The organism is Salinigranum salinum, from assembly GCF_009176545.1.
GTDB classification, from domain to species: domain Archaea; phylum Halobacteriota; class Halobacteria; order Halobacteriales; family Haloferacaceae; genus Salinigranum; species Salinigranum salinum.
On the sequence record NZ_VTOJ01000002.1, the window covers coordinates 282,962 to 339,655 of the forward strand.

Annotated in this window: 49 protein-coding genes and 1 tRNA gene (1 of these 50 running past the window's edge); 24 read left to right on the plus strand and 26 right to left on the minus strand. The window is 69.1% G+C overall.

The features are described from left to right. From FZP69_RS13090 to FZP69_RS13100, 3 genes are all read right to left on the minus strand, one after another. A protein-coding gene (locus tag FZP69_RS13090) for a Gfo/Idh/MocA family protein (RefSeq protein ID WP_152041856.1) crosses the window boundary here: on the minus strand, positions 1-579 show its 5' portion. It extends 546 nt beyond the left edge of the window; only the first 579 of its 1,125 coding nucleotides appear in the window; it begins with the start codon at positions 577-579; its stop codon lies off the left edge, out of view. Then, on the minus strand, positions 579-1,547 hold the full coding sequence (locus tag FZP69_RS13095; RefSeq protein WP_152041857.1) for a sugar phosphate isomerase/epimerase family protein: 969 nt from the start codon (positions 1,545-1,547) through the stop codon (positions 579-581). Before FZP69_RS13095 ends, FZP69_RS13090 begins: the two co-directional genes overlap by 1 nt. A gap of 94 nt (positions 1,548-1,641) precedes the next feature. Further along, a complete protein-coding gene (locus tag FZP69_RS13100; protein WP_152041858.1) occupies positions 1,642-2,118 on the minus strand; it encodes a GNAT family N-acetyltransferase in 477 nt (158 codons plus the stop codon). A 130-nt stretch (positions 2,119-2,248) separates the two neighbouring features. Between FZP69_RS13100 and FZP69_RS13105 the strand changes: the two genes are divergently transcribed. The 4 genes from FZP69_RS13105 to FZP69_RS13120 all read left to right on the plus strand — a co-directional run bounded on the left by FZP69_RS13105 (position 2,249) and on the right by FZP69_RS13120 (position 6,547). Next, entirely contained in the window at positions 2,249-3,325 is a 1,077-nt protein-coding gene (locus FZP69_RS13105; RefSeq protein WP_152041859.1) for a DUF502 domain-containing protein, read from the plus strand. Then, positions 3,322-3,768: an archease gene (locus FZP69_RS13110; protein WP_152041860.1), complete on the plus strand. Its 447-nt coding sequence runs from the start codon at positions 3,322-3,324 to the stop codon at positions 3,766-3,768. The genes FZP69_RS13105 and FZP69_RS13110 overlap by 4 nt, the downstream gene beginning before the upstream one ends. Positions 3,769-3,834: 66 nt before the next feature. Next, positions 3,835-4,950, plus strand: a complete 1,116-nt coding sequence (locus FZP69_RS13115; protein ID WP_152041861.1) for a DoxX family protein — start codon at positions 3,835-3,837, stop codon at positions 4,948-4,950. A gap of 91 nt (positions 4,951-5,041) precedes the next feature. After that, the gene (locus FZP69_RS13120; RefSeq protein ID WP_152041862.1) at positions 5,042-6,547 is read left to right on the plus strand and encodes an RtcB family protein; all 1,506 of its coding nucleotides are present in this window, start codon (positions 5,042-5,044) and stop codon (positions 6,545-6,547) included. A 280-nt stretch (positions 6,548-6,827) separates the two neighbouring features. Here FZP69_RS13120 and FZP69_RS13125 read toward each other — a convergent pair whose 3' ends face one another. The 4 genes from FZP69_RS13125 to FZP69_RS13140 form a co-directional block, all read right to left on the minus strand. Continuing rightward, positions 6,828-7,193, minus strand: a complete 366-nt coding sequence (locus tag FZP69_RS13125; RefSeq protein ID WP_152041863.1) for a hypothetical protein — start codon at positions 7,191-7,193, stop codon at positions 6,828-6,830. A 100-nt stretch (positions 7,194-7,293) separates the two neighbouring features. Next, positions 7,294-7,869 (minus strand): HAD family hydrolase, encoded by a 576-nt coding sequence (locus tag FZP69_RS13130; protein WP_152041864.1) that lies wholly within the window; start codon positions 7,867-7,869, stop codon positions 7,294-7,296. Between the two features lie 99 nt (positions 7,870-7,968). Beyond that, complete coding sequence (locus FZP69_RS13135; protein ID WP_152041865.1) at positions 7,969-9,108, minus strand: acyl-CoA dehydrogenase family protein; 1,140 nt, start codon at positions 9,106-9,108, stop codon at positions 7,969-7,971. A 93-nt stretch (positions 9,109-9,201) separates the two neighbouring features. Beyond that, positions 9,202-9,921 (minus strand): alpha/beta fold hydrolase, encoded by a 720-nt coding sequence (locus tag FZP69_RS13140; RefSeq protein ID WP_152041866.1) that lies wholly within the window; start codon positions 9,919-9,921, stop codon positions 9,202-9,204. A gap of 361 nt (positions 9,922-10,282) precedes the next feature. On the opposite strand from FZP69_RS13140, the gene FZP69_RS13145 reads away from it, so the two are divergent. Further along, positions 10,283-11,908 (plus strand): carboxypeptidase-like regulatory domain-containing protein, encoded by a 1,626-nt coding sequence (locus FZP69_RS13145; RefSeq protein ID WP_152041867.1) that lies wholly within the window; start codon positions 10,283-10,285, stop codon positions 11,906-11,908. Between the two features lie 87 nt (positions 11,909-11,995). On the opposite strand, the gene FZP69_RS13150 is transcribed toward FZP69_RS13145, so the two are convergent. The 4 genes from FZP69_RS13150 to FZP69_RS22590 all read right to left on the minus strand — a co-directional run bounded on the left by FZP69_RS13150 (position 11,996) and on the right by FZP69_RS22590 (position 14,565). After that, positions 11,996-13,213 (minus strand): alanyl-tRNA editing protein, encoded by a 1,218-nt coding sequence (locus FZP69_RS13150; RefSeq protein WP_152041868.1) that lies wholly within the window; start codon positions 13,211-13,213, stop codon positions 11,996-11,998. A gap of 120 nt (positions 13,214-13,333) precedes the next feature. Further along, positions 13,334-13,870 (minus strand): helix-turn-helix domain-containing protein, encoded by a 537-nt coding sequence (locus FZP69_RS13155; protein WP_152041869.1) that lies wholly within the window; start codon positions 13,868-13,870, stop codon positions 13,334-13,336. 255 nt (positions 13,871-14,125) lie between these two features. Continuing rightward, positions 14,126-14,210: transfer RNA gene (locus tag FZP69_RS13160), tRNA-Leu, on the minus strand. 205 nt (positions 14,211-14,415) lie between these two features. Beyond that, positions 14,416-14,565, minus strand: a complete 150-nt coding sequence (locus FZP69_RS22590) for a hypothetical protein (protein WP_192918579.1) — start codon at positions 14,563-14,565, stop codon at positions 14,416-14,418. 225 nt (positions 14,566-14,790) lie between these two features. Between FZP69_RS22590 and FZP69_RS13165 the strand changes: the two genes are divergently transcribed. Together FZP69_RS13165 and FZP69_RS13170 are read left to right on the plus strand one after the other, a co-directional pair. Continuing rightward, a complete protein-coding gene (locus FZP69_RS13165) occupies positions 14,791-15,357 on the plus strand; it encodes a DUF420 domain-containing protein (RefSeq protein ID WP_152041870.1) in 567 nt (188 codons plus the stop codon). A 254-nt stretch (positions 15,358-15,611) separates the two neighbouring features. Then, entirely contained in the window at positions 15,612-16,223 is a 612-nt protein-coding gene (locus FZP69_RS13170) for a J domain-containing protein (RefSeq protein WP_152041871.1), read from the plus strand. Positions 16,224-16,319: 96 nt separating this feature from the next. On the opposite strand, the gene FZP69_RS13175 is transcribed toward FZP69_RS13170, so the two are convergent. Beyond that, positions 16,320-17,108, minus strand: coding sequence for a DUF7839 domain-containing protein (locus FZP69_RS13175; RefSeq protein WP_152041872.1), 789 nt, complete (start codon positions 17,106-17,108; stop codon positions 16,320-16,322). A 177-nt stretch (positions 17,109-17,285) separates the two neighbouring features. Here FZP69_RS13175 and FZP69_RS13180 point away from each other — a divergent pair, with 177 nt between their 5' ends. Together FZP69_RS13180 and FZP69_RS13185 are read left to right on the plus strand one after the other, a co-directional pair. Then, entirely contained in the window at positions 17,286-18,218 is a 933-nt protein-coding gene (locus FZP69_RS13180) for a DMT family transporter (RefSeq protein WP_152041873.1), read from the plus strand. A 197-nt stretch (positions 18,219-18,415) separates the two neighbouring features. Continuing rightward, a complete protein-coding gene (locus FZP69_RS13185) occupies positions 18,416-21,463 on the plus strand; it encodes a P-loop NTPase fold protein (RefSeq protein ID WP_152041874.1) in 3,048 nt (1,015 codons plus the stop codon). A gap of 138 nt (positions 21,464-21,601) precedes the next feature. On the opposite strand, the gene FZP69_RS13190 is transcribed toward FZP69_RS13185, so the two are convergent. Beyond that, a complete protein-coding gene (locus tag FZP69_RS13190) occupies positions 21,602-21,796 on the minus strand; it encodes a hypothetical protein (RefSeq protein ID WP_152041875.1) in 195 nt (64 codons plus the stop codon). 206 nt (positions 21,797-22,002) lie between these two features. Here FZP69_RS13190 and FZP69_RS13195 point away from each other — a divergent pair, with 206 nt between their 5' ends. Both FZP69_RS13195 and FZP69_RS13200 read left to right on the plus strand, forming a co-directional pair. Next, positions 22,003-23,544: an acyl-CoA carboxylase subunit beta gene (locus tag FZP69_RS13195; RefSeq protein WP_152043378.1), complete on the plus strand. Its 1,542-nt coding sequence runs from the start codon at positions 22,003-22,005 to the stop codon at positions 23,542-23,544. Positions 23,545-23,550: 6 nt separating this feature from the next. Then, positions 23,551-23,871: an acc operon protein gene (locus FZP69_RS13200; RefSeq protein WP_240137624.1), complete on the plus strand. Its 321-nt coding sequence runs from the start codon at positions 23,551-23,553 to the stop codon at positions 23,869-23,871. Between the two features lie 45 nt (positions 23,872-23,916). On the opposite strand, the gene FZP69_RS13205 is transcribed toward FZP69_RS13200, so the two are convergent. From FZP69_RS13205 to FZP69_RS13230, 6 genes are all read right to left on the minus strand, one after another. Continuing rightward, positions 23,917-24,102: a hypothetical protein gene (locus tag FZP69_RS13205; protein WP_152041876.1), complete on the minus strand. Its 186-nt coding sequence runs from the start codon at positions 24,100-24,102 to the stop codon at positions 23,917-23,919. 38 nt (positions 24,103-24,140) lie between these two features. After that, positions 24,141-24,785 carry a glycerophosphodiester phosphodiesterase gene (locus FZP69_RS13210; RefSeq protein ID WP_152041877.1) on the minus strand — a complete coding sequence of 215 codons (645 nt, stop codon included), beginning with the start codon at positions 24,783-24,785 and terminating at the stop codon, positions 24,141-24,143. A 131-nt stretch (positions 24,786-24,916) separates the two neighbouring features. Beyond that, complete coding sequence (locus FZP69_RS13215; protein WP_152041878.1) at positions 24,917-25,114, minus strand: 30S ribosomal protein S17e; 198 nt, start codon at positions 25,112-25,114, stop codon at positions 24,917-24,919. 106 nt (positions 25,115-25,220) lie between these two features. Then, positions 25,221-26,453 carry a PGF-CTERM sorting domain-containing protein gene (locus FZP69_RS13220; protein ID WP_152041879.1) on the minus strand — a complete coding sequence of 411 codons (1,233 nt, stop codon included), beginning with the start codon at positions 26,451-26,453 and terminating at the stop codon, positions 25,221-25,223. A 145-nt stretch (positions 26,454-26,598) separates the two neighbouring features. Then, positions 26,599-27,234 carry a DUF447 domain-containing protein gene (locus FZP69_RS13225; protein WP_152043380.1) on the minus strand — a complete coding sequence of 212 codons (636 nt, stop codon included), beginning with the start codon at positions 27,232-27,234 and terminating at the stop codon, positions 26,599-26,601. A 56-nt stretch (positions 27,235-27,290) separates the two neighbouring features. Next, on the minus strand, positions 27,291-28,124 hold the full coding sequence (locus FZP69_RS13230; protein WP_152041880.1) for a triphosphoribosyl-dephospho-CoA synthase: 834 nt from the start codon (positions 28,122-28,124) through the stop codon (positions 27,291-27,293). Positions 28,125-28,299: 175 nt separating this feature from the next. Between FZP69_RS13230 and FZP69_RS13235 the strand changes: the two genes are divergently transcribed. From FZP69_RS13235 to FZP69_RS13265, 7 genes are all read left to right on the plus strand, one after another. Then, positions 28,300-29,655: an ABC transporter substrate-binding protein gene (locus tag FZP69_RS13235; RefSeq protein WP_152041881.1), complete on the plus strand. Its 1,356-nt coding sequence runs from the start codon at positions 28,300-28,302 to the stop codon at positions 29,653-29,655. Positions 29,656-29,675: 20 nt separating this feature from the next. After that, positions 29,676-30,677 carry a branched-chain amino acid ABC transporter permease gene (locus tag FZP69_RS13240; RefSeq protein ID WP_240137627.1) on the plus strand — a complete coding sequence of 334 codons (1,002 nt, stop codon included), beginning with the start codon at positions 29,676-29,678 and terminating at the stop codon, positions 30,675-30,677. Continuing rightward, positions 30,674-31,810 (plus strand): branched-chain amino acid ABC transporter permease, encoded by a 1,137-nt coding sequence (locus tag FZP69_RS13245; protein WP_152041882.1) that lies wholly within the window; start codon positions 30,674-30,676, stop codon positions 31,808-31,810. The genes FZP69_RS13240 and FZP69_RS13245 overlap by 4 nt, the downstream gene beginning before the upstream one ends. Beyond that, a complete protein-coding gene (locus FZP69_RS13250) occupies positions 31,807-32,649 on the plus strand; it encodes an ABC transporter ATP-binding protein (protein WP_152041883.1) in 843 nt (280 codons plus the stop codon). Before FZP69_RS13245 ends, FZP69_RS13250 begins: the two co-directional genes overlap by 4 nt. A 1-nt stretch (position 32,650) precedes the next feature. Beyond that, positions 32,651-33,445 (plus strand): ABC transporter ATP-binding protein, encoded by a 795-nt coding sequence (locus tag FZP69_RS13255; RefSeq protein WP_152041884.1) that lies wholly within the window; start codon positions 32,651-32,653, stop codon positions 33,443-33,445. A gap of 514 nt (positions 33,446-33,959) precedes the next feature. Further along, positions 33,960-35,084, plus strand: a complete 1,125-nt coding sequence (pdhA, locus tag FZP69_RS13260) for a pyruvate dehydrogenase (acetyl-transferring) E1 component subunit alpha (RefSeq protein ID WP_152041885.1) — start codon at positions 33,960-33,962, stop codon at positions 35,082-35,084. Beyond that, positions 35,081-36,097 carry an alpha-ketoacid dehydrogenase subunit beta gene (locus tag FZP69_RS13265; protein WP_152041886.1) on the plus strand — a complete coding sequence of 339 codons (1,017 nt, stop codon included), beginning with the start codon at positions 35,081-35,083 and terminating at the stop codon, positions 36,095-36,097. Before pdhA ends, FZP69_RS13265 begins: the two co-directional genes overlap by 4 nt. Before the next feature lie 537 nt (positions 36,098-36,634). Here the strand turns inward: FZP69_RS13265 and FZP69_RS13270 are convergent. Together FZP69_RS13270 and cofD are read right to left on the minus strand one after the other, a co-directional pair. Continuing rightward, positions 36,635-37,504, minus strand: a complete 870-nt coding sequence (locus FZP69_RS13270) for a tRNA-dihydrouridine synthase (RefSeq protein WP_240137751.1) — start codon at positions 37,502-37,504, stop codon at positions 36,635-36,637. Between the two features lie 44 nt (positions 37,505-37,548). Next, positions 37,549-38,583: a 2-phospho-L-lactate transferase gene (gene cofD / locus FZP69_RS13275; protein WP_152041887.1), complete on the minus strand. Its 1,035-nt coding sequence runs from the start codon at positions 38,581-38,583 to the stop codon at positions 37,549-37,551. A gap of 224 nt (positions 38,584-38,807) precedes the next feature. On the opposite strand from cofD, the gene FZP69_RS13280 reads away from it, so the two are divergent. The 4 genes from FZP69_RS13280 to FZP69_RS13295 all read left to right on the plus strand — a co-directional run bounded on the left by FZP69_RS13280 (position 38,808) and on the right by FZP69_RS13295 (position 43,806). Continuing rightward, positions 38,808-39,461: a TetR/AcrR family transcriptional regulator gene (locus tag FZP69_RS13280; RefSeq protein WP_152041888.1), complete on the plus strand. Its 654-nt coding sequence runs from the start codon at positions 38,808-38,810 to the stop codon at positions 39,459-39,461. After that, on the plus strand, positions 39,458-40,918 hold the full coding sequence (locus FZP69_RS13285; protein WP_152041889.1) for an MATE family efflux transporter: 1,461 nt from the start codon (positions 39,458-39,460) through the stop codon (positions 40,916-40,918). Before FZP69_RS13280 ends, FZP69_RS13285 begins: the two co-directional genes overlap by 4 nt. A 150-nt stretch (positions 40,919-41,068) precedes the next feature. Then, positions 41,069-42,292, plus strand: coding sequence for an HD domain-containing protein (locus FZP69_RS13290; RefSeq protein WP_152041890.1), 1,224 nt, complete (start codon positions 41,069-41,071; stop codon positions 42,290-42,292). Positions 42,293-42,708: 416 nt separating this feature from the next. Beyond that, entirely contained in the window at positions 42,709-43,806 is a 1,098-nt protein-coding gene (locus FZP69_RS13295) for a CNNM domain-containing protein (protein ID WP_152041891.1), read from the plus strand. A 265-nt stretch (positions 43,807-44,071) separates the two neighbouring features. On the opposite strand, the gene FZP69_RS13300 is transcribed toward FZP69_RS13295, so the two are convergent. Further along, positions 44,072-45,061, minus strand: coding sequence for a biotin--[acetyl-CoA-carboxylase] ligase (locus FZP69_RS13300; protein ID WP_152041892.1), 990 nt, complete (start codon positions 45,059-45,061; stop codon positions 44,072-44,074). A 72-nt stretch (positions 45,062-45,133) separates the two neighbouring features. Next, positions 45,134-46,960, minus strand: coding sequence for an acetyl-CoA carboxylase biotin carboxylase subunit (locus FZP69_RS13305; protein ID WP_152041893.1), 1,827 nt, complete (start codon positions 46,958-46,960; stop codon positions 45,134-45,136). Between the two features lie 295 nt (positions 46,961-47,255). Here FZP69_RS13305 and asd point away from each other — a divergent pair, with 295 nt between their 5' ends. Together asd and FZP69_RS13315 are read left to right on the plus strand one after the other, a co-directional pair. Next, the gene (gene asd / locus FZP69_RS13310) at positions 47,256-48,290 is read left to right on the plus strand and encodes an aspartate-semialdehyde dehydrogenase (protein ID WP_152041894.1); all 1,035 of its coding nucleotides are present in this window, start codon (positions 47,256-47,258) and stop codon (positions 48,288-48,290) included. 551 nt (positions 48,291-48,841) lie between these two features. Then, entirely contained in the window at positions 48,842-49,450 is a 609-nt protein-coding gene (locus FZP69_RS13315; RefSeq protein ID WP_152041895.1) for a rhomboid family intramembrane serine protease, read from the plus strand. Positions 49,451-49,796: 346 nt separating this feature from the next. Here the strand turns inward: FZP69_RS13315 and FZP69_RS13320 are convergent, their stop codons facing one another. From FZP69_RS13320 to FZP69_RS13335, 3 genes are all read right to left on the minus strand, one after another. Beyond that, positions 49,797-52,883, minus strand: a complete 3,087-nt coding sequence (locus tag FZP69_RS13320) for a PGF-pre-PGF domain-containing protein (protein WP_192918580.1) — start codon at positions 52,881-52,883, stop codon at positions 49,797-49,799. Between the two features lie 178 nt (positions 52,884-53,061). Next, entirely contained in the window at positions 53,062-53,445 is a 384-nt protein-coding gene (locus tag FZP69_RS13330; RefSeq protein ID WP_152041897.1) for a cyclophilin-like family protein, read from the minus strand. Between the two features lies 1 nt (position 53,446). Continuing rightward, on the minus strand, positions 53,447-56,530 hold the full coding sequence (locus FZP69_RS13335) for an FAD-binding and (Fe-S)-binding domain-containing protein (RefSeq protein WP_152041898.1): 3,084 nt from the start codon (positions 56,528-56,530) through the stop codon (positions 53,447-53,449). Between the last annotated feature and the right edge of the window lie 164 nt (positions 56,531-56,694).

Below are 56,694 nucleotides of genomic sequence, written 5' to 3' on the forward strand. Positions count from 1 at the left end.
CGTGTGTGCGCCGAGGTCGCCGAGCGCACCACTGCCCGCGAGTTCCTTCGAGTTGCGCCACGACCAGGGCGCGTCGGGGTCGACCAGCCAGTCCTGGAGGTAGCGTCCCCGGACGTGGTGGATCTCGCCGAGTGCGCCCTCGTCGATCAGCTCCTTCGCGTAGCGGATCGCTGGGACGAACCGGTAGTTGAACGCACAGCCGGCGACCCCGTCCGCCTCAGCCGCGGCCTCGTGCATCGCGCGAGCCTCGTCGAGCGTCGGCGCGAGCGGCTTCTCGCAGAAGACGTGCGCCCCCGCCTCCAGCGCGGCGATCGACGGCTCGGCGTGGAGGTGGTTCGGCCCGAGGTTGTAGAAGACGTCCACCTCGTCGACGACCGCGCGCCAGTCGGTCTCGGTGTTCGCGAAGCCGAACCGATCGGCGGCGGCCGCGAGCGCCTCCTCGTCGCGGCCGACGATGGTGTGACGCTCGACGGCTGGCGCGTCGGGGAAGAACATCGGGAGGCGGGCGAGCGCGTTCGAGTGTGCCTTGCCCATGAACCGGTAGCCGAGCACGCCCACGGTGAGTGGTTCGTCCGTCATCACTCTGCCCAGTACGCCTCGCCCGGCTGCGTCTCGAACACTGCGCGCCCGAGCACGTCGACGGCCTTCTCCAGCCCCTCGCGCGAGGAGGTGAGCGAGTCCTCGTGCTCGATCGACAGCGCACCGTCGTAGCCGACCATCCGGAGCGTCGAGACGACGTCCTTCCAGTGCTCCTCGCCGTGGCCGTACCCCACGGTGCGGAAGAGCCACGACCGGTCGGGTTCCTCCGTGTAGTCGGTCGTGTCGAGGACGCCCTTCGTCCGCGCGTTCGCCTCGTACACTCTCGTGTCCTTGGCGTGGACGTGGTGGATGGCGTCGTGTTCGCCCAGGAGCCTGATCGCCTCGGTCACGTCGATCCCCTGCCAGTAGAGGTGCGAGGGGTCGAAGTTGGCACCGACCCGGTCGTTGGTCGCCTCCCTGAGCCGCAAGAGCGAGTGCGGCTCGTAGACGAGCATGTTGGGGTGCATCTCGATCGCGACGTCGACGCCGGCGTCGGCGGCGTGTTCGGCGAGCGACCCCCAGTAGTCGGTCGCGACCTCCCACTGGTAGTCGTGAGCGTCGGCGTGTTCGGTCGGCCACGGCGCGGTGATCCAGTTCGGCACCTCGTCGTTCGGTCCCCCCGCCGGCAGCCCCGAGAAACACGTCACGGTGTCGACACCGAGCGCGGCCGCCAGGTCGATCGCCTCGCGGAGTTCGGTGTCGGCCTCGGCGGCCGTCTCCTCGTCGGGGTGGAGCGGGTTGTTGTGGGTCGCCAGCGCGCTCACCCGGAGGTCGTGTTCGTCGAGCGTCGCGAGGAGGTCGGCCCGCGCGTCGGCGTCGTTGAGGAGCCTGCGCCGGTCGACGTGAGCCTCGCCGGGGAAGCCGCCGACGCCGAGTTCGACGGCGCCGACTCCCAGGCCGGCGAGGTACGCGAGGGCGTCGTCGAGCGGTTCGCCACCGAGCGGAACTGTGAGTACGCCTACATCCATGGTCCGGGCTACTCCCGAGCCGCGAATAAAAGTTCAGGTCGGAGCGGGGGCGACCACCAGCCGGAGACGCGTCGTGACGGAGCCGCCCGCAGGATCAGCGGCGCAAGAACTCCGAGAGCCGCTCCCGAAAGGAGGCGTCCTGTCCGAGGCGGAGGTAGTACGCGTCGCCCCCGTCCTCGTAGTAGTTGTCGATCCGGCGGCGGACCTCGAAGCCGACGTGTTCGTAAAACCGGAGGGCGTTGTCGTTGGTCGCTCGGGCGTGACAGGTGACGGAACTGTGGTTCTGCGCGACTTCGGCGACGAGCCGTCGGCCCAGCCCCTGCCCGCGTGCGTCGGGTGCGACGGCGAGAAACAGGACGTATCCGTCGCGGCGGACGGAGACGAAGCCGACGAGATCGTCGCCGTCGTAGAGGAGGTGCGTCGTCGACCGACGGTAGGCGTCGACGAAGAAGCCGCGGCGCTGCTTCAGGACGCCCTCGGCCCGCCGGATCCGCTCTTTGAGCGCCCACGCCTCCTCGACGTGCGTGGCATCGTTGGGCCCGTCGACCCGTTTCTCGATCGTGGCACTCACTGTCGTGTGGATAGACGACTATGGAATATAACTCCACCGTCACTCCGGCGGATTCGAAGGCTGTTCGGGGCACCAGTGGCACACTGAGCGCCCCGGAAGGCTTTGGTGTATCCCACGCACACCGTGTGGTATGTCGCAGTCGTCACGGGCGACGGGGCACACTCGCACCCTGATCGAGGTCGTCCGCGAGTCGCTCCTCACGGGCGTCGCCGTCGTCGTGCCCGTGCTGGTCACGGCGTTCGTCTTCGTCTTCCTGTTCAACACCCTCTACCGGTATCTCGCGCTCGTGTCGGGGCTGTTCCCGGTGTCGACGCGCGTCGCACTCGCACCCGGCGTGGTGCTCCCCGCCGAGTCGGTGATCGAGGTCGCGCTCCCGTTCGTCGTGCTCGGTGTCGTCTTCTGGGTGGGGTTCGTCGTGGATCGCTCACACCGCGGCGAGCGGGCGGTCGACTACTTCGACGACGTGTTCACGCGCGTCCCCGGCTTCGGATCGATCTACGAGAGCTTCCGGCAGATGTCGGACGTGGTGCTCTCGGGCGACACGGAGAGCTTCCGCGAGGTCAAGCTCGTCGAGTTCCCCCACGAGGGGTCGTACACGCTCGGCTTCGTCACGACCGAGACGCCAGACGCCCTCGCCGACCCGACTCCGCACGACGAGATGGTGACCATGTTCCTCCCGATGGCTCCGAACCCGGTGATGGGCGGCCACCTCGTCCACCTCCCGACCGAGCGGGTGATGGACGTCGACCTCACGGTCGAGGAGGGGGTCCAGACGGTCGTCACGAGCGGGGTCGCCATCGCCGACTCCGGCCTCGAGAGCGGCCTCTCGGGCGAGGAGATCCGTCGTCTCGCCGACGCCGAGGCGGTCGACCGGCGGAGCGACCCGGCCGCGGCGGTCGCACACGAGAGAGACGCGTCCGCACCGACGGACCGAACCACGCGGTACGACGCGGCCGTCGACCCCGAGTTCGCTGGTCGCCCCCGGGACATCGCCGAACGCGAGCGCGACGACGAGACACCCGACACGGACCGTCCCGCACATGAGGCCGACCGCGCACCCGAGGCACGCGACGAGACCGAGGGACGGCCGGCCGAACTCGCGGACCGTGCGCTCGACGCGCGTGCGGAGACGGACGACCGCCCGGCGGCGGTCGACCGGCGGTCGGTGGACGCCGAACGGTCGGACCGTCGGGAGGGACGCGAGTGAGCTTCCGCCTCCGCGACCACACGGCCGACGTCGCGGTCGAGGCCACGGCCGAGACGCTCTCGGGGGTCTTCGCCGCCGTCGCCGACGGACTGACCGCGGCGATGTGCGACGACGTGCCGCCCGCTGACGGCGCCGAGGAGACCGTGACGTTCACCGTCGAGGCGGAGTCCCGCGAGGCGCTTCTGTTCGACTACCTCGACCAGCTCATCTACGAACGCGACGTCCGCGAGGTGCTCCCGGCCGACAACGAGGCGACCGTCTCCGTCGACGGCGACGTCGACGACGCTGGAGTCGACGGCGATCGGTGGCGCGTCGAGGGGCGTGCCCGTGGCGTCCCCCTCGACCGCGTCGACGCCCGGGAGATCAAGGCGGTGACGTACTCGGAGATGCGCCTCGAGGAGAGGGGCAACAGGTGGGAGGCGTACGTCGTCTTCGACGTCTGAACGACCCGCCACGGCGGGCCCGACCGAACCGCTTAGGCCCGCTCAGAACTTACTCGGGAGAGAGTCATGACGTTCGCCAGACGCTCCTGCTCGGCGGTGACGGCCGTGGTGTCGACACTGGTGCTCGTTGCGGCGACCGCAGGTCCGGCCCGCGCTCACGTCCAGTACGTCACGCCGGGCGGTGACGCGGTCGACGCCTTCGATTTCTTCCTCGCGACGCTCGCGGACCCGCTGAACGCGGGGCTCCTCGGTGGGGGGGCCGCCGTCGGTGCCGTCGGACTGCTCGCGTATCTCCGCGTCCGGCCGGTCCGTCGCGACGTCCTCCGCCTGCGTGAACTCCTCGCGGGCTACGGGGACCTCCTGCCGTGGCTGCTCCGGCTGAGCGTCGGCCTCCCGCTCGTCGGGGCGGGCTTCAACGGCTACCTCTTCACCCCGGTGTTCGCGCCGGCCTCGCCCGCCGTCCGCCTCTTCGGGATTACGGTCGGCTTCCTCCTCCTGTTCGGCTTCGGGACCCGCCTGGTGGCCGCGTTCGGACTCCTCGTCTACGGCTGGGCGCTCGCGCAGTCGCCCGCCCTCCTCCTCGCGTTCGAGTACGTCCCCGGCTTCCTCGCCATCGCACTCGTCGGCGGCGGCCGGCCGAGTGCCGACCAGATCGTCGCCCGCATGGCCGCCGACGAGCGGACGCTCTACTCGCAGATCGACCCGTTCTACCGCCGCGTCGCGGTGCCGTTCGTCGAGCGCGTCGACGACTACCGCGAGTACGTCCCGCTGGTCCTCCGCGCCGGTATGGGGGTGGCGTTCGTCTACCTCGGCGTCGTCCAGAAGCTCGCCAACCCCGGCGACTCGCTGGCGGTCGTCGCCAAGTACGACCTGACGGCCGTGGTCCCGGTCGACCCCGCGCTCTGGGTGGTCGGCGCGGGCCTGACCGAGACGGCCGTCGGGATGGCGCTCCTCGCGGGCGTCTTCGTCCGCCTCTTCTCGGGCGTGGCGTTCGTCCTCCTGACGACGACGCTGTTCGGCCTCCCCGACGATCCCGTCGTCGCCCACATCTCCGTGTTCGGCCTCGTGAGCGCGCTGCTCGTCACCGGGGCAGGACCGCTGTCGTTCGACGCGTGGGCCGCGAAGGAGGTCCCCGACTCGGTCCCCGAGCCGCTGGAGGAGTCGACCAGCACCGCGGACTGACGTCGGGGCCGCCGGCGAGTCCACGAGCGTCGCGCGAGGGTCGCCCGCCGGGAGGGGAACCCTTTCCACCGAACGCGTCGTTGGTCGGCGTATGACCACACGCCAGTTCGGCGACGTCACGCTCGAACAGGTCTCCGAGTACGTCTGGGAACTCCCCAGAACGGGGGAGATGCGCGTTCCCGCGCGCGTCTTCGCCAGCGAGGCGCTCCTCGAACAGATCGGCGACGACAAGACGCTCTCGCAACTCAGGAACGCGACCCACCTCCCCGGCATCGCGGACTACGCCGTCTGCATGCCCGACGGCCACCAGGGCTACGGCTTCCCTGTCGGCGGCGTCGGCGCCACCGACGTCGAGACGGGGTGTATCTCACCCGGGTCTGTCGGATATGATATAAATTGTGGCGTGAGAATGCTGAAGACCGATATGTCGTACGCCGACGTCCAGGGGCGCGAACAGGAACTCGTCGACGCACTGTTCGACGCCATCCCCTCGGGGCTGGGCGGTGGCGGCGTCGTCGAGACCTCCACCGACGTGGTCGAGTCCGTCCTCGAACGGGGTGTCGACTGGGCCGTCGAGGAGGGGTACGCCGTCCGGGAGGACATGACCCACTGCGAGGACGAAGGGTTCAGACCCGAGGCCGACGCCGACGCCGTCTCGAAGAAGGCCAAGGACCGCGGGAAGAACCAGCTCGGCTCGCTCGGCTCGGGCAACCACTTCCTCGAGGTCCAGCGCGTCACCGACGTCTTCCGCGACGACGTCGCCGACGCCTACGGCCTCTCGGAAGGGCAGATCGTCGTCCTGATCCACTGCGGCTCCCGTGGGCTGGGCCACCAGACGTGTACGGACTACCTCCGCCGCATCGAACGGGAACACGCCGACCTGCTCGCGGAGCTACCCGACAAGGAACTCGCGGCCGCGCCCGCGGGCTCGGACCTCGCCGAGGAGTACTACCGCGCGATGTGCGCCTGCATCAACTTCGCGTGGGTGAACCGCCAGCTCATCACCCACCGCACCCGCGAGGTGTTCGCCGACGTGTTCGGGACGCCGTGGGAGGAGCTGGGGATGGACCTGCTGTACGACGTCGCGCACAACATCGCGAAGAAGGAGGTCCACGAGGTGGCGGTCGACGCCGACGGCCACCCCACGGGCTACGACGCGGGCGTCGATCGCGAGGAACGCGAACTGTACGTCCACCGCAAGGGGGCCACGCGGGCGTTCCCGGCCGGCCGTCCCGAGGTGCCGTCGGCGTACCGCGACGTGGGACAGCCGGTGATCATCCCCGGGAGCATGGGCGCGGGGTCGTACGTGCTGCGCGGGGGCGAAAAGTCGCTGGAGCGCTCGTTCGGCTCGACCGCCCACGGTGCGGGCCGGCTGATGAGCCGAACTCAGGCCAAAAAGGAGTTCTGGGGCGGGGACGTGCAGTCGGACCTCCGCGAGGGCCAGCAGATCTACGTGAAGGCACAGTCGGGCGCGACCGTCGCCGAGGAAGCGCCGGGCGTCTACAAGGACGTCGACGAGGTCGTCCGCGTCTCGGACGAACTCGGCATCGGCGAGACCGTCGTCCGGACGTTCCCCGTCTGTAACATCAAGGGCTGACCGCCGGTCAAAGGAGCGACGGTCGTTCCAACGTGCTGGGAACTGCCACGACTCGTTTTTTCTCCCGGCCACCTACCCACGAGTGCGGGCGACGATCCGTTCGTCGCTGCACGTCGGGCGTGCACGGGGGACGCGACGGGCGGAGGCGCGCCCCACGCGACCCATCCGCCCCGCCATCGGGAGTCACCTACCAGCCGTCTATCGTTCCACGGGCGGCGGGGTCGCGACGGTCTCGGTGTCCGGTCGTCTCTCGGCGTTGCGAGGGAGCGAGGTGGGCCAGTCAGCGGGGTCCAGGGCCCGACGGCCCCTGGGGACCTCGCGGACCGGCGCTCTCGCTCAGTTCGACGTACTCGGCAGGTCGTCGTGGATCGAGTTCTTCCCCCTCGTCGTACCTGACGAAGCTCAGGTAGAACGGCTCCCCACAGCCTTCCTCGCCGTCTTTCAGGGTGCCGTCCTCGCCGCAGACGAACCGGACGCCGTCGGCGGACTCGTACGCCTCGTCGGGAGTGGCGTACGTCCACCCCTCGAACGGGTACGGCGTGACGGCCTTGTCCGCGAGGTACGCGTCGCGTTCGAGCTCCACCAGCGCCTCGCAGTGGGGGCAGTAGTACGTGACCGTGACGGTCGCGCTCTCGTCGTCGCTCATCGCCGGACGTAGGGAGTCTGAACGGATAAGCGGCCCGTCGTCGGATGGGAGACCACGACGCTCGCGTAGGGGAGGCCCGTGGTGGGTGGCTCACGGTCGGTCATTCGGTTCGGAACGACTCGACCGACCGGTACGCTACCCCGGCGCGCTCGGCGGTCGTCCGGTCCCGCGGGGAGTCGCCGACGAACACCGCCCCCTCGGGATCGACGCCGATGGCGTGGAGCGTCGCCAGGAGCGGTTCGGGGTCGGGTTTGCGCGTCGCGACCGTGTCCCGGCCGACGACCGCGTCCACCCACTCGGTCAGATCGTGCGTCTCCAGCGCGACCCGGACGCTCGCCTCGCAGTTGAGCGAGCAGACGCCCACCGGTACCGCGTGGGTGTCGAGTCGATCCGCGAGCGGGAGGCGGGTGGAGTTGCGCGCGCCGGTGCGTTCGTGCTCGCCGATGACGGCCTCGACCTCCGCTCTCAGGTCGTGTTCGTCGGCCAGGTCGAGCATCGCCCAGAGGTCGTGGTCGCTCGCGTCCACCCTGTGTTCCCGGAAACGGGCGGCGACGTCGTGGGCGACGGCGTCCCAGTCGACGAGGAGTCGGACGAGCGTCCCGTCGAGATCGTAGACGATCCCGTCGAACGAGTCGAGCGGTGGGGTGGCGGGGTCGGTGTCGAGGGCGTCGGTCACTACCCCGTCCGAGGCCCGACACCGAAAAGAGCGCTTCGCTCCCACCGCGTGTCGCCGGGTCGCGGTCGAGCCGTCGGACGACCGGACTCGTCGCACCGCTCAGTCGACGACGTCGCGCGCGACGATCTCCTTCTGAATCTGGGAGGTCCCCTCGTAGATGGTGAGGATCTTCGCGTCACGGTAGAAGCGTTCGACGGGGAACTCGGTGGTGTAGCCGTACCCGCCGTGGACCTGGACGGCCTCGTTGCAGACCTCGACGGCGCGTTCGCTCGCGAAGTACTTCGCCATCGACGCGGCGGTCCGGGGGTCCGCGCCGGCGTCGGCCTGCCTCGCAGCCTCGTGGACGAGCAGCCGCGAGGCGTGGACGTTCGTCGCCATGTCGGCGAGTTTGTGTCTGATCGACTGGATGTCGGCGATCGGTCCGTCGAACTGCTCGCGGTCGTTGGCGTACGCGACCGCCTCGTCGAGCGCGGCCTGCGAGAGGCCGACCGCCTGCGCCGCGATACCGATCCGTCCCCCGGTGAGGATCCTGAACGCGGCCGAGAGCCCGCGTCCCTCCTCGGTGAGGCGGTTCTCCGCGGGGATCCGCACGCCGTCGAACCGCAGTTCGGTGGTGTCCGACGCGCGGAGGCCGAGCTTGTGTTCCTTCTTTCCCACCTCGATGCCCGCCGACTTCGGGACGAGGAACTGCGTGACCGACGCGGGGTCGTCGGGGTCGGTCTTGGCGAAGACGATACACACCTCCCCTCGCTGCCCGTTGGTGATCCACTGCTTCTCGCCCTGGATGACGTACTCGTCGCCTTCGCGCCGCGCGACCGTGGTCATCTCCGCCGGGTTCGACCCCGCCCCGGCTTCCGAGAGCGCGAACATCCCCACGGGTCTCCCACGAGCCATCTCGGGGAGATAGCGCTCTTTGAGGTCGTCGGTCGCGAACTCCGCGATACACGACGTCGCCAGACAGTGGACCGACAGCGCGGTCGCCACCGCGAGCTGGCCGTACGCCACCGCCTCGTTCACGACGCTGTAGGTGAGCCGGTCGGCGTCGAACCCGCCGTACGCCTCGGGCGTCGTGAGCCCCGTGAGATCCAGGTCGGCGAGGCCGTCCCAGACGTCCTCGGGGAACGTCTCCGTCGCGTCCGCCTCCCGCGCGCCCGGACGGATCTCCTCGACGGCGAACTCGTGGACGACGTCCCGGACGGCCCGCTGTTCCTCCGAGAGCGACCCCGACGCTAGTGCCATGCTCGCTCAACGCGACCCGCCGAGGAAAAACCTGCGCCCGACCCCGACGACGGGCGGCCCAGCCCCGACTCGCGAGCGCGCGGTGGCCGCCCGTCAGTCGGCCGCGAGCCAGTCGAACAGCCCCCATCGCATCCGTCTCTCGGCCGACTCGGAGAAGACGTGTCCCTCCCCCGCGAACGTCCGGAGCGTGACGTCGGTGTCGAGCGCGCCCGTCGCCGCGAGGCTGTCGTCGAGCGGGACGGTCTCGTCGTCCCGGCCGTGGAACAGCGCGACGGGAACGTCGAGTTCCGACGCGACTGCCTCGAACGGGTAGTCGTCGAGTGCGTCGAAGAACCGCCGGTCGATCGCGTCTCCGGTGTCGTACTGGAACGTGCCGGCCTCGTCGACGACGGCCCGCACGTCGTCGAACGCCCGGTTGAACGTGACCGGCGCGCGCCCGGCCACTCGTCGCACGCGGTCGTCGCCGACGGCCGCGTGCAACGCCACCTTCGCACCGAAACTCGAGCCGAACAGGACGTACGTCCCGACCTCGAACCGGGCGTCGAAGTGGTCGAGCACGGCCCGGAGATCCTCGATCCGCGACCGGAGCGTCGACGCGACGAACGGTCCGTCGGACTCGCCACACCCCCGGCAGTCGAATCGCACGGCGTTGTATCCCTCCTCGACGGCCCGCTCGGACCGGGATTCGTAGCTGCCCGCCTTGTCGCTCAGGAGTCCGTGACACCACACCAGCCACTCGTCCGACGGGGCCGGGTGGTGGACGGCGACGACGTCCTGATCCGAGTCGACCGTGACGACGTGTCTGGTGGGCATGTGGGAGTCATCGGTGGGTTTGGTCGGTGGTAGTATGACGCTTTACCTCGCCGAACCGGACCGTTACCCGGAGAGCATGCTCGGGGGGCCGTGACCAGCGTCTCCACGAATACGGCGGTCTCGCCCGTCGCGAACGCGGCACCCCTCGTCCCGTACGCGGTCGGCTACGACGTGGTCAGCGCGACTGCGGGACGGTTACCGACGACGACCCACACGGTACACGAACCCGAAGAGTCCGGACGGTGTGTCGCAGGGGGACACTGCGAGTGAGACGGACTGATCGAGTCGCCGGGCCCGGGGGCACTCGGTGGGAGTCGACAACACGCAGCATTAAAGCCGTGGATGCCTGAGTCAGTCGCACATGCAGTGGACCCCCCTGCTGACGGCCGTGCTGGTCCTCGCCGCGTCGCTCGTCGGTGCGTCGGGGCCAGCAGTCGCACAGTCACAGTCAGAGCAGGTCACCCTGACGCTCGAGGTGGTGGTGCCCTCCTCGAACGAGCGACTCGGAGGCGTCACGCTCGTCGCCAGCTGGGAGGACGGCGAGACGCGCGCCACGACCGCCTCCAACGGGAAGGTGTTCGTGGACGTTCCGCGGGGGGCCAGCGTCGATATCACGCTCGACGACCCCGAGTACATCCGGAACCAGCCGTACCGAATCCGCGTCGCGACCGAGAGGGAACACACGATCGAGGTGGCCCGGAAAGCCGAGGTCGACGTGGTGGTCAGTGACGCCGAGGGCCCGATCGCAGACGCCAACGTCGTGCTCCGTCAGGACGACACCGCGGTCGTCACCGGGCGAACGGATACGAGCGGCGTGTTCCAGAGCGGCACTATCGAACAGGGCCGGTACACGGTGTCGGTCGTCAAGTCCGGCTACTACCAGACCACGAGGGAGATCATCGTCGCGGGATCGCCGGAGCGATCCGTGACCATCGAACGCGGCCGCGTCGACTACGACGTCGTCGTGGAGGACGACCACTTCAGCCCCGCCGAACCGGTCGCGGACGCGACCGTCTCGATCGAGCGCGTCGGCGACCTGACGACCGACGAGCGGGGAAGCGTCGCGACGCTCCTGCCAGTCAACAGCGACCTCCGCGTGCAGGTGTCGAAGGACGGGTACGAGACGACGACACGAACGGTGTCGGTCGACGAGGCCCAGGGGTCGGTGACGCTGTCGATCAGTCGCGAGCCGTCGCTGTCGCTCACGGCAGTGAACGAGCGGGTCGTCGCCGGCGAGGTCGTCCCCGTCGAGGTCACGAACGCCTACGGCGAACCCGCCGCCGACGTCGAACTCCTGCTCGACGGCGAACCGGTCGGACGGACCGACGCCAACGGCGAGGCGACGGTCCGGATCGACGAACCCGGCGACCACGACCTCCAGGCGCGCCGCGACGGGACGACCTCCGAGACGGTGACGGTTCGCGGCATCGGCGAGGGGTCGTCGGAGACGCAACAGACCGAGACGGAAGCCGCCGTCGAGACGACGGCCGGCCAGACGACGGAGGCGGCCGGCGACGGCGGGTTCGGGATCCAGGGCCTGCTCGTGACGGTCGTCCCGCTCGCCCTTCTCCTGGCGCTCGGCGTGGTGATCGCGCTCGTGATCGTCCGGCGACGTGGGATCCCGGAGTGGCGAGAGCCGACGAGCGAAGGGGGCTCCGGCACCGGTGGCGTGACACTGGGAGGGTCCGGCGACGTGACGGAAACAGGAGCCGGTGGCGAGGCAGAGGGAGCGCTCGGCGGTGAGACACAACCGGACGCCGGTGGGGAGACACAACCGGACGCCGGTGGGGAGACACAACCGGACGCCGGTGGGGAGACACAACCGGACGCCGGTGGGGAGACACAACCGGACGCCGGTGGGGAGACGCAGCCGGACACCGGTGGGGAGACGCAGCCGGACGCCGGTGGGGAGACGCAGTCGGACACCAGTGGTGAGACGCAGTCGGACACCGGTGGCGAGGAACGCCGAGACGCCGGCGACGAGTAACCGTCGCCTCACGCGGAGATCATAGTGGGGCGTTCGTCGCCTCACGCGGAGATCGGTGTCGTGTTTACAGCATCGCCGAGACGGGGTCTAGTCGTCGAGATCGTCGCTGTACTCGCGGAGGAACGCCACGACCTCGGTGGCGTCGGCGTCGAGCCCGCCGCCCTGAGCGAACGGTGGCCCGCCGCCACCGCCGCCGCCGAACGCGTCGGTCACGGCGTCGACCGCCTCGCCGGCGTGGACCGCGCCCGTCGACGCGACGACGACGAACGGCCGTTCGCCGTCGCCGACGACCGCGACGGCGTCGCCGGCGTCGCCCACGGCCTCCTTCGCCGCCTCGCCGACCGCGTTCGCCTCGAATCCCGACACGGTCCCGATCCGCCAGACCGTGCCGTCGCGGTCGACGGTCTCCAGCGCCGCGATGCGCCCCGCGAGGAGTTCTCCGCGGAGCTCAGCCAGCTCCGCGGAGAGCCGCTCGTTCTCCGCGCGCAACGACGCCACGGTCTCGGGGAGGTCGGCCACGGCGACACCGAGTTCGCCCGCGCTGTCGAGCGCCGCCTCGTGGACCGTCGCGTGTCGCTCGATGCCGGGTTCGCCGACGGCGAACTCGACGCGGGTGAGCCCCTCTCCGGGGTTGGACCGCTCCAGCACCTCCACGGGACCGATCTCGCCGGTGTTCGAGACGTGGGTGCCGCCGCACGCGGCGACGTCCCAGTCGTCGATCGTCACGATCCGGACGCGCTCCGATTCGGCCATCACGCCCTCTTCGGTCTTCGTGTTGAACGCGACGTCGTCGCGCGAGCGTGCCTCCTCGGCCGGGAGCTCCTCCCACGACACCGGGCGCGACTCCCACACGATCCGGTTGACGAGTCGTTCCAGGTCCACCAGGACCGCGTCGTCGATGTCGGTCGACGTGGCGAAGTCGACTCGGACCTTCTCAGCTCCGATGCCGAAGCCGCCGTAGCCAAGATCGTCGAGCAGACGGCGGCCGGCTCCGTAGAGCGCGTGGCTCGCCGTGTGCGCACGCATACAGTACGTCCGGAAGTCGTCGTCGACGACGCAGTCGACCGTGTCGCCGACGGCGAGGTCGACCGGCTCGGGGTTCGAGGACAGCACGTGCGCGACCCGTCCGTCTCGCTTCTGGACGTCGACGACCTCGTGGCCCGCGACGGTTCCGCGGTCGGCGGGCTGTCCGCCGCCCTCCGGGTAGAACCAGGTTCGATCGAGTTCGACGGTCGACTCGTCGACCGCCGTCACGTCGGCCTCGAACGTCCGGACCTCGGGCTCCGCAGGGGCTCGTGAGTGCACGTCCGGCGTGGCGCACTTCGGGAGAAAAAAGCTTCCGACCCGAACGGTCACTGCCGCGGCCGGTTCGACCGATGCGTCTCGACACGTCTCGACGCCATCGGGGACGGCGACAGGGCTCCGCTACTCGTCGACCAGCCGCACCTCGAGCCGCTCTTCGAGCGCCCGGATGACCGAGCCGCCGACGCCCGCTCGCGAGGCGCGGCCCTGTTCGACGGCGAGGAGGTCGGCCTCGTCGACGTCGAGTTCCGTCGCCAGATCGCCGAGCTGGAGCCCCGCTGCCTGCCGTGCCTCCTCGACCTTGCCGCCGTAGCCGGAGACGAGGTAGGGGAGCCGGTCCTTCTCGTAGTTCGTCCCCTCACGCTCCCACCGGCTCGAGTCCCCCTTCTGCTTGTCGTACAGCTTCGCGGCACGCTGGGCGGCGCGCTTCTTGCGGTTGCCCTCGAACGCGGAGTCGTCGCTCGAACCGGAGCCGCCGGAGCCGGACCGCCGTCGGTCGCCCCCACCGCGCTGCTCGCCGTGGGGCGCGCAGTCGCCGCAGACCAGGAGGTTCGCGCCCGCGACGTTCGCCCGCCGCAGGTCGCCCGTCTCCGTTCCACAGAGCTCGCAGGCGTCGCCGGCATCGCCGCCGCCACCCGAGCCTGTCGAGTACTTAGCCATACGCTCCGTACTGGTTCCATCCGTTTAAATTCGCGGACAGACGCCCGGTTCCCGACGTTCTGTCTCTCTCGACCGGATCGTCGGTTCCGTTCGAAGCGTTCCGACCCGCCGAGGTGTCCGAGCCAGCCGTCGCTCGTCGGGTAGCGTTCGGAAGGATTGTGCGTGGGTGTTGTCCGCAGAGGGACGACACCTGCATCGACTTGCCTCGGCGGCGATGCCGCCTCGGTGTGGTGGCCCGTCGGGCCACCCGTGCGATGCGTGGGACCGGATTTGAACCGGCGGACCCCTATGGGACAGCGCCCTCAACGCTGCGCCGTTGGCCTGGCTTGGCTACCCACGCTCGCAGTGGCGTGTGCATCACACCGTATCCTGCCCCCGATTAAATGACTTTCCTTTCGGGGCAGGGGTGTCGGACCGAGACACCACGTCAGGACGGCGACACCGCGGCGCGAGTCGGGTCCGACTGTCGCGGATTCGAGAGCGTGTGAGACGGGCGCAGTCCGGGGACGACACCCCGGTTCGAAGCCGGCTTGGGCGGCCCCGGGTTACGGTCCGAACTCACCACCGAAGGCGAGTCCGGCGGTCACCTCTCCAGTACCGACGGCCAGGAACAGCGTCAGCAGTACCGCCAGGACCACGAGCTTCAGCACGAGTCTCGGGTGGCCCGCGGCGAGTGTGGAGACGCGGCTGGTCATGTGCACCGACCGGCTTCGGTATACGCCCGCGTGCCACGTATGTGTTGTGCCATCGCGTACGTCGTCCTGCCTCAAGACAGGCGTCCGCCGCAGACGACGAGGAACTCGGCACGGCCACCTCGAACGTCGAGACGGCTTCGACCGCTCGGGCGAACCCAGTCGCGGGGGCCGCATCCCCGCCCGAACTCCGAACGGTTTTCGTCCGTTGGCTCCTTCCGACCGCCTATGGAACTCCGTGCTCGTGCACGCGACCGCGTCCGCGAACTCGCCGCCGTGCTCACCGTCGTCTCCCTGCTCCTGGTGTTCGGCGCGGTGCTCGGGGCCGTCCCGCACACGTTGCTCCCCCGCACGTCCGACGCCGTGCTCGCCGCGATCCCGCACGTCAACGCCGTCGTCAGCACGGTCGCGATCGTCACGATCGTCCTCGGCGTCAGGGCCATCAGGCGAGGCAACTGGCGGCGGCACCGGGCGTTCATGCTCGCCTCCGTGGGGCTGTTCGTCGTGTTCCTCGTGCTGTACCTCTACAAGGTGAGCCTCCAGGGACCGGCACCGTTCCCCGGCCCGGACGCCGTCTACCGGTTCGTCTACCTGCCGACGCTGGCGATCCACATCCTCCTCGCTATCGTCTGTCTGCCCCTCCTCTACTACGTGGTCCTCCTCGCACTCACCCGACCCGTCTCCGAACTCAGAAGGACGAGCCACGCCCGGATCGGTCGCCTCGCCGCCTCGCTGTGGCTCGTGTCGTTCGTCCTCGGCAACGTCGTCTACGCGTTCCTGTACGTCGTCTACTGACTGGCCACGTCGTCTCCTGACCGGCCACGACCAGGTCGTCACCTCGGCGCGACCGTCTGGCCTCGGACCGCCATCCGCCGACCGACGGCCGGCGACCGACCACTGACGGCCGACGATCAGGCACGTCGACCGAATCGCCGGACGGACGACGGCGTCGACGAGCCGTCGGTGTGACCGGGCCGCAGCCGTGGCCACGACGACGAGCGAACGACCTCTGCCGAGAACTTCTTTACGTTCCACGCCAAGCCACAGGTGTGCTTCCGGAGTGGCTGTCGCTGATCCCGCCGTGGCTCCTCGCCGGCGTGGTGCTCGGCTCCGTGGCGTCCTGCTGTGTCGCCGTCGTCTTCGTCGTGGGCGACCGGCTCTTTCCGACGTCGCCGGTCGAGGAGGGTCGGCGCATCGACGGGACGGTCCGTCGCCGTGGCGAGATCCGTCAGTATCTCGTCGACATCGACGAACGCTTCCGCGAAGATCACACGATCCACGGCGAGACGGTCGCCTTCTACCTCCCCGACCGCGACGTGGCGATCACCTTCGACGCGAAGGCGTACTTCCGGATCGAGGAGGCCGGGACGTACACCGTCCTCTGCGAACACGAGATGCCGGGCCGTGGGCTCGGCCGGCGGCTCCCCTTCGAGGTGCCCGAACTCGAGCCCGAACCCGTCGTCGACGACCCCGTCTCCGTCGCGTTCGCCGAACTCGACCTCGACCCGAAGGCGTCGCCCGACGAGGTGAAGTCGGCGTACCGGACGAAGATCAAGGAGGCCCACCCGGACCACGGCGGCGACCGTGAGGAGTTCAAGCGACTGCAGGACGCGTACGTGACGGCTCGAGACCACGCGGCCGCCGAACCGGTGCGAGTGTGAAGAGGGGACGGCACCGGCAGCCGCGCCTGCTCGTCGTTTCGCCCCGCTCGGCGTTCTGTCCCGCTCGGCGTTCTGTCCCGCTCGGCGGCGTCCCAGTCACTCCCCGATCGCGTCGAGCAGTTCGTACGTCACGTCGCCGTCGCGCAACGTGTCGGTGACGCGACCCACCTCGTCGACGCTCGCGACGACCACGACGTCTTGACCCTTCGTTGCAGCCTCGCTCGCGACGGTGCCCGCGGCGACGCTCACCGCTGGTTCGACCTCGATTCGGCGGAGCGCGGCGACGGCCTCGACGCCGGCGGCGACGACGAGGTCGGTCGCTGCGACCGCAGACGCGAGGACGTCGCCGTCGACCGCCCGACTTCCCCCGTTCCGTGCCCGTGGGACCTGGTAGACGCGTACCGAACCCGGAGACATCTCGATGACGCCCTCGAAGCCCGTGACGGAGACGTCCTCACCCGCCTCGGCCGTCGTGGTCGCGACGCCCGTGGCCGGCCCCGCGTCGCCGGGCGTCGCGTGGAGGAGCCCCTCGCGCAGGCTGAGCGTCACGGTCTCGTCAGCCTCGATGCGGTCCGTGGCGAGCGCGGCGTCCTCCTGAACCGACTGGAGGACGTCCTCGGTGACGCGGTCCGTGAACCGGCGGATCGCCTTCACCTCGCGGAAGAGCCAGTCGACGCCCTCTTTCGTCACGCGGTACCGCGAGCGCCCCTCCTTCTCGACGAAGCCGTCGTCGACGAGGTCGCGGATGTACTCGCTCACGGCCTGAGACGTGACCCCCACTGCGTCGGCGATCTCGCCCTGGCTGACCGCCGGCTGCCGGTCGGCGATCTCGACGAGGACGCGGAGGCGCGTCGCGGTGCGCTTGTCCGCCAGAGCCCTGCTCATATCTGAGGCGAGGGGCGGCGGCGGTAAAAGCTCCCCCCGTCGCCTCGGCACGGTGGCCACGGCCACTGTCCGTCGTCGCCCCACCGTGGTCGGTCCCGTTGAGGACCGGTCGATCCCGTGGAGGGCCGGTTACTTCGAACCACCGTCGCTTTACTCCCCCCGTCCTTCGCCGCCGACATGGCCGACTTCCTCGCCGCCGCTCCCGAGGTGTACGTCCTCGCCCTCCTGCCGGCGCTCCTCTGGGGGTTCGAGCCCGTCGTCTCGAAGCGCGCCCTCTCGATCGGTGGCACCCCCGTCCAGGCGTCGCTCGTCGTCGTCCTCGTCGACGCCTCGCTGTACTGGGCTGGGCTCGTCGGCCTCTCGCTCTTCAGGGGTGATCCCCTCTTCCCGCCGCTCTCGCTGGAGACCGTGGTCGTCTTCCTCGCCGCCGGCGTCGTCGGCACGGCGCTCGGTCGGCTGGCGGTGTTCGCGGGCATCCAGCGCGTCGGCGCGTCGGTCAACAGCGCCGTCATCAGCGCCCGGCCGCTGTTCGCGACGCTCCTCGCCCTCGCCGTGCTCGGCGAACCCCTCTCGGCGTCGACCGCCGCCGGCGTCGTCGTCATCGTCGCCGGCCTCGCGGTCCTCTCGACGGCACGCGGCGGCGACCTCCGCGGGTGGCGGCCCCGGGACCTCGTGTTCCCGCTCGCCGCGGCGGGCGCGTTCGCCGTCGGGAACGTCCTCCGTCGGTTCGGGCTCACCACGTCGCCCGCGTCGGCGCTCGAGGCCGTCGCGATCAACGAGACCGCGGCGCTCGTCGTGGTGGTGGCGTACGTCCTCACCCGTCACCCCGACCACCTCCGGGCCCCGCGAGAGACGTACGGCTACTTCGTCCTCAGCGGGGTCATCACGGCCGGCGGTCTCCTCTCGCTGTTCGCCGCGTTCGCCCTCCCCGACGGTCGGGTCGCGCTCGTCGACCCGCTCGTGGCGACCGCACCCCTGTTCACCGCCGTGTTCGCCGCCGTCTTCCTCCGGGATCTCGAGCGCGTCACCCGCGGCGTCGTCGCCGGCGGGGTGCTCGTCGTGGTCGGCGTCGCGCTCGTCACCCTCGGGCCGGGCGCGCTCGGGGTGTGAGTGGGTTCCCGTCGATAGACCTCGTCCCAGCGTGGACACCGATCGGACGAGACGTGGTCACGCCGACGGATCACGCCGATGTGAGGGGTCCCGGGTGGGTGCTGGCGGACCCGGAGAACGGGAACCGCGTCGATTCGTTCCGTAAACCCGGCAGATAGCGTTATCCCCATAGATGACATTCAAATTATACAACCGACATGTCGACCCCGCAGGAGACGGCGAGCGAGACGCTCCCGAGGGCGCTCAACGACCGGGCGTCGACAGAGGACTCGCTGAACTTCGAGCTGTACGTCGAAGTGCTGGAGTCGTTCCTCCTGCACGCGAGCCGACCCCTGACCGTCTCGATCGAGGGCGAGTGGGGGAGCGGGAAGTCCTCGTTCATGCGCCAGCTCGAGGACCGGCTCTCGGTGCGCGGACACGCCACGGTCGAGTTCAACCCGTGGCGCTACCAGGCGGAGGAGGTGCTGTGGACGGCGTTCATCCTCGCGTTCGTCGACCAGATTACGGAGAGACTGGGCACGTGGGGGCGGCTCCGAGCCCGGCTGAAACTCCTCGCGATCCGCTCGCGGCACGAGTGGCGACGGACGCTCCTGTGGGCGGGGGCGACCCTCGTGCTGTCACTCGTCGTCTGGACCCTGCTCTCCGGGCTCTCCGAGGGGACGGCCCAGTCGATCCTCGGCCTTCTCGGGGAATCGCCCCCGGAGGGGCTGTTCGGAGCACAGGGAGGAACGATACTCGCGCCGCTGGGGGCGACGGCCGTCTCCGGGGTCGCGTTCGTCCTCTGGATGCGACGGAACGTCGTCGAACGGATCAGAGAGGGAGTCGAGTCGTACCACACGAGCGCGGCGTACGAGGACCGCGTCTCGTTCATCCAGCGGTTCCACGAGGACTTCGCGCAGTTGCTGGACGCCTATGTCGGGCACGACCGACCGGTGTTCGTCTTCGTCGACGACCTCGACCGGTGTGAGGCGTCGAAGGTCGCGGACGTCGTCGAGTCGATACACCTCATGCTCGCCGACGACGCGCGGCTCGTGTTCCTCCTCGGGATGGACCGCCAGAAGGTGGCGGGCGCGCTCGCGGGGAAACACCGCGACCTACTCTCGTACCTCCACTCGGGGGAGGAGGAGGAGCAGGGTAACGCCCGGCTCGACTACGGACACCGGTACCTCGAGAAGTTCGTCCAGATCCCGTTCACCGTCCCACAGATCCCGACGGAGAGCGCCACGAACCTCGTCGAGGCGGAAGCGACGAACGGAGAACCGTCAACCACCGGCGATGGAAACGAACCCAGGGGGCTGAAGCACTCGATTATTCTCTACTGTGGTCTGCTATTCTTTTCACTCGCTGACAGGTATTGGAGGTTCATTTCACGCCTACATCGATCCGGCCGCCTTCCGAACGAGGTGTTCGAGGGATACCCGGGGTATCAATCTGGGAGGCAAATATTCCACAAAAACGTGTTCCCAGAGAAGGTCAAGAGGGAACTAGCGTTGCGGAGATTGCAGCGAGAACCGGCGTGGGCGACTGTCCAAGGGTGGGATCAACAACGTTTCCAGGCGGTGATACAGCTCGTGGCGCCGACGCTCGAGAAGAACCCCCGACGGATCAAGCGATTCGTGAACCTGTACACGCTCACCGAGCTGCTGATGAGTGCGAAACGGGACAAACAGGACCGCTCGGAGGCCGGCGTGCAGGCGGCCGAGCGGCCGACGATGGAACAGATCGGGAAGTTCGTCGCCATCACTCTCCGGTGGCCGGGTCTCTTCGACGAGATACAGAAGACCCCGACCCTCATCGAGGACCTGACGCTCGTCGCGCTCTGGCGACGATACGACGAGGCCTACACCCACTGGCGGCAGGACGACGAGACACAGGCGCGGACCGACAGTCCGACCGAATCCGACGAAGAGCCCACCGACTGGGAGGACGGAGGAGAGGTCGGCACCTTCGAGACGAGGGTCGTCGACACGGTCAAGAAGCTGACGACCGAACTCTCCGCGGACGAGATCCCGGCGCTTCTCGACCTGCTCGTCGCGGGGATGTACCCCGACGAAGGGGAGGACGAATCCTCTGACGAGGACGAACAGGACCGCTCTGGTGGGGAACCGGACCTCGATACCGAAGACCGACAGGAGCAGCCAGCGACGAAACCCCGGCACGACGAGTTCGAGCCGGTCGCACGAAAGTACCGGTCGACGCTCCGGTCGCACGACAGAGTAGCGTTCTTCGAGGAAGTCGGTGCAGCGAGGATCCAGTTCTTGACCAAGGCCGACGAGACGTACAGCTTCGTGAACGAGAACGGGAACGTCGTGAGGACGCTGCTGGAGGCGTCTCCGAGCACCGCGATGATCGGTGAAGAAGAGTACGAGGAGATACTCGAGCTCCGAGATCTGCTCCAAGAGGACCCGACGAACACGGGGGGACGGCTCAGATTAGCAGAGCTACTCGCCACCAAGGGTCAAGTCGACAGGGCGGAGAAACACTACAGGGCTGCACTCGAACACTCGCCGGACAACGCCGGAGCGCACGTCGTATTCGCGCGCTTCCTCGAGGAGCAAAACCGAACCACGGAGGCGGACGAACAGTACCAGGCAGCGATCGAGAAAGAACCGGAGTGGCCGTATCACTACATCGAATACGCACAGTTCCTGGAAGCGGAAGGTCGGCCCGACGAGGCAGACGAACAGTACCGGAACGCTATCGACGTCGACCCGGACGGCTGGTTGTGGCGCAGGCGCTACGCGGAGTTTCTGGAAGCGGAAGATCGGCCCAACGAGGCAGACGAACAGTACCGGAACGCTATCGACATCGACCCCGACGATTACTCGTGGCGCACCCGCTACGCGAGGTTCCTCGTGCGACAGGACCGACTCGACGAGGCCGAACACCAGTACGAGACCCTGCTCGAACTTACGGTGGACCGCACCGTGCCTAGCTTCTGGTGCGACATCCACGTAGAGTACGCGGACGTGCTCGTTCGACAGGAGCGACCCGAGGAGGCCGAAGAACAGTACAGGGCGGCACTCGAACTCGACCCGGACTACTGGCCGAGCAACTGTGAGTTCGCGAAGTGGCTCGCTGACCAGGACCGACTCGACGAGGCCGAAAAACACTACCAGAAAGCAGTGAGTGGCGGGGTGATGCGGCCCGAACCCTACAGCGCGTACGCCGAGTTCCTCAGAAAACGGGATCGCGACGAGGAGGCCGAACACTTCGAACAGCGGGCGGAACGCTACGAGCAGTGAGTGCGTGCTCGTGGGCGATCGTACCCGCGCACGTGCTCGAACGTGACTCCACCGTCTCGACGACACGGCCCGACGGGGATGCATGTCTCGTCGACGCGGATACGTTCCTCGTACCCCGGTGTGGGTTTCCAGGCGCGCTCAGAACTCCGGCCCCCGTTCGCCCGGACTGCTCCCCGCCACGATCAGGGACGCGACGCTAACCACGGCGACCGCGAGCGACGCCCCGCCCACGAGGTAGTTCAGCGTCGGCGTCGGGAGCGGACCGAACAGCAGGACGACGAGGCCCAGCAGGAGGCCGATCCCGGCGAGTGCGTACGGGGTGGTGGGTCGCACCGTCACACCCCACGTCCGCGAGGGGACATGGATCGACGGTGAAACCCGAACGAACAAAAACACTCGCCGGACGGCGGTCGGCGGATGGATCGTTCGGACGGTGGAGCGACAGACTGGCGACGCGCGCCGTCGCCTCCGTATCCCGGAATCCTTTTGCTCCGGGTCGTTCACGTACCGCCAATGACATCAGGTGGTCCGACATGACGATGGAGGACCGGATCGAGGAACTCCGCGAGAAACGCGAGCGTGCGCTGCTCGGCGGCGGCGAGGACCGCATCGAGAAGCAGCACGACAAGGGCAAGATGACGGCCCGCGAGCGGATCGACTACTTCCTCGACGACGGGACGTTCAACGAGTTCGACAAGTTCCGCACTCACCGGACGTCGAAGTTCGGCATGGAGGAGAAGAAGCTCCCCGGCGACGGCGTCGTCACGGGGTACGGCGAGGTCGACGGCCGGACCGTGTTCGTCTTCGCCCACGACTTCACGGTGTTCGGCGGCTCGCTGGGCGAGGTGATGGCCGAGAAGATCTGCAAGGTGATGGACAAGGCGATGGAGGTCGGTGCGCCGATCGTCGGGCTGAACGACTCCGCCGGCGCGCGCATCCAGGAGGGCGTGAAGTCGCTGGCGGGCTTCGCGGACATCTTCCACCGCAACCAGCAGGCGTCCGGCGTCGTCCCGCAGGTCTCCTCCATCATGGGTCCGTGTGCCGGCGGCGCGGTGTACTCGCCCGCCATCACCGACTTCATCTTCATGGTGCAGGACACCTCGCACATGTTCATCACCGGTCCCGACGTGATCAAGACGGTCACCGGTGAGGAGGTCACGTTCGAGGAACTCGGCGGGGCGACGACGCACGCCTCGAAGACCGGTGTCGCCCACAAGACGTTCCCGGACGAGGAGACGGCGCTCGACAACGTCCGACGGCTGCTGTCGTACGTGCCCCAGAACAACGTCGAGGACCCGCCGCGGGTCGACCCATGGGACGACCCCCAGCGGGCGGCCGACGTCACGGACGTCGTGCCCGACTCGCCGCAGAAACCCTACGACATGACCGAGGTGATCGACGAGGTCGTCGACGAGGGGTCGTTCTTCGAGACCCACGAGCAGTGGGCGCGGAACATCGTCGTCGGCTTCGGTCGGCTCGACGGCCACTCCGTCGGCGTCGTGGCGAACCAGCCGCGCGCGAACGCCGGGACGCTCACCGTCGACGCCTCGATGAAGGGGTCGCGCTTCATCCGCTTCTGCGACGCGTTCAACATCCCCATCCTCACGTTCGTCGACGTGCCTGGGTACATGCCCGGCACCGAGCAGGAACACCGCGGCATCATCCGCCACGGTGCGAAGCTCCTGTACGCCTACTCGGAGGCGACGGTTCCCCTCCTCACCGTCATCACCCGCAAGGCGTACGGGGGCGCGTACTGCGTGATGGCCTCGAAACACATCGGTGGCGACGTCAACTACGCGTGGCCCACCTCGGAGATCGCCGTCATGGGGCCGCAGGGCGCGGTCAACATCCTCTACAGCAGCGAGCTCGACGCCGCCGACGATCCCGACGCCCGCCGACAGGAGCTCATCGACGAGTACCGCGAGGAGTTCGCCAACCCCTACACGGCCGCCGACAGAGGGTTCGTCGACGACGTCATCGAGCCGACCGAGACGCGCGCGAGACTCGTCGACGACCTGACGATGCTGAAGACGAAGCGCGGCGACCAGCCCGACAAGAAACACGGCAACCTCCCGATCTGACCGACGATGGCCACCACACCCGATCCCGAAACAGCGGACGACGCGACCGCCGACGCTGCTCTCGAAACCGACGGCGAACGCGAACTCGCGATCCCCGACGACGCGAGCGAGGACGAAGCCGCGGCCATCGCCGCGGCCGTCTCGGCGCACATGCGCGACCAGGAGCTCGCGGCAGCGGCCGCGGCCGCGGCCACCGAAGAGACGTGGCAGGGCAAGAAGTGGACGTTCGCCGGGCGCGTCGACGCGCTCCAGGGACGCACGACGCGCGTCCCCGACGGTAGCCCGACGGACGCCTGGGTCGCCGCGAACAGGGCCAGACGGTTCTGACCCGTCCGGGCGCGCTTCGGCATCGGTTCCGCTGGCGGTTGTCGGTCAGCGCTGCCGCCGGTCGAGCCACTCGTTGACAGCGATGGGGACGACGATCGCCAGGGCGAAGAACACCGCCAGGTCGAGCCAGTCGGGCCCGACACCGCTCGTGTCGACGAGGGAGCTGACGACGAGGGCGACGAGGATACAGGCCGCGATGACGGCGTTCTCGCGGGTGAAGACGCGGACCATACCGACCCGCCGAACCCGGAGCCGAAAGAGGGTTGCGGTCACCACGGGACAGCCCAGTCGTCGACGATGACGCCGTCGACCCCCGCGGCGCGAAGCGTCGGGACGACCGCCACGGGCGGCGTCCAGACGTTCACCTCGAACGTCGTGTCGTGTGCCGCGGCGACTCGCTCGGGGGTGTCGAGCACCAGGTCGTAGTGCGGGTGGACCGCGTCGCAGTCGAGCGCCTCGGCGGTCGCCACGGAGCCATCCCAGTCGTCGGCGAAGAGCAGCGCCCGCGGGAGCGACGTCTCCGCGAGCGCCTCGGGGTCGAACGACGACACCCACACGTCGGGGTGGTCGGAGACGGCACGGTCGACGTCGCTCGCGAGCCCGCCTTCTTTGAGTTCGACGTTCAGTCCCGTGGTCGGCGGGAGCACCTCGACCACGTCGGCCAGCGACGGGATCCGCTGATCGGAGTCGAGAACGCGCAGGTCACGGAGTTCGGACCAGGGTGTCGCCGACACCCGTCGGTCGACTCCCACGAGACGGTCGAGGGCCGCGTCGTGCACCACGACGAGTTCGCCCGACCCACACCGGCGGACGTCGATCTCGACGGCATCGACGTGTGGAGCCGCCCGTTCGATGGCCGCGAGCGTGTTCTCGGGGCCGCGTGCCGCACAGCCGCGGTGACCGATGAGTCGCATACCGGACGCTCGGCGGTATCTCTCAAGTACGCGTCGGCCACGTCGCTCGCGAGCGCGGCGACGCATTGGCCGGCTCGACGGCCTCGTCGCTCACGGGTGGGTGCGCTGACGCGGTCGGCCTCGAAGAAGCGTTACGCCGATGCGGCCTGCGTGGAGGCCTTCTTGCGCGTGATGTAGCCAGCGATTCGGTTGCGGACGCCCTTCGACTCGACGTTCGTGAGCTTCGTGACGCTGTCCTTGTTCGTCTCGAAGTCCGTGTTGAACGCCTCGGGATACCGCTCGAGGAGGACGTTCCCGAGCTGTTTCACGTACTTGGGTTTGATCGCCATGGGCGGTGATTGCCCGCTGGCGCACAAAAACGATTCGTTACGCGTCGTCGGTTCGCCGACGGTGCGTCGGAGACGACGGGAGATCGACGCGACGGGTGATCGACGATCACCCGTCCGTCCGCCGCCGAGCGGCGGCCGCCAGAACGACGACCGCGGCGAGCGCGGCCACGACCCCGAAGCCCGGCAGCCCCTCCGACGTCGACCCGTCGGCTCCCGACGCGCTGTCGTTCACGGAGCCGTTCCCGGTCGCCGAGGCGTTCGCCGTCTCGTTCGCGGTCGTGTTCGTCGTCGCGTTCGTTTCCGACCCCCCGAGCACAGACGTCGCGTCGTCGAGCCCGTCCGTGGCGTTCGCCAGGGCGGCCCCGGTCACGTTGTCGACGGTTTCGCCCGCGTCCGGCGTTCCAGCCGCCTCCGCCGCCTCGGCGTCGCCGTCCGGTATCGGCGTCTCCGCCGGTGTCGTCGCGGCGGTGGCGTCCTCGTCGTCGACGACCACCAGAGGTGCTGACGCGGTCGAGGCCAGGTCGTCGACGTACAGCGTGTACGTCCCCGGGTCCAGCGTCGAGGTGTCGAGTTCCGTCGACCAGCGTCCCGCCGAGGCGTCGACGGTGGCAGTCGTGCCGGTCACGACGCGTCCGTCGGCATCGAGGACGTCGACGGTGACCGACCGGCCGTCACCGCGGTTGGAGGTGCCCGACACCTCCACGCCGTTCTCGCGTGGGACCGTCCCGTTCTCGCCGATCGGATCGATCGCGAGCGACGGCGTCTCTCCCCGGAGCGTCAGCTCGACGACCTCGTCCCCGCTGTAGGCGTGTTTGACCGTGTCGACCGCCTGGTCTCGCGTCATCCTCGAGGGGAGCGAGTCACGGTCGAGCGTCTCCGTCGTCTCGAAGCTCCCGTCGGCTCGCGGGCTGACGACGAGCAGGCTGTAGCTCCCCCGCCGCGAGAACGCCGCGTACGTGACGGCGAACGTCTCGTCGGCGACCGACGCCGTCTCCATCGCCTCCGTCCGACCGGCCTCGTCGAGGAACGTCCCGCGCGGTCCGACGAGGTAGAGCCGAACCGCGGACACCGAGCCGTCGGTGCTCCCGGACACCTCGATCGAGTCGCCCACGGAGGCGGCGACCGTCGCCGGCGTCGCCGTCGCGTTCAGCGAGTCGCCGACGACGCGTGTCGTGTCGCCACTCACGCCGTCGGGCCGGTCGCCGACCGCCAGTGCTGCGGTCCCCACGTCCGGGACGACCGCGACGAGCGCGAGCGCGACGAGCACCGTGAGTACGAGCGTCGTGGTCGTGTGAGCGGTCTCGCGGGCGGCCGTTCGGTGTCGTCTCGTGCGTCGCATCTGTCTCCACGGGTGCCGACGAGAGCGAACGACGCCGTCGTCGGCTGTCGACCGATCCGTCCGTGGAGGGACACATCACTCTTTGGTTCGCAACCCCGGAGTTGATACTCGGGCGATCGTGAGTCGACAATCGCGCCAGAACGACTCAGCGGCGGTCGCGCCACCCGGTTTCGCGCGTGAGCCGAGCGAACGCCTCCCGCTCGGCCCGTCCCCCGCAGGTCTCGACCGTCTCGGCGAAGTACGCGAGACGGTCGAGGAGATCGGTTTCGTCGTAGCCGTCGACGTCGAGGCGCGAGGCGGCGACGGTGGCGTCGACGACGGCGTAGAACGCCCGGTTGATCGTGAACGGCCGGCGACGGCGGACCGCCCCGTCGACGGGACGGAGCCGCCACCGCTCCCGGCGGGTGTCGCCTGCCGTGTCCGCGTCGACCCGTTCGGCCGTGACGCGGACCCACGCGTCGGCGCTGTCGAGCACCGGCTCCGGCTCCTCGCGGATCGTGAGCGCCGCGTCGACGAACGTCCGGGGGTCGGTGACGAACTGGACGACGCCGCCGCCCCGCTGGTGAAAGTTCCGGCGGGTCCGGGTGTTCCCCCACGTCACGGCGTCGACGGTCGCCGCCGAGCCGGGCGACAGGCCACCGTCGGACGCGTGGAGGCCGAGCGCGGCGACGTTCCACAGGTCGTTCGGACCGAGCGTCGTCACGACGGACTCGGTGACACCGTCCAGCGCGACCGGCCACGACGACTCGTATCGCTCGACGGCACCAGCGTCCGTGGCCACCTCCGCGGCCGCGTCGGAGTCAGCGTCGCCCGCCTTGGACCCGTTCGACCGGCCACTCACACCTGCCACCCCCGTTCGAGCGCGACGAACAGCGCCGCGGCAGTGAGGTCGGCGGTCGTCCCCGGGTTGATCTCGGCGTCGACGAACTCCTCGGCGAGCGCGGCCGCCCTGTCGAGGTCGTCGCCGACCGCCGCGGCGCGCTCTTGCACCTCGCGGGCGACGTCCGGACCGTGCTGAGTGGCGACGAGCGTGTCGGGTTCCTCGACGAGGAGCCGGAGGAACGCCCGGGCGGCGCGTTCGGTCGCCGTCCCCTCGTCCGCGAGCACCTCCTCGGCGGCGGCGAACGACCGCGGGAACCCCTCGACCCACTCCCGGGCGTTACCGTCGTGCGGGGCGGACAGTTCCATGACCTCCCAGAGAGTCAGCCCGCGCTCGCGGATCTCCATGGCGGCGTCGGCACCGCGACGGACGTCCGGGAGGTCGAGGTCGGCCGGCGGATCGTCGACGGCGACGGGAACGTGCTCGAACGCCCGGTAGAAGTCGCAGGCGTCGGCGACGGTCGTCTCGCGACAGACCGCCTGCACGCCGGTCGGGGAGAGCCGGTTGCTCGCGGCTGCCTGCACCAGCGGGACGAGGTTCAACAGACAGCCGAACTGGGTGTTGCCGCCCCGCTGGTGGCTCATCCCCTCGACGCACTCCTCGAACGCGGATCCGATGGCAGCGTCCGCCTCGGCGGCTCGCAGACCGTCTCCCGCGCCGACGCTCCCCGCGAGGAAGTGTTCGAACCGGAGGTCGTCGTACTCGCGGTGCCGGTCGACGTTTCCCGGCTTGGGCGTCCCCGCTACCTCGAGGAGCAGCGCCAGCTGGGCGTTGTCTGCCGGAGTTCGCATCGGCGAGGGTAACGCGGCGGCACGTAAATGCTCTGCGCGTCCGCGGGGTCCTCGCGTGTCGATTCCCGCGGAGCCACGGACGACCGGGTTCGAGGACGAGGACCGGACGACCGGGCCACGTCCGGGCCCGGGGACTTCTACAACACTTAACTGGGTCTACTCGTCACTGAGTGGCATGCAGGGCAATCACGAACGGAGGCGGTCGACGAGACGGACGGTTCTCAGAGGGCTCGGTGCGGCCGGGCTGGCCGGTCTCGCCGGCTGTGCCGGTGGTAACGGCGGTGGCGACGGCGAGGGAGGGGGCGGCGACGGCGGCGACGGCGGCGGCGGAAGCGGCGACAGTGGCGACGGTGACGGTGGTGGCGACACCGGGACCGCGACGTCGATGTCGAGCGAGACGATGTCGTTCACCGTGGGCGTGACAACGTCGCTCTCGGGGCCGTTCGCGGTGTTCGGCCAGGCGGAGCTGGCGGGCGCGGAACTCGCCAAGGAGGATCTGGAGTCCGAACTCGACGTCTCCATCGAGATCGTGCAGGGCGATACGGAGGTCAACCCGAGCACGGGTCTCGACCGGATGAAGCGGCTCGTCACCGAGGACGGCATCGACTTCGGGATGGGCGGCGTCTCGTCGGCGGTCGCGCTCAGCATCGGCTCGTGGGCGTCGCAGAACGGGGTGGTGTACATGCCGACGGGTGCCCACTCGGACGCGATCACGGGCGGCCAGTGTGCGGAGTACATGTTCCGTCCGACGTGTTCGAACTCGATGCTGGCGAACGCCATCGGCGCGGAGATGACCGAGGCGGCCGACTCGTGGTACCTGATGTACTCCGACTACACCTGGGGACAGACCGCACAGGAGGCCGTCACGGGCATCCTCGAGGACGCGGGCAACACGGTCGTCGGCCGGAGCGCGGTCCCGTTCCCGCACGACGACTACTCGCCGTACGTGAACGAGGCGCGCGCCAGCGACGCCGACGGGATCGGCGTGCTCATCGCCGGCCTCGACATGCGCAAGGCGCTCAACTCCATCATCGACCGCGGCCTCGACGACCGCACGCTCGCCATGCACCAGCACGAGGACATCGTCTACTGGGGTCTCCCGAAGGAGACCGCCGGTGCGCTCGACCTCGCAGGGCAGGTGTGGGGGCCGGCCGCCCCGGGCGGCGATGAGTTCAAACAGCGCGTCGCGGACAACTACGAGACCGACCCCTACGTGAGACACTTCCTGGGCTACCTCTCGATGGATCAGCTCGTGCGCGCGGCCGTCCGGGCCGGCGGGTCGGACCCCGACGCGATGCGCGACGCGCTCGAGGGCCACGAGGTGACCTCCCCGGCGAAGGAGATCAAGGGCGGCGGGGAGATGTACTGGCGGGCGTGTGACCACCAGCTCGTCCAGCCCGCCTACACCGTCGCGGCGCGGCCGGTCGAGGAGATGCAGGACTCGCCGTACAAGCAGTGGTTCGACGTGCAACAGGAGTTCGCCGGCGACGACGTCGTGCGGTCGTGCGACGCCACCGGCTGCCAGCTGTGAGCGTCGGCACGTCACGCGTGGTGGCGACGCTACGAGAAGCCTCGCCCGCCTCGATCGCCACCGGCGTCGTCGCGCTGGTGCTCCTCGGGACGGCAGCGGTCACCCAGCCCGGGCTGTTCGTCGACAACGCCATCGGCGGTCTCGTCTACGGGATGCAGCTCGTGATGGTCGCGCTCGGGCTGGCGCTCATCCTCGGACTGATGGGCGTCGTCAACTTCGCTCACGGCGCGCTGTTCATGCTCGGGGCGTACTTCTCGTACCAGGTCGTCGCCGCGTGGGGCCTCCCGTTCTGGGTTGCCCTCTTCGTCGTCCCACTCGCGGTCGGGGTCGTCGGCGTCGCCATGGAGGTGACGGTGCTCCGTCCACTGTACAGCCAACAGCCCGTCATCGGCCTCCTCGCCACGTTCGGCCTGACGCTGATGGCCGAGGAGGCGACGCGCTCCGTGTGGGGTGCGGCACCCCTCTCGTTCGACGTCCCCGCGGTGCTGGCGACGAGCACCGACCTCGGCGTGACGCAGGTGGGAACGTTCCGGCTGTTCGCCGTCGGGGTGAGCGTCCTCACGGTGCTCGCGGTGTATCTGCTCATCACTCGCTCGGAGTTCGGCCTCACCGTCCGGGCCGGAGTACAGGACGGCGAGATGACGGAGTTCCTCGGCGCGAACCTCCCGGTGCGGTTCACCGCGATGTTCTTCCTCGGGGCGGCGATCGCCGGGCTCGGCGGCGTCCTGCGCGGTGCCGAGTTCGGGATGGGCCTCAGCATGGCCCAGCAGTTCGTCATCCTCGCGTTCGTCGTCGTGGTCGTCGGCGGCGTCGGCTCGCTGTTCGGGAGCGTCGTGGCCGGCGTGCTCATCGGCGAGGCGCAGTTCCTCACGCCGACGGTGCTGAGTTCGCTGGCGATGGTGACCGGCGTCGAGGCGCTGGCCGTCCCGGGCGTCCGGAGCATCGTCCCGTACGTCGTGATGATCGCCGTCCTCCTCGTGCGTCCACGGGGGCTGTTCGGCGAGGAGGGGTTCCTCGAATGAGTGGATCGGGTCGACCGGACGGCGGCGCGGTCGAGGAACACGTCTCGGAGACGTCGGTCGAGACGCTGGCCGACCGCCTGTGGTCGTACCGCGTCCCCGTCGGCCTGGTCGCGCTCGTCGTCTTCCTCAGACCCGTGGTCTCCCACCCGTGGTTCCTCGGCTTCGAACAGATCGCCACCACGATGCTCGTCTGGATGCTGTTCGTCGCCGCGTGGAACCTGCTGTTCGGCTTCACGGGGCTGCTCTCGTTCGGCCACGCGATGTTCTTCGGCTTCGGAATGTACGGCGTCGCGATCGTCATGGCACGGCTGGAGCTTCCCTTTCTCGTTGGCGCCGTCACGGGCGTGCTCCTGGCGGCGGTCGTCGGCAACTTGCTCGGGCGACTCATCGTCGAGAAGGGCGAGATCTACTTCGCCATGCTCACCCTCGCGGTCGGACAGGCCGTCTTCTTCGTCGTCAACCGCGACCCCTACGGTCTGACGGGGGGCTCGAACGGGATCACGGACGGGACGTTGCCGCCGTGGATCGAGACCTTTCGCGGAGAGAAGTCGCTCGTCCCGCTCCCCGAGTTCGCCAACGACTTCTACCTCCTCGTCGCGGCCGTCTTCCTCGTCTGTATGCTCGGGCTGTGGCAACTCCTGCGATCGCCGTTCGGACGGACGCTGATCGCGATCCGCGAGAACGAGCCGCTGGCGCGGGCGATGGGCGTCGACACCAGCCGCTACAAGATCGCGTCGTTCACCGTGAGTGCGGGACTCGCCGCCGTCGCGGGCGTCCTCCTCGAGTTGAACGACGGCTCCGCCTCGCTCGCCACGTTCGGCGTGCTCACGAGCGGGGACGCGGTGCTGATGGCGATCCTCGGCGGCGTCAACTACTACTTCGGCCCCATCACGGGCGTCTTCGTCTGGTTCGCCGCCGAGGACTACCTCACCGACTTCACGCTCCTCCAGTTGCCGCTGGCGGAGTATCCGCTCCTCACCGTGGACGTCTCCGGGATCCTGCAGTTCTGGCGGTTCGGACTGGGTGCCATCTTCGTCCTCGTCGTGCTCCTCTCGCCGAAGGACGGCGTCTACGGCTTCCTCCGGGGACGGCTCGTACGAGCGTACCGACGACTGCGGGGGGCCGGTGAATGAGCACGGTCGACGGGACGGACGCGGGAGACGAGACCGAGACACACCGGGAGACCGAAGGCGAACCGACCATCGACGCCCGCGAGGCCGCGCTGGCCACCGACGGCCTTGCCAAGTCGTTCGGTGAGGTGACCGCCGTCGACGACGTCTCGCTGCGCGTGCCCCGGGGAGAGCTCCGGGCGATCATCGGCCCGAACGGTGCGGGCAAGACGACGCTGTTCGACGTCGTGACCGGCGCGCTCGGCCCCTCCGGTGGGCGCGTGTGGCTCGCCGGCGACGACGTGACCGACATTCCCCAGCACGAACGGCCCCACCGCGGTCTGGCCCGGTCGTTCCAGGGGAACGAACTGTTCACCGATCGGACCGTGCTGGAGAACGTCCGCGTGATCGCCCAGATCGCCGACCGCGGCTCGTTCAGCTTCGACCTCTTCCGCGACGCCCGCGACGTGGCCCGCGACCGGGCGCTCGAACTCACGCGGCGCGTCGGCGTCGACGCCGACGTCGACACGCTCGCACGGAACCTCTCGCACGGCGACCAGCGACGCCTCGGCATCGCGATGGCGCTCGCGACCGATCCCGACGTCCTGTTGCTCGACGAACCGACCTCGGGGATGAGCCCCGGCGCGACGCAGGAGACCGCCACGCTCGTCCAGGAGATCCAGCAGTCGATGGGGCTGACGGTGCTGCTCATCGAACACGACATGGACGTCGTCCTCTCGATCAGCGATCGCATCAGCGTGCTCGACCGTGGGAGCGTCATCACCACTGGCCCGCCCGAACTGGTGCGGGAGAACCCCGACGTCCAGGACGCGTACCTCGGCGGGATGCGGGAGGAGCTCTGAGATGAGCGACACCACAGACACCGCCGACGGCGTCGACGACGCCGATGCCGACGACGCCGGGTCGGGAGCGTCCCCCGCCGAACCCGCCGACCCGCTGCTCTCGATCGAGGGGCTGGAGGCGGGGTACGAGACGGGACAGGTGCTGTTCGGCGTCGACCTCGCGGTCGGCGACGGCGAACTCGTCTCCCTCCTGGGTCGCAACGGCGCGGGCAAGACCACGACCCTGCGGGCCGTCGCGGGGGCGGACGTCCCGCGCGTGCTCGGCGGCGACGTGCGCCTCGCGGGGTCGTCGCTCGTCGGTCTGCCCGCCTACGAGATCGCGGCACAGGGCGTGGCGTTCGTCCCCGAAGATCGCCGGTGCTTCCCGCGGCTGAGCATCGAAGAGAACGTTCGCGTGGCGATCAACCACGCCCGCGACCCGATGTCCGCCGAGGCGGTGTTCGACTTCTTCCCGGAGCTGGCGAAGATGCGGACGAAAGACGCCCGCAACACCAGCGGGGGCGAACAGCAGATGATCGCCATCGCCCGCGCGCTCGCCGCCAACCCCCGGGTGATGCTCCTCGACGAGCCGTTCGAGGGGCTCGCCCCCTACATCGTCCGCCGGATCGAGGACCTCATCGCCGAGATCAACGCCGAGCAGGGGATCACCGTGCTGATGGTCGAACAGAACGTCGCGGCCGCGATGGCCGTCGCCGACCGTCACTACGTCCTCGACGAGGGCCGGATCGTCGCGCAGGTCACCACCCAGCAGTTGCGCGAGGACGCCGAACTCCGCCAGTCGTATCTCGGCGTCTGACCGCGGCTCCGTGTTCGATACTGTCGATCGGTGCACGCGTCTGGGCAGGGATGCCGATCACCGGACGGTGTGGTCATCTGGTGGGCAAACGTCCACGTTTCGGCCAGGAGTGCTAGCGCTTCTCACAAAATCGTTAAGTACGAATCCCTAATCATCGTTAGACATGGACGTCGCCAGTCCGCGCCACCCCGGTATCGGCACCGCGACCGCGCCCGTCGTCGACGGGAACGGGTTCGGAGCGCCGTTTACAGGGGCGATCACAGGCGGGACACTGGCGGCGAAACCGGCGACCCCGCACCCGGTCCGACCGCGTTACGTCTCGCGTCCGGCCACGAGCGACGACCGTCGGGGCGCCGGTGGTCCCCCGTGATCTCAACGGTGAGGTGACGCTCGTGTCGTCACCACGGCCGACGCGCCCGGCGGTCGCGACCGCTGGCATCCGTGACGTCGCCGCCCGCACCGTCCGCACCGCCCGCACCGACGACCGACCACACCCACCCCCGCAGTCACCACTATGAGCATCACCCGAGAGTACGCCGAGCACCGACGACCGGAACCGACCCGCGTCCGTCTGCTCGACGACGACGGGAGCCTCCGTCCCGACGTCGATTTCACGATTTCCGACGACGAACTGCTCGCCATCTACGAGGACATGCGCCTCGCCCGGCGGTTCGACGAGCGTGCGGTCAGCCTCCAGCGCCAGGGGCGGATCTCCACGTACGCCCCGCTTCGCGGCCACGAGGCCGCACAGGTCGCCAGCGCACACGCACTGGGCGACGACGACTGGTGTTACCCGACCTACCGCGACCACGCCGCGAAGTACGTCCGCGGGATGGACCTCGCGACCCTGTTGAAGGCGCTCCGCGGCCACGGCGACGGCTACCGCGTCGCCGAGGGCGTCAACGTGATGCCCGAGTACATCCCCATCGCCACGCAGATCCCGCAGGCCGTTGGGGCGGCGTGGGCCGCTCGCCTCGAAGGCCGCGACGACGTCGTCCTCTGTTACCTCGGCGACGGCGCGACGAGCGAGGGTGACTTCCACGAGGGGCTGAACTTCGCCGGCGTCTTCGACACCCCCACGGTCTTTTTGTGCACCAACAACCAGTGGGCGATCTCCGTCCCCAGAGAGCGACAGACCGCGAGCGAGACGCTCGCGCAGAAGGCCCACGCATACGGGTTCGAGGGCGTGCAGGTCGACGGCACGGACCCGCTCGCCGTCTACGAAGTGACCCGGATGGCGGTCGAGAAGGCCCGCGAGCCCACGGGAGAGGAGCGACGGCCGACGCTCGTCGAGGCGGTCACCTACCGACAGGGGGCGCACTCGACCGCGGACGACCCGTCGGTGTACCGCGACGGGGTCCCCGAGGAGTGGCGCGACCGCGACCCGCTCGACCGGTACGAGACGTACCTCCGCGAGGAGGGGTTGCTGGACGACGACCGCGTTGAGGCGATCGAGGCGCGCGCCGGCGAGACGGTCGCCGATGCGGTCGAACGCGCCGAGGCCGCCGAAGACGACCCCGGCGCGATGTTCGAGCACGTCTACGCCGAGCCGACGCCCGATCTCGAACGGCAGCGGGCCGAACTCGACCGGTTGCGCGAGCGGTACGGGGACGAGGCGTTCACGGAGGGGCCGCGATGAGCGCGCTCGAGTTCCCGTCCGCGAGTCAGAACGCGACGGACGACCTGACGCTCGTCGAGGCCGTCCGCGACGGTCTGCGGACAGAGATGGCTCGCGACGATCGCGTGCTCGTCCTCGGCGAGGACGTCGGGCGGTCCGGTGGCGTGTTCCGGGCCACCCAGGGTCTCCAGGAGGAGTTCGGCCGCGAGCGCGTCGTCGACACGCCGCTCGCGGAGTCGGGTATCGTCGGCACCGCCGTCGGCCTCGCGACGCACGGGCTCCGGCCCGTCGCCGAGATCCAGTTCATGGGGTTCGTCTACCCCGCGTTCGACCAGCTCGTCTCCCACGCCGCCCGGATTCGCTCGCGCTCTCGCGGACGCTTCACGTGTCCGCTCGTGGTTCGGATGCCGTACGGCGCGGGGATCGCCGCCCCCGAGCACCACTCCGAGTCGTCGGAGGCGCTGTTCGCCCACCAGCCCGGGCTGAAGGTGGTGGTCCCGTCGACGCCCGCGGACGCGAAGGGACTGCTCGCCAGCGCGATCCGCGACCCGGATCCGGTGGTCGTGCTCGAACCGAAGCGGCTGTACCGCAGCGGCCGAGCGAGCGTCCCCACCGACGAACACACCGTCCCGATCGGCGAGGCCAGCGTTCGCCGGGAGGGTGAGGACGTCTCCGTGTTCACCTACGGCGCGATGACCCGTCCGGCGCTGGTCGCCGCCGAAGAACTCTCCGCGGCGGGAATCGACTGCGAAGTGGTCGACCTCCGGACCGTGTCGCCGCTCGATCGCGAGACGATCGCGGACTCCGTCTCGAAGACTGGACGGGCGGTCGTGGTCCACGAGGGGCCGCGGTCGGGGGGCATCGGTGCCGAGGTCGTCGCGACCGTCCAGGAGGAGGCGCTGTTCTCACAGGAGGCACCCGTCGAGCGGATCACCGGCTACGACGTCCCGGTGCCACTCCACCGGAACGAGCCGTTCTACCTGCCTGCCGCGGTCCGGATCATGGACGGGATCCGCGAGACCGTCTCGGTCTGAGAGCCGATCTGCGGGTCTACCCCCGGCGTGGGCACCGATCCGGACGTCCTCGCCGTCGACCTCCCGAACGAACGGGACGTCGAGGCCGCGAGAGGGGGCTCACCGCGCGCGAGGAGCGCGGCGGGCGGCTCGCCGCCATCGGAAGGCTGATCGAAATGCATGGGATCGGACCGGAGCGGTTCGACCGGCTGGTTCGAGATCTCTCCGGGATACGCAGACCGTCGGGGACCGGCCTCACGGTGACCCGTGTAGCCGACGACGCCGAGAGATCCGAACCCATCGGACGACGGAACCCGGGAATAACGGAACCGTGACTGGCGGCTCGACCGTTCTCGCGACACCCGCCAGATCGCACTGGGAGGATCGGTGTGTACACAGCGTGACAAAAGGGGAGAGCCATCCGAGAGGGGGGGGTGGGGGATGTGTCGGATGACGCCTCCAGGCTGAGGTGAGTGGTCAGGTGACTTCAAAGTTTCCTCATAGGACGACGTATTTAAACGATTCCGAGACGCGGAGCGGTGGCTCCGATGGTTCCGGCTACGAGCGGTCGACGCGGTCGTCGTCGGACGTCGCGAGTGTATCGGGGGGCTGGTGGGGGCGTCCACGCCCGGTGTCGGCCGATCGCGCCGCGAACCAGTCGTCGACCGCCCGGCGGACCCGCTGGAGCACCCGTGGGTCCGTGCTCGGGCGGCCGACGCTCACGGCGTCGGCGCCGTAGTCGAGATACTCCGCGACCGTCGCGCCGTCGCGGACACCGTTGTTGGCGACCAGAAACAGCTCCGGGGCCGCCCGGTCGACGTCGGCGATCACCGATTCGGAGTCCATCGCGTCGACGTGGAAGACGGTCGCGCCCGCCTCCTGCACCCGCCGGGCCGTCTCCGCGAGGTCGACGCCCGGCACCTCCGCGCGTACCTTCACGCTCACGGGTGCCCCCGCGTCGGCCGCGGCCGAGACGAACTCGCAGAGCCGCGCCGTGTCCCGCAGGAGCGTCTCACCACAGCCGACGCGACAGAGTTCGTCCTGGCGACAGTGGGCGTTCACCTCGAACACGGCGTCGTGCGCCGCACACAGCCGCGCGGCTGCCGCGACCGGTCCGACGGTCGCGCTCCGGACGTTGACGCCCGCGCGGATCGGCGAGTCGGCGAGCGCGGCGAGCTGAAAGTCGATGAACACCAGCGGATCAGGGGGGAGGAACTCCGATCGGTCGCGGCGGACGAGCCGTCGAGCCGCCTCCCGCGACCGCGCGTCGACCGTGACGCCTCCGAGCATGGCGAGGTCGGCGTACGGGCTTCCGGCGTGTGCCCAGCGCGCGTCGGCCTCCCCCGAGAGGCTCGCGAGCAGCAGTCGGGGCGCATCTCCCCGCTCGCCCCACTCGCCCCGCTCGCCCCGCTCGCCCCGCTCGTCCACGGGACCGACGGTGCGGGAGTCGGGGACGCCGTCGAGTCGGTTCGTCACGCTGCACCCCCTCCGCGACCCTCGCGACGAGCCGCGGCCGCGTCCAGCGCCTCGTCGACCGCACGGAGGACGCGCCGAGCGTCGGCCGGGTCGTCGAGCCGCGTGTCGGTCCGGACGACCGGGCGCTCGAGGTCGGTCCCGTCCGCGTCGTCGAGGACGAACACGTCGGCGAAGGGGTACGCCTCGGCGACGCCCGCCGTCGACGGATCGAGGCCGACACCACGCATCAGCTTCGCCGCCGGTCCCGAGAACACCTCGCTCTCGACGAACGGCGACACCGCGACGACGGTCGTCTCGGCGAGGGCGGCCTCGATCCCGGGGACGGCGAGCATCGGCCCGATGCTCGTCACGGGGTTCGAGGGCCCGACGACCACGGGGTCGGTCAGCGCGTCGGTCACGGCTAGCGTGGGGGTGGCGTCGTCGGCCCCGCGGAACTCGACGTCCGCGACGGGCGGCTCCGCGCGCCGGTGGACCCAGTACTCCTGGAAGTGGAGCGCCCCCTCGTCGGTGTGGACGATGGTGGCGACGGGGTCGTCGGTCACCGGGAGGAGGTCGACGGCGAGCCCGAACGCCTCGGCCAGGAGACGGGTCACCTCGGTCAGGGTCCGTCCCTCGTCGAGGAGCCCCGTCCGCGTGAGGTGGACTGCGCGGTCGCGGTCACCGATCTCCATGAACTCCGCCACGCCCGAAAACCGTCGCCATCGCGCGATCTCCCTCCCGTCGACCTGTGCGTCGTCGGGGAGGTAGCGCGGGCCAGCCCGGATCCCCGCCGCCGCCGCGAGCCGGTGGAGCTCGTCGTGGGTCGCGGTCGTGTCCCCGTCGATCCCCCACCACCGCTCGCGGTCGAGGACGTCTCCCCCGTGGAACAACACGGTGTCGAGGTCGGGGCAGACGAGGTGGCCGGCGAGTTCGACGTCGTCGCCCGTGTTGCCCACGACCGTCACGGCGTCGGGCGAGAACGGCGACTCGGGACCGTCGAGCCCGTCGAGGAGCTTGGGTGTCCCCGTGCCACCGGCGAGGAACGTCACCATGGCACCGTCCTATGTGGACCGGTGGTTTCAACCTTCCTGCATCGTCGTACGTACCGTTTCGATCCGGAGACAGACCGCCGAGGCAGAACGTGCTCGGCGAGTGGCAGAACGTACTCGGCGAATCCACGACAGCGGTCGGCACATACGACGGACGACAGCGTACCGCACGGCCGCGAGCGAATCCGTGGATACTTGACTGACCGGTTAGTCAGTTCGAACACCGAATGTCAGACGAACCCCGCGAGACGGTGGTCCGTGCGACGTACCGCGCGCTCTGTGCGCACGGTTACGCGAACCTGACGATGCAGGACATCGCCGACGAAGCGGACCTGAGCAAGGCAGCCCTCCACTACCACTACGACACCAAGCGCGACCTCCTGACCGCCTTCCTCGACGCGCTGGCGTCGTGGTACGAGGGGCGACTGGACGACCTGGACGGGACCACCCCGCCCGAACGACTGGCGTCGCTGTTCGACGAATGTCTCTCGTGCGACGACACCGACTACCCCGCCTTCCACACGGCGATGCTGGAGGTGAAGGCGCAGGCACCGTACGAGGACGCCTACCGCGAGCGACTCGCGGCGGTCGACGACGTGCTCGTCGCGCGCGTCCGGGAGATCGTCGCCGACGGCGTCGCCGACGGGAGCTTCCGCGACGTCGACCCCGACGCGACCGCCGAACTCGTGGTCGACGTGCTCGCGGGTGCGCACACCCGGAACGTCGCCATCGGCCGCTCGCTCGACGAGACGCGCGTCCTGCTCGACGGCTACGTCGACGCGCAGTTGTTGGCCGACGGTGCCGCAGACGACAGCCCGGACGACGACGCGGGACCGACCGCGGACGGGTCGTCGCCGCCGTCGGCGGAGGCGTCCCGATGAGCCTCCGCGACTCCCTGTCGGGGCTGTTCAAGAGCAAGGAGGAGTTCGACCTCACCAGCGGCGGGATCGGCAAACCGCTGTTCTACCTCGCACTCCCCATCGTCATCACGAACCTGCTCCAGACCGCGTACAACCTCGCCGACACTTTCTGGCTGGGTCAGTACTCCACCGAGGCGCTGGCCGCCATCTCCTTTGGCTTCCCGCTGGTGTTCCTGCTGATCTCCCTCGGCTTCGGTATCTCCATCGCGGGGAGCGTCCTCGTCGCGCAGTACGTCGGCGCGGGCGAGGAGGCCGAAGCCGAGTACGCCGCCTCCCAGACGGTGACGTTCGCGGTGCTCGCGTCGGTCGTCCTGGGTGCGGGCGGCTACTTCTTCGTCGAGGACGTCCTCCGACTGCTGGGCGCCTCGCCGGACGTCCTCCCCGGGGCGACCGCGTACATGGAGGTCATCTCGCTCGGTATCGTCTTCCTGTTCGGCTTCCTGGTGTTCATCTCGCTCATGCGCGGCTACGGCGACACGATCACGCCCATGCTGGTGATGTTCGGTTCGGTGGCGATCAACGTCGCTCTCGACCCGTTCCTCATCTTCGGCTGGTGGATCTTCCCCGAACTCGGCGTCGCAGGGGCCGCCTACGCGACCGTGTTCTCGCGCTCGCTGGCGCTGTTCGTGGGGCTGGTCATCATGTTCCGCGGGAACCGTGGCGTGCAGATCCACCTCGACCAGATGCGCCCCGACCTCGACTACTTCCGACGCATCGCCTCCCTCGGCGGCCCCGCGTCGTTCGAGGTCACCAGTCGGGCGCTCTCCGTGAACTTCCTGCTCGTCGTCGTCGGCCTGTTCGCCACGCCGGTCGTCGCGGCGTTCGGGATCGGGACCCGGGTGTTCTCCGTGGTCTTCCTGCCCGCGATCGCGGTCGCACAGGGCGTCGAGACGATGTCGGGCCAGAACATCGGCGCGGGCAAGCCCGACCGCGCCGAGGCGACCGCGGACTTCGCCGCGAAGGGGATGTTCGTCATCCTCTCAGCGATGGGCGTCCTCGTCTTCGTCTTCACCGAACCCATCGTCGCCGTCTTCACGACCGACCAGGCCGTCGTCGACGAAGGCGTCACGTTCCTCCGGACGGTCGCGCCGACGTTCGGGATGCTCGGCATCATGCGCGCCTACGGCGGGAGCTTCAGAGGGGCTGGCAAGACGATGACCTCCGCGGCGCTCGCCATCGCCACACTGTGGGTCGTTCGGCTCCCGGTCGCGTGGTTCGGCGCACAGTCGTTCGGTCCCGTCGGCATCTGGTACGGATTCGTCGTCTCGAACGTCTTCGGGGCCGCGCTCGCGCTCGCGTGGTACAAGCGCGGGACGTGGCGGGACGCAGATCTGACCGACGAGCAGGTGGCCGTCGGCGACGAGTTCGACGGCGACGACGACCCGGAGCTCGCCGACGCGACCAGCACGGACGACTGAGCTGTCCCCGACGACGGCGACTGAGCGGCCTCCGACGACGGACGACGGTCTCTCGAAGGGGAGACGGACCGTCGGCAACGGCGCGGCGGGACGGGCCGGCGTTCCCGAGCCACCCGACGGTTTTTGTCCGATGCCGGCACATACCCACGCATGCTGGCGATCAAGGACAGCGTCCACGACCACATCGAGGTCGAGGGCGTTGCCGAGGCACTCATCGACACGCCGGCCGTCCAGCGGCTCCGCAACGTGACGCAGCTGGGGACCGTGAAGTTCGTCTACCCCTCGGCGAACCACACGCGGTTCGAGCACTCGCTAGGCGTCTACCACCTCGCGACCCGCGCGCTGGCCCAGCTCGGCGTCGAGGGCACCACGGCCGAACGGGTCAGCGCGGCGGCCCTGCTGCACGACGTCGGCCACGGCCCGTTCAGCCACAACGTCGAGGACGTCGTCCACCGACACACGGGGAAGTACCACGACGACGTCGAGGACCTCGTCACCGCGGGCGCGGTCGGCCGCGTCCTCGACGAACACGACGTCGACCCCGACGCCGTCGCGGCCCTGATCCGCGGCGACGGGCGGTACGGCCAGCTCGTCTCCGGCGAACTCGACGTCGACCGCATGGACTACCTCGTCCGCGACGCCCACCACACGGGCGTCCCGTACGGAACCATCGATCACGAGCGCCTGATCCGGGAGCTCGCGTTCGTCGACGGCGAACTCGTCCTCCGGGAGGGGAACGTCCAGACCGCCGAGTCGCTGTTGCTGGCGCGGGCGCTGATGAACCCGACCGTCTACTCCCACCCCGTCGCCCGCATCTCGAAGGCGATGCTCCGCCGCGCGGCGGAGCGACTGCTCGACGCCCCCGACGTCGCCGCGGCCGACCTCCGGCGGATGGACGACCACGACTTCGTCTCGTCGCTCCGGATGACGCCGTCGACCGAGGAGTACGCCGAACGGCTCGACACCCGTCGGCTGTTCAAACGGGCGGTGTGGGCCGAGTACGGCGACGTGCCTCCATCCCTGCTGGACGCCTCACACGAGACGCTGCGGACGTTCGAGCGCGAGGTCGCCGAGCACGCCGACGTCGACGACGCACACGTCGTCGTGGACGTCCCCTCGCGACCGTCGATGACCGAGTCGACGTCGCGGGTCGTCGTCAACGGCGACATCCGAGAGCTCGGCAAGGCCTCGCCTTTGGTGTCGGCGCTTCGAACCGCCCAGCGACAGCAGTGGCGGCTCGGCGTCTACTGTCCGCGAGCGGAGACCGAACGGGTGGGCCGTGCCGCGGTCGACGTGCTCGGACTGGACGTCGACGGCGCGCTCGTCAGCGACGTCCGGGCGGGTCTGAACGCGACGCTCGACGAGTTCCAGTGACGCACGCCGTCGCTCGTCGATGAGAGAGCCGGCTGCAGATGTATACACCGCGCGAGGGAAAGATGAGCACTGCCCAGAGACGCATCGCCAGTGATGGCGCGTTCGTCGGAGTGCCTCGACTCGATCGCCGCCCCCGTCGTGGTCTTCGACGCGGCGAGCGGCTCGGAGATGTCGTTCGACGACGTGTGTCGCGCGTCCTGCTGTAATCTGTCCAGTATCTACTCGTCGAGATCGTCCAGAGTTCGGATCGTCGTGTGTGGTGACGAGCGAGTCCCGTGTGTCGGCGTTGAACTCGATCGACGTCGGTTCCTCAGTTTTCTCCGGTCCGACGAGTAGATCGGCAACGGAGTGTATGACCAGTCAGACGATCATAGCATTCAAACGCGTCGGCAGAGAACCGTGGACACTGACAATTGATGAGCCCGTTAGAGATCAGTCTCCGCCTCGTGGCCGGGATCGGCCTCATTCTGACGAACGGCTTCTTCGTCGCGATCGAGTTCGCGTTGACGCGCGCCAGACAGTTCACCGAAGACGAGTTCGTGAACGGCGACTCGAAGCTCGATCGCGCCTGGGAGATGACGCAGGAGCTCGAGATCTACCTCACGACCTGCCAGGTCGGGATCACGGCGTCGAGTATCGCGGTGGGTATCGTCGCGGAACCGGCGCTGGCAGCACTCTTCGAGCCGCTCTTTTCCGGTACGACGCTCGCGACGGTTGGGGCCGGCGCCCTCATCGCCTACCTGATCATCAATCTCGTCCACCTCACGCACGGCGAGCAGACGCCGACCTATCTGGGGGTCGAGCGTTCGCGGATGGTCTGTCGGTACGGAGCCGCACCGCTTCACTGGTTCTACGTCGTCATCTCGCCGTTGATCACGCTCGGTGACTGGGTCGCGAAGTGGACGCTCCGGCTGTTCGGCATCGAGATGACGGGTGCGTGGCTCGAAGCCGAGGAGGACGCCATCGAGTCCCGTGCGCAGCTCCACAACCGGTTGAGCTCGCTGCTGGAGCGCGGAGATATATCAGATGAAAGACACGATGAGGTGGTGAGCGCGCTCGAAGCCGGAACGACCGAGGTCCGGGAGGTGATGGTAGACGCGTCCGAGGTCGTGTTCCTCTCGACCGAGGCGTCGGTCGAAGAGAACCTCCAGCGGATCTCACAGACGCCGCACACCCGCTACCCGCTCGTCGGGTCGGATCCCGAGGACGTCGAAGGGGTCGTCTACATCCCGAGTGTCGTCGATCGGACCGAAGAGCTGAAATCCGGCACCGTGGCGTTCGAGGAACTCGCGGCACCGCCGATGACGATCTCGGCCGACACGAGCGTCAGCGACGCGATCGATCGGTTCCAGGCCGAAGGCCAGGAGCTGGCGATGGTTCTCTCCGACGGGGCGGTCGTCGGTCTCCTCACGGCGACCGACGCATTCGAGGCGGTGATGGGCGAGCTGGAGGATCCACTCGACAGGCAGTCCGACCCCGGACGAACCGGCCGGGGCCAGGCCTCGCCCGAGTAGACGCCGACGCACGAACCGGGAAACGGATCTCCCTCTGGCGTCTGGTCCGTTCCTGCTACGGTGCCTCGTCGCGATCGCCGGCGACGCCGTCGCGACGCCGGAGCCGCTCCCGCGAACGACCTCGGAGACGCGGGTTCGCTGGCGGACGGAGCGCACCTCGAGAGCGGGGTCCGCGACGCGACACCGTCCCTCCTGCGCGGAACGTCTGTCGGAGTGCGGAGCCGCGAGACCACTACCGTGGCGTCTGCCGTCGGTCGCCACGCGCTCAGACCGGGCGCAAGTGATCGCAGTCACCCGTGTGGACCGTCCGGTCCCCCGATTCGGTGCGGACGACGAGCGCCCCGGGGAACGCCACGTCGACCGCCTCGCCCTCGATCGTCTCGGTCGCCGTCTCGACGCGCACCCGCCGTCCGAGCGTGTCGGCGTAATCGCGCCACGCGTCGAGGATCGTCTCGGGGTCGCCGCGGAGGGCGTCGAACACCTCGAGGAGCCGCTGGACGAACAGCCGTCGCTCGACGTCGCCGGCCTCCGCACGGAGACTCGTCGCACCCTCCGGGAGGGCGTCGACATCGACGTTGGCGTTGACACCGATGCCGACGAGTATCCACGAGACGCGGTCGGCCTCGCCCTCCATCTCTGTGAGGATGCCCGCGAGCTTCCGGCCGCCGCGCTCGGTCGCGTCGTCTCTCACGAGGACGTCGTCGGACCCGTCCGACGGGTCCTCGTTCGCGCTGCTCACGAGGACGTCGTTCGGCCACTTGATCGACGCGTCGACGCCCGCCTCCCGCGCGGCGCGCGTCGTCGCCACGGCGGCCGCGAGCGTGTAGATCGGCGCGTGTGCGGGCGGACACTCGGGTCGAAAGACGATGCTCAGCCACACCCCACCCGAGGGGGCGGTCCACGCGCGCCGGAGTCGCCCGCGGCTCCCGGTCTGCTCGTCCGCGAGCACGACGACGTCACGTGCGCCCTGTGTGGCCAGTTCACGCCCACGGTCGTTCGTGCTCCCGATCGTCTCGTGGTACTCGATCGAGTAGGGGACGTCGAGCCCGTACTCGACGGCGGCCGCGCCGAATTCGGGCACGCGCTGCACGACGTAGCCGGCGTCGGTCGACTCGATCTCGAACCCCGCCTCGCGGAGCGTCTCGACCTGTTTCCAGACGGCCGCCCGGGAGACGCCGAGACGGTCCGCCAGCGCGGGTCCCGACACGGGACCGGCTGCGAGTTCGTCGAGGAGCGCGCGCCGCGTCTCGTTCATACCGGAGAGAACGCCGAGAGCGGTATGAACCCGACGCCTCGTGCCGTCGGCTTCGGTGTCACGCGAGCGCCGTCACTCGACGACGACCAGCACGTCGCCCATGTCGACGGAGTCACCCTCGCTCACGAGCACCTGTGAGACCGTGCCGCCCGCTTCGGTGACGACGTCGTTCTCCATCTTCATGGCCTCGAGAACGCAGACGACGTCGCCGGCGGCCACCTCGTCCCCCTCGCTCACGTCGACCGAGAGGATGGTCCCCTGCATCTCCGCCGTGACCTGCGCGCCGTCGGCCGCGGCGGCCGCCCCCCCGTCGCCGCCCGTGGCGGCGTCGGGCCGGCTGCGACCGCCCCCGCCGCCACCGGACGGGACCTCGATGGCGGGTGCGCCGCGCTCCTCGAGCGAGACCTGGAACCGCTTCCCGTTGACCTCGACGGTGAACTCCCGCTCCGTGACCTCCTCGTCCTCGTCGCCGCTCGACGACTCGCCGGGGCCCCAGCGGTCGACCGCCGCCTCGATCCGCGAGCGGTCGAGTTCGTTGTCGAGGTACTTCGTCGTGTGTGTTCCCGCGCGGAAGGCCTCGTCCGAGATCATCAGCCGGTGGAACGGGATGATGGTGTGGAATCCCTCGATCGTGTACTCACGGAGCGCGCGTTCGGAGCGCGCCAGACACTCCTCTCGGTCGCTCCCGTGGACGATGAGCTTCGCCACCATCGAGTCGTAATCGGTCACGAGATCGTCACCCTGGCGGATGGCGTCGTCGAGGCGGACCCCGATACCGCCGGGCGGGTCGTACGTCTCGAAGGCACCGCCGGTCGCCGGAGCGAACTCGTTGGCGGGGTTCTCGGCGTTGATGCGGTACTCGATGGCATGCCCGTCTATCTCGACGTCGTCCTGCGCGAAGTCGAGTTCGTCGCCGGCGGCGACCCGGAGCTGCCACTTGACGATGTCGATACCCGTTATCTCCTCGGAGACGGTGTGTTCGACCTGGATTCGGGTGTTCACTTCGAGGAAGTAGAAGCTCGCGTCGGAGCCGAGCAGGTCGCCGTCTCCCCGTTCTTCCTCCTCGACGAGGAACTCGAAGGTGCCGGCGTTGTAGTAGTTGGCGGCGTCGGCACCGCGGCGGGCGGCCTCGCCGATCTTCTCGCGCAGGTCGTCGGTGAGCGCGGGACTCGGGCCCTCCTCGATGACCTTCTGGTGTCGGCGCTGGAGCGAACAGTCCCGCTCGCCGAGGTGGCGGACGTTGCCGTGGCGGTCGGCGAGAATCTGGACCTCGATGTGTCGGGGCTTTTCGAGGTACCGCTCCAGATAGACCGACGGGTTGTCGAAGTACGCTTCCCCTTCCCGTTTGGCGCTCTGCAGTTTCTCTTCGGCGGCGTCGGGTTCGTGGACGATCTTCATCCCGCGGCCGCCGCCACCACCTTCGGCCTTGATGGCGATGGGGTAGCCGTACTCCTCGCCGAACTGGTGGACCTCCTCGGGCGACTCGACGGGGTCGGTCGTCCCGGGGACGATGGGGACACCCGCCTCGCTCATCACCTTTCGCGCTTTGGTCTTCTCGCCGAGTCGCTCCATCGCGTCGCTCGCGGGGCCCACCCACGTCACCTCGCTCTCCTCAACCTTCTGTGCGAACGCTGCGTTCTCGGCGAGGAAGCCGTAGCCGGGGTGGATCGCGTCCGCGCCGGCCTTCCGCGCCGCCTCGAGCACCGCCTCGTGGTCGAGGTACGAGTCGGCCGCCCGGGCCGGTCCGACGTTGTACGCCTCGTCGGCGTAGCGAACGTGGCCCGCGTGTTTGTCGGCATCGCTGTAGACGGCCACGGTTCGAACGCCCAGTTCCTCGCAGGCACGCATCACCCGAACCGCGATCTCGCCGCGGTTCGCCACCAGTACCTTGCTGAACATTTGGGCCGTAGTTCACACATGACCCACCTGTTTCTATCGGTTCGGGGTATCGACGTCAACCGTCGACTCACGGTCGTTTGACGATCCCCGTCGGAACGCGCGCGGCGTCCGGTCCCGAGCGCGGGGTGCCCGAACGATGCACTCGCCACCCTCGAACGACCGATCCATCGTCCGACCACCGTTCGAAGCGGACGAACGTTTCGTTTCGCTCCCGAAGGGTGGTTTCGAGTGAACGATCGTGAACACGAACCCGATTCCGAAGCGTCTTATGCGAGTGCCACACAAGCACACGCCAATGAGTGTACGAGTCGGTATTCTCGGTGCGACCGGTGCGGTCGGACAGCGATTCATCCAGCTTCTCGACGACCACCCGACGTTCGAGCTCGCGGCGCTGACCGCGAGCGACGCGTCGGCGGGCAGTTCGTACGGCGAGGCCGCGAAGTGGCGCGTCAACACGCCCATCCCCGACGACGTCGCGTCGATGACCGTCGGTCGAACCCATCCCGACGACGTCCCCGAGGACGTCGATCTGCTCTTCTCGTCGCTTCCGTCCTCCGTGGCCGCCGAGGTCGAGCCCCTGTTCTTGGAGGCGGGGTACGTCGTCTCGTCGAACTCCTCGAACGACCGGATGGCCGAGGACGTCCCCCTCACGATCCCCGAGATCAACCCCGGTCACCTCGACCTGATCGAGGTCCAGCGCGACGAGCGCGGCTGGGACGGCGCGCTCGTGAAGAACCCCAACTGCTCGACCATCACGATGGTGCCGACGCTCGCCGCCCTCGACGAGTTCGGCCTCGAACGCGTCAACGTCACCACCCTGCAGGCCGTCTCGGGGGCGGGCTACTCCGGCGTGACGTCGATGGAGATCATCGACAACGCCCTCCCCCACATCGGCGGCGAGGAGTCGAAGATGGAGACCGAATCCCGCAAACTGCTCGGAACGTTCGACGGCACCGACGTGGAACTCCACGGGATGGACGTCGCCGCCTCCTGTAACCGCATCCCGACGCTCGACGGCCACCTCGAGAACGTCTTCGCCGACCTCGCCGACGACCCCTCGGTCGACGAGGTCGCCGACGCGATGCGCGAGTACCCCGGCGTCGACCTGCCGAGCGCGCCCGACCAGCTGATCCACGTCTTCGACGATCCGAACCGGCCACAGCCGCGGCTCGACCGGGATCTCGAGGGTGGGATGTCCGTCTCCGCCGGCGGGATCCAGCAGACGTCGACGGGCGTGAAGTACAACTGTCTCGCACACAATACGATCCGCGGTGCGGCGGGTGCGTCGCTGCTCAACGGGGAACTACTGGTCGAAGAGGGCTGGGTCTGAGCGGGACCGGACTCGAGCCGAACCCGACAGTCGCGTCGAGACGGATGCTGACGCGAACCCGATCCGCTCGCCCAGCGGGACCGACGCGAACCCGGCCCTCGCGTCGGAACCGACAGCGTGACCGCGCGGTTCGGCAGGGCTCGACCAGCGGACACGGTACGCGGTGAGACCACGTCCGCCCCGGCCGATTCGTTCGCGCGCTCACTCGCGTCACCCGTTCGTCCGCTCACCCCTCCCTCGCGCGTCGAGACGGCTGGCGAGACCGACGGTCTCGCTGTCTCCCGCACACGTCCGTTCGTGGGAACGACCTGGAGTCGCGCCAGCACGCGCCGGACGACGAGCGGCGATCCGGGTGCGAAACGCGACTTCCGGGACGACGAGTCGGGAACGAAACGCGACTTCCGGGACGACGAGTCGGGAACGAAACGCGACTTCCGGGACGACGAGTCGGGAACGAAACGCGACTTCCGGGACGACGAGTCGGGAACGAAACGCGGCTCTCGGGGCGGCCGCGACGCTTTAGCGCTCGCGACACGTCGAGTCGACCACCGATGGAAGGCCGTGCGCTCGTGGACGCGCTCGACCGCTGGCGGACCGACCACCCGGCGACGGCGACGCTCGCGGCCGTGCTCGTCGCCGCGTTCGTCGTCGAGTCGCTGCTCTGGTGGCTGTTCGGCTTCGCGACCGTGGAGTTCTGGTTCGCGGCGACCGCCGACCCCTCGCCCGGGTGGCTCCTCGCGCCGCTCGGCCACACCTCCGTCACCCACCTCGTCGGGAACCTCCTGTTTCTGGGCGTCTACGGCTCGCTCGCCGAGTCCGACCTGTCGGTGCCGACCTGGTACTGGCTCTTCGCCGTGAGCGCGTTCGCGGGAACGGCCGCACAGGTCTGGAGCTACCTCCTCACGGGTGTCGAGGGCGGCGCACTCGGCGCGAGCGCGGGCGTCGTCGCGTTCGTCTCGTTCGTCGGGGTGCGGACCGTCCGCGAGGGTCCCGGTGCCCGGTCGGGTCGTGCGTACACACTCGGCGTCGCCGGTGGCGTCGGCATGATCGCACTGTTGCTCACCGATTTCGTCCTGACGACCGGGGCGGGCTCCGCCGAGTTCGCCCACCTGCTCGGCGTAGCGGTCGGGGCGTTCGCCGGCATCTACGTCAGGGAGTGAGTCCGGCCGGCGACACACCTGAAATCCTGTGTCGACCCGGTGTCGAAAGCGGTCGATCGCGACGATCGTGGCTCCGTCGGTGGGCGTGCTGGTATCTCGGGGGATCCGATGGTCACCGTCTCGGAGTCACTGCAGCCGACCGGTTCGTGCGTCCCGGAGCCACCGCACTCCACTAGTTCGTGCTCGTGCCCGGCGGCGACGCTGTCGGGGAACGGACGATCGTGACCGCCGTCGCCGAGACGGAACCCGGTCGGAGCCGGTCGATCACCAGCGCGAGACCGGGTGAGACGGGGCGAGACCGCGAGCAGAAAGACCGGAGTGGTACCGTCAGCCGACGGTGGCGGTGTCAGTCGAGCCGGCAGAGACCGACCGCGACGGAGAGGAAGAACGCGAACAGCACGACGCCCACGCCGAACCCGGGGGTTCGTGACGCGGTCGTCTGGTCTCCGTCGGCGTCGGTCGACATCGTGTCCTCTCCGTCGGCGTCGGTTGACGGGTCGTTCTCCCCGTCGACGTCGGTGCTCGTCCCCGTGCTGGATTCGTCCGTCTCGTCGGGCTCTTCGTCGAGCGAGCCGCTCGTCGACGTCGTCGATGCGGTCGACGCGTCCTCGCCAGCCATGACAGCGAACCGTGAGAAGCCAGGGGTGTCTGCCTCGACGACGACGGTGTCGCCATCCTGATCGACGACGCGCGTCTCGAGTGAGTCCCACGACCCGTCGTGGAGTCGGAAGACGGTCAGAGCCGAGGCGTCGACGCCGAGTTCGTCGAGTCGCTCACGCGATATCGCGAACTTGAGCGTCGACGACGTCTCGGTGAGCGACGCCGGGACGGTGACCTCCGCGGCGGAGACGAACGTTCCCGGTGGGATCGATCCGGTGAGCGACGACATCTCGCTCACCTTGATCGTCCCGGCGGCCGCGCCACCGAACGTGACGCCGACCTCCGAGAGGCCCGTCGCTCCCGAGAGGTGCGCGGATGAGCTCGTATCGGACAGTGAGGACGGTGCCGAACCGCCGCCGCTCGAGACGAACGCGACGGTCGCCGTGTCGGACGTCGACGATGCGCTGTTGCCCGCCGCGTCGTCGGCCGTGTCGAGCGTCGCGGTGTAGTCGCCGTTCGTGAAGACGTCGATCGATGCGGTGTACGTCGTTCCCGACGCGGAGAACGAGGTGATCGTCGCGCTCTCCGGCCCGGAGATGGAGACGCTGACGGTCGCGAGCGACTCGGAGGCGTCGAAGGAGACGTCCAGTTCCTCGGTAGTCGTGTCCTCGGTCAGCGAGAACGAGGTGACGACGGGGGCCGCGCCGTCGGTCTCGGTGACGTCCCCGGACGCGACAGAGCCGAGGGTGTTCCCGGCGGCGTCGGTCGTCGAACCGGCGGTGTACGTCACGTCCGCGACGTCAGTTCCCGCGATCTCGTTCGCATCAGTCGTGATCCGCACCTGGATCGTATCGTCGTCCGCGGTCGAGAGCGTATCGACGGCCTCGGCGGTCTGTCCACCGATGCTGTAGTCGCTCGCGGTGACCGACGAGTCCAAGACGGCCTCGGAGAACGTCAGGTTCGCCGCGTCCACGTTGCCGTCGCCGTCGCGGTCGAGGGTCTCGGCGGCCGTCAGCTCCGGAACCACGTCGTCCGTGACCGAGACGTCGGTGAAACTCCCTGCGGCGTTCGTTCCGTCGGTGATGCTGTCGGCGGTTCCGGCGTTCGCGTCGTAGTCGAGTGTCAACGACGGCGACGACAGCGACGTGGTGACGCCGATCCTGACGGCCGATCCGCTGACGGCCGCGCTGTCGACGGTCACGCTGCCGGCGTCCGTCCCGCCGAGGCTGTAGTCGGCCACCTCGGCCGTACTCGCCGAGACGTCCTCGGAGTGATCGACGTCGATCCGGTCGACCGTGCCGTCGCCGCTCGTGTCCTTGTACGTCGCCGTCGTCTCGACAGGTGCGGCACTGTCGGTTACCGTCTCGTCGTCCAGCGTCGACACGAGCGCGTTCGTCCCGGCACTGGCGTCGACCCAGTCCGCCGAGAGGTCGCCGGAGACGTCCGTGCTGCCGACAGCGGTGTTCTCCGTGGATTGGCCGGTGATGCCGCTCACGGTGACCGTGCTGGCGGTTCCTGCCGGGTCGGTGAACGTCGCGCTCGAGAGGTCGGCCGTCGACCCGTCGGGGAGCGTCAGCGTTCCGACGTCGGCCGCGGCCGGTGCGGCGCCGTCGTCGGTGTCGACGTACTCGGAGAAGGTGAGCACGACCTCGTCGACGTTGCCGTCACCCGCCGTGTCCTTGATCTCGATACCGGTGATCGTGGGCTTCGCGGCGTCCGCGAGCGTCGCGCTCGAGCCATCGACGGCCTCGAGGGGCGAGCTCGCCGTGTCTTCGACGGTGCCGGTCCCCGCCGAGACGTAGCTGACGGCGGGCTCGCTCCCACCGTCGGCACCGGTGATGTCGGCGTCCGCGCTCGCGCCGAAGGTGAGCGTACTGGTCCCGGAACCACTCGAGAGGCTGTCGAGCGAGAGGCCCGTGATCGCGTTGGTCGTCACGGACCAGTCGTCCGCGTTGAACGTGCTGTAGGAAACCGTCTCGGAGAACGTCAGATCCACCTCGTCGACCGCGGCGTCGCCGTCCGTATCCCGATACTGCCCGCTCGTGACGACCGGCGCGGCGCCGTCGCTCTCGGAGAGATCGCCGGAGGCGACCGAGGCGAGCGTGTTGCCGGCGGTGTCTGCAGTCGACCCAGCGGTGTAGGTGACGTCCTTCACGTCCGTCCCCGACACCTCGTTGGCGTCGGTCGTGAGCCGCACCTGGACGGTTTCGTCGTTCGTCCCGGAGAGACTGTCTATCGCCTCACCGGCCTGGCCGCCGATCGAGTAGTCGCTCGCGGTCACGGTCGCATCGTCGATCTTTTCAGCGAAGGTCAACGTCGCGGCGTCGACCTTCCCGTCGGCGTCACGATCGAGCGTCGACGCGGCCGACAGCACCGGCGCCACGCCGTCGGTTGCGGTCGGCGATGTCTCCGCGGCCATCTCCTCGGACGTGGAGACAGAAACGACCGACGCGGAGCCATCAGCCCCCGCCGACGGATCGTAGCTGAGCGTCGGCGTCGCACCCGAATCGACGGAGCCGCCCTCCGCGACGGTGAGGGTGATCGTATCGTCGCCGTCGTCGCTCCCGACTCCGGTGCCAGTGTCGAGCGTCCCGCCGAGCCCGTTCGCACTCCCGATCGAGAACTCTTCGGCCTCGATTCCGGTCTGGACGGTCTCGCTGAACACGACCTGTAGCTGGTCGACTTTCCCGTCGGCGTCCGTATCCAGGGTCGTGACGGAACTGAACGTCGGAACCGCCGCCTGTGCGGTCCCGGCGAACGCAAGGACACCCACGACGGACGAGACGACGAGTACGAGCGAGAACAGTGCGGCCCCTGCCCGGTGTGTCCTCATCACGGACGATCCACCCACGTTCGACTGTCAGCGTTTCGAGTTCGCTCTTGAACGCACATGCCTGTATTGGACGACGACAACACCGATAGTGACACAGCCCCGCCAGTCCGGCTCGGATTTCACGTCCTGATAGCCAGTTCGCTCCGGCCTCCGTGTCTCGACCGCCGGGGTACGTGGGTCAGCCTACGCTCACGCGAACGGACGCTCCGCCGTCGACCGCTGCCAGGTCCGAGACGTCGTCGATCCGCGCCACCACGTTTACGGGAGATGCCGCCCGCGGCTCTTCCCCACTCGACGCCGGCGTCGGCCCCCAGAACAGACAGAGCGCGTTCCCCTGCGGCCAGTACGCGACCGTCCCGACGTCGACTTCCGCACGAGCGTTCTCGCTCTCCGCGTCGACGGGGATCGAGAAGTACAGTTCGTCGCCCCACTTCGCGGCGTCGCCCTCGAGCGGGAGCGCGCCGGCGATGGCCTCTTTGGTTCGGGGGGCGTCGTCGGTCCAGTCGGCGGCGAGGTCGATCTCGTCCGTCCCGGTCGACACCGTGATGGAGAGGTCGGCCATCTCAGTCGAGCGCCTCCGCCACGAGTTCGATCGGGTGCGGCGGGTTCTCGGCCGAGGGACCACGGTCGCCCAGTTGCGACCGACACGACGCGCCCGGTGCCGTGACGCGGTCGCCCTCGCTGTCGGAGACCTGCCGGAAGAGGATGCGACCGATCGCCTTCGAGAGTTCGAAGTGTTCGGCCTCGTAGCCGAACGAGCCGGCCATCCCACAGCAGCCGGAGTCGAGCGGGTCGACCGCGTAGCCGACTCGTCGGAGGACGCCGACGGCGTGGTGGTCCTTGTTCGTCGCCTTCTGGTTGCAGTGGCCGTGGTACGTCAGCGACCCGACCGACTCCGGGTCGGGCGTCTCGAGCGCCCCGTCGAGCCGGTGGACGTCGAGGAACTCGCAGACGCCGTAGGCCGCGTTCGAGACCGCCTCGACGTCGGGCCCCGAGAGGAGGTCGCGGTACTCGTCCTGGAACATGACGGCGTCGGAGGGTTCGACGAACACCACCGAGTAGCCGTCGTCGATTCTCGACTGCAGCCGTGAGACGTTCGCCTCGGCGCGGTCGCCCGCGAGGTCGAGGAATCCCTTCGAGTACGCCGCCCGTCCCGAGGGTTCGAGGTCGGTCGGGATCGAGACGTGGACGCCGGCGGCCTCGAGGACGCGCACGGCCGCCTTCCCCGGCTCGGGGTACGAGTAGTTCGTGTACGTGTCGGGGAACAGCAGGACACGGTGGTCGGCATCCGTGGCCGGAACCTGCGCCCCCCCGCGTTCCTCGAACCAGTCGACGAGCGTCTCGCGGGTGAACGTCGGGAGTTCGCGGTCCTTCGCGATGCCGAGCACGGACTCCATCACGGTCCGTGCCCCGGGCACCTCGGAGGCCCAGTTCGACACGGGTGCGAGCTGGCTGCCCAGCTTCGACCACGAGTCGATGTCGGCGAACAGCTTCTCCCGGGCAGAGGTCCCCTCGCGCTGGTGGTACTGGTGTTTGACCTCGGTCTTGAGCTTCGCCATGTCCACCCCCGTGGGGCAGTCGGACTTGCAGCCCTTGCAGCCGACGCAGAGGTCGAGCACCTCCTCTTGGAACCGCTCGCTGTACAGTTCGTCCTCCGGGAGGTCACCCGAGATGGCCGCCCGGAGCATGTTCGCCCGCCCCCGCGTGGTCTGGATCTCCTCTTTCGACGCCCGGTAGGTGGGACACATCACGTCCGACTCGGTCTGCCGGCAGGTGCCACAGCCGTTGCAGAGCTCGACGAGATGCGAGAAACCGCCCTCCTCGGAGAAGTCGAGCGTCGTCTGCGGCTCCAGCGAAGCGTAGTCGGCCCCGTATCTGAGGTCGTCGCGCATGTCCGTGGGGTCGTCGTCGCGGTAGACGACCTTCCCCGGGTTCATGAGCCAGTCGGGGTCGAACGCGGTCTTCACCTGCTTGAATGCGGTCCACAGCTGGTCCCCGTACATCTTCGGGTTGAACTCCGTCCGCGCGAGGCCGTCGCCGTGCTCGCCGGAGAAGGCGCCGTGGTGTTCGAGCACGAGATCCGTGACGGCGTCGGCGATGTCGTGCATCGTCTCGATGCCCTGCTCCTCCTTGAGCGAGAGGATGGGACGGATGTGGAGCGTGCCGACGCCCGCGTGGGCGAAGTACGCCGCCGACGTGCCGTTCTCTTCCAGCACGCGCTCGAACTGCTGGACGTACTCCGCGAGTTCTTCCGGGGGAACGGAAGCGTCCTCGATGAACGGGTACGGCTTGGGGTCGCCCTGCATCGACATCAACAGCGGGATCGCGGCCTTTCGGAGCTTCCAGACGTCCGCCTGTGCCTCGGACGAGTACGCCTCGATGGCGGCGAACGCGGTCGCCGCCGCCGGCGACGACGACTGCCCCGCGGTCGCGCCACCGTCGGTCTCGCGCCTGTGATCGGGCACCTCGCCCAGGAGCTCGGCCCCATCGTCGAGGAAGTGGGCGTTCGTCTCGGCGATGGCCGCCTCGAAGTCCGGGTTGATCTCGGAGTCGAACTCCAGCATGAGCGCCGCCTTCGTCCCCTCGGGGATCCCCTCGGCGTACTGGGCGTACTCGGTCGACTCCGCCGCGAGCCGAAACACCTCGTCGTCCATCAGTTCGACGGCGGAGGCACCGTACTCCAGGGCCTCGGGGACCGCGCGCATGGCGTCGACGAGGTCGTCGAAACAGTAGAGCACGAGCGCCGTCTCCTCGGGACGGGTGACGAGACTCACCGTGGCCTCGACCACCACTCCCAGCGTCCCCTCGGCACCCACCAGGAGTTTCGAGAGGTTGATGCAGCGCTCCCCCTCGTCGTTCTCGTAGACGACCTTGTGGAGATTGTACCCGGAGACGCACCGCTTCAGCGTGGGGTAGCGCTCCTCGATCTCGGCCTCGTTGTCCTCGACGACGCCCCGGACGGTCCGGTAGATGTGCGCCTCGAGGTCGCCCTGTTCGACGATCGCCTCCCACTCCTCCGAGTCGAGTACGACCTCACGGGTGTGGACGAGCGAGCCGTCCGCGAGCACCACGTTCAGTTCCTCCGTGTACGCGTCCGTGATCCCGTAGCGCACGGAGTGCGCACCGGTGGAGTTGTTACCGATACCCCCGCCGACGGTCGCCCGCGCCGACGACGCCGGGTCAGGCGCGAACTTCAGTCCGTGTTCTTCTAGCCGGGCATCGAGGTGGTCCTGGACGACGCCCGGTTGAACCGTCGCCCGCCGGTCGTCGGGCGAGACGTCGAGGATCGCGTCCATATGTCGGGTGAGATCGAGGACGACACAGCCGGGACCGACGGCCTGTCCCGCGAGCGACGACCCGGCGCCGCGCGGGAGGACGGGGACGCCGTGGCTCGTCGCCACGTCGACCGCCCGCTGGACGTCCTCAGCGTCGGTGGGGAACACCACGCCGGCGGGACGCGCCCCGTAGACGCTCCCGTCCGTCGCGTACAGCACCTGTGCGTACTCGTCGAACTCCACGCCGCCCTCGACGGCCTCGCGGAGGTCACCCGCGAGCGCTCGGTACTCCTCGACGTCCGGGCGGTCGTGACCGAGCGTCGCGGCGGACGTCTCGGGCGACGGTTCCGGTGTCGGGTCGTCGACAGCCATGGCAGATTCCTTCGAGTAATTCGTGATAAATCTGTGGTAGTCGTTCGTGGACGCGGAGGAGTCACCGTCCCGTCTCCGACGGGGACGTTCGTGTCCCCCGATCCGATCAGCTTCCCCCCTGGGCCGGTCAGTTTACGTCGTTCGGACGCGTCCTCTCCACGACC

What these genes read in the sequence shown, in the direction of transcription:
- FZP69_RS13185 (WP_152041874.1), top strand. Translation starts at nt 18,416, where the DNA reads ATGTCGACCCCGCAGGAGACGGCGAGCGAGACGCTCCCGAGGGCGCTC.
- FZP69_RS13165 (WP_152041870.1), top strand. Translation starts at nt 14,791, where the DNA reads ATGGAACTCCGTGCTCGTGCACGCGACCGCGTCCGCGAACTCGCCGCC.
- FZP69_RS13175 (WP_152041872.1), bottom strand. Translation starts at nt 17,108, where the DNA reads ATGAGCAGGGCTCTGGCGGACAAGCGCACCGCGACGCGCCTCCGCGTC.
- FZP69_RS13285 (WP_152041889.1), top strand. Translation starts at nt 39,458, where the DNA reads ATGAGCCTCCGCGACTCCCTGTCGGGGCTGTTCAAGAGCAAGGAGGAG.
- FZP69_RS13320 (WP_192918580.1), bottom strand. Translation starts at nt 52,883, where the DNA reads ATGAGGACACACCGGGCAGGGGCCGCACTGTTCTCGCTCGTACTCGTC.
- FZP69_RS13125 (WP_152041863.1), bottom strand. Translation starts at nt 7,193, where the DNA reads ATGAGCGACGACGAGAGCGCGACCGTCACGGTCACGTACTACTGCCCC.
- FZP69_RS13145 (WP_152041867.1), top strand. Translation starts at nt 10,283, where the DNA reads ATGCAGTGGACCCCCCTGCTGACGGCCGTGCTGGTCCTCGCCGCGTCG.
- asd (WP_152041894.1), top strand. Translation starts at nt 47,256, where the DNA reads ATGAGTGTACGAGTCGGTATTCTCGGTGCGACCGGTGCGGTCGGACAG.
- FZP69_RS13295 (WP_152041891.1), top strand. Translation starts at nt 42,709, where the DNA reads ATGAGCCCGTTAGAGATCAGTCTCCGCCTCGTGGCCGGGATCGGCCTC.
- FZP69_RS13155 (WP_152041869.1), bottom strand. Translation starts at nt 13,870, where the DNA reads ATGGCTAAGTACTCGACAGGCTCGGGTGGCGGCGGCGATGCCGGCGAC.
- FZP69_RS13200 (WP_240137624.1), top strand. Translation starts at nt 23,551, where the DNA reads ATGGCCACCACACCCGATCCCGAAACAGCGGACGACGCGACCGCCGAC.
- FZP69_RS13115 (WP_152041861.1), top strand. Translation starts at nt 3,835, where the DNA reads ATGACGTTCGCCAGACGCTCCTGCTCGGCGGTGACGGCCGTGGTGTCG.
- cofD (WP_152041887.1), bottom strand. Translation starts at nt 38,583, where the DNA reads ATGGTGACGTTCCTCGCCGGTGGCACGGGGACACCCAAGCTCCTCGAC.
- FZP69_RS13305 (WP_152041893.1), bottom strand. Translation starts at nt 46,960, where the DNA reads ATGTTCAGCAAGGTACTGGTGGCGAACCGCGGCGAGATCGCGGTTCGG.
- FZP69_RS13330 (WP_152041897.1), bottom strand. Translation starts at nt 53,445, where the DNA reads ATGGCCGACCTCTCCATCACGGTGTCGACCGGGACGGACGAGATCGAC.
- FZP69_RS13230 (WP_152041880.1), bottom strand. Translation starts at nt 28,124, where the DNA reads ATGCGAACTCCGGCAGACAACGCCCAGCTGGCGCTGCTCCTCGAGGTA.
- FZP69_RS13245 (WP_152041882.1), top strand. Translation starts at nt 30,674, where the DNA reads ATGAGTGGATCGGGTCGACCGGACGGCGGCGCGGTCGAGGAACACGTC.
- FZP69_RS13105 (WP_152041859.1), top strand. Translation starts at nt 2,249, where the DNA reads ATGTCGCAGTCGTCACGGGCGACGGGGCACACTCGCACCCTGATCGAG.
- FZP69_RS13095 (WP_152041857.1), bottom strand. Translation starts at nt 1,547, where the DNA reads ATGGATGTAGGCGTACTCACAGTTCCGCTCGGTGGCGAACCGCTCGAC.
- pdhA (WP_152041885.1), top strand. Translation starts at nt 33,960, where the DNA reads ATGAGCATCACCCGAGAGTACGCCGAGCACCGACGACCGGAACCGACC.
- FZP69_RS13250 (WP_152041883.1), top strand. Translation starts at nt 31,807, where the DNA reads ATGAGCACGGTCGACGGGACGGACGCGGGAGACGAGACCGAGACACAC.
- FZP69_RS13140 (WP_152041866.1), bottom strand. Translation starts at nt 9,921, where the DNA reads ATGCCCACCAGACACGTCGTCACGGTCGACTCGGATCAGGACGTCGTC.
- FZP69_RS13120 (WP_152041862.1), top strand. Translation starts at nt 5,042, where the DNA reads ATGACCACACGCCAGTTCGGCGACGTCACGCTCGAACAGGTCTCCGAG.
- FZP69_RS13135 (WP_152041865.1), bottom strand. Translation starts at nt 9,108, where the DNA reads ATGGCACTAGCGTCGGGGTCGCTCTCGGAGGAACAGCGGGCCGTCCGG.
- FZP69_RS13235 (WP_152041881.1), top strand. Translation starts at nt 28,300, where the DNA reads ATGCAGGGCAATCACGAACGGAGGCGGTCGACGAGACGGACGGTTCTC.
- FZP69_RS13265 (WP_152041886.1), top strand. Translation starts at nt 35,081, where the DNA reads ATGAGCGCGCTCGAGTTCCCGTCCGCGAGTCAGAACGCGACGGACGAC.
- FZP69_RS13210 (WP_152041877.1), bottom strand. Translation starts at nt 24,785, where the DNA reads ATGCGACTCATCGGTCACCGCGGCTGTGCGGCACGCGGCCCCGAGAAC.
- FZP69_RS13315 (WP_152041895.1), top strand. Translation starts at nt 48,842, where the DNA reads ATGGAAGGCCGTGCGCTCGTGGACGCGCTCGACCGCTGGCGGACCGAC.
- FZP69_RS13300 (WP_152041892.1), bottom strand. Translation starts at nt 45,061, where the DNA reads ATGAACGAGACGCGGCGCGCGCTCCTCGACGAACTCGCAGCCGGTCCC.
- FZP69_RS13205 (WP_152041876.1), bottom strand. Translation starts at nt 24,102, where the DNA reads ATGGTCCGCGTCTTCACCCGCGAGAACGCCGTCATCGCGGCCTGTATC.
- FZP69_RS13335 (WP_152041898.1), bottom strand. Translation starts at nt 56,530, where the DNA reads ATGGCTGTCGACGACCCGACACCGGAACCGTCGCCCGAGACGTCCGCC.
- FZP69_RS13180 (WP_152041873.1), top strand. Translation starts at nt 17,286, where the DNA reads ATGGCCGACTTCCTCGCCGCCGCTCCCGAGGTGTACGTCCTCGCCCTC.
- FZP69_RS22590 (WP_192918579.1), bottom strand. Translation starts at nt 14,565, where the DNA reads ATGACCAGCCGCGTCTCCACACTCGCCGCGGGCCACCCGAGACTCGTG.
- FZP69_RS13215 (WP_152041878.1), bottom strand. Translation starts at nt 25,114, where the DNA reads ATGGCGATCAAACCCAAGTACGTGAAACAGCTCGGGAACGTCCTCCTC.
- FZP69_RS13255 (WP_152041884.1), top strand. Translation starts at nt 32,651, where the DNA reads ATGAGCGACACCACAGACACCGCCGACGGCGTCGACGACGCCGATGCC.
- FZP69_RS13220 (WP_152041879.1), bottom strand. Translation starts at nt 26,453, where the DNA reads ATGCGACGCACGAGACGACACCGAACGGCCGCCCGCGAGACCGCTCAC.
- FZP69_RS13280 (WP_152041888.1), top strand. Translation starts at nt 38,808, where the DNA reads ATGTCAGACGAACCCCGCGAGACGGTGGTCCGTGCGACGTACCGCGCG.
- FZP69_RS13290 (WP_152041890.1), top strand. Translation starts at nt 41,069, where the DNA reads ATGCTGGCGATCAAGGACAGCGTCCACGACCACATCGAGGTCGAGGGC.
- FZP69_RS13195 (WP_152043378.1), top strand. Translation starts at nt 22,003, where the DNA reads ATGGAGGACCGGATCGAGGAACTCCGCGAGAAACGCGAGCGTGCGCTG.